The organism is Ruminococcus turbiniformis (genome assembly GCF_020687545.1).
Classification (GTDB): domain Bacteria; phylum Bacillota; class Clostridia; order Lachnospirales; family Lachnospiraceae; genus Mediterraneibacter; species Mediterraneibacter turbiniformis.
Genome location: NZ_JAJEQX010000010.1, coordinates 57,672 through 109,421, shown reverse-complemented (window position 1 = coordinate 109,421; position 51,750 = coordinate 57,672). Strand labels below are relative to the sequence as shown.

The following is a 51,750-nucleotide window of genomic DNA, read 5'->3' as shown; positions in this document are numbered from 1 at the left end:
ACCGGGATGGACTGGCCGCTGGTGTATCTGTTGTTTTACCAAGAGCATAGCAGAGTAGCCAAGCCGGGAAGGGATAAACGCTGAAGGCATCTAAGCGTGAAGCCCCCCTCAAGATGAGATATCCCATAACGTCAAGTTAGTAAGACCCCTTGAAGACGACGAGGTAGATAGGGCAGAGGTGGAAGTGCAGTAATGCATGGAGCTGACTGTTACTAATAGGTCGAGGGCATAACCAAAGCGGGAATAGGCACTCGATAGAGTGAAAAGACGGATAGATTTTCTGTATGCAGTTTTCAGGGTATACATACTCTGAATAAAAAAGTGGCCCAGTGGCTCAGTTGGTTAGAGCGCCGCCCTGTCACGGCGGAGGTCGAGAGTTCGAGTCTCTTCTGGGTCGTCTGTGGGGTCTTAGCTCAGCTGGGAGAGCATCTGCCTTACAAGCAGAGGGTCATAGGTTCGAGCCCTATAGGCCCCACTTAAAAAATTTATGGATGGATTCCCGAGTGGCCAAAGGGGGCAGACTGTAAATCTGTTGGCAACGCCTTCGAAGGTTCGAATCCTTCTCCATCCATTACCGTTAAATCGGTGCGGCCAGATTGTGGCTCAAAGAAAATATGCCGATGTGGCTCAATTGGCAGAGCAGCTGATTTGTAATCAGCAGGTTATCGGTTCGAGTCCGATCATCGGCTTTGTCTCGAAAGGGACTTCACAAATTAATATAATATCGCGGGGTGGAGCAGTCTGGAAGCTCGTCGGGCTCATAACCCGAAGGTCGCAGGTTCAAATCCTGCTCCCGCAACTCACACACTTATGTGTGTTAAATGCCCAGATAGCTCAGTTGGTAGAGCAGAGGACTGAAAATCCTCGTGTCGCTGGTTCGATTCCGGCTCTGGGCATTATTTTATGGTTAAAGCTGGTAAGAATTTATAATAATAGGGGCGTGTAGCTCAGGTGGTAGAGCACTTGACTTTTAATCAAGTTGTCCGGGGTTCGAATCCCCGCACGCTCACTTTTGCAGTCATCCGGGGAAATTTTTCCTCGGATATTTTGCTATAGTCAGAAATAGGCAGAAAGTGAAAAATAAAAAGCCGGAATACAAAAGTCCGGCTGAGAAAAGAGGAAATATATATATAAAAGCATTTCTGCTTTATTTGAGTATAATATAACCCGAAATTGTGAGAACTATGTGTTGTTTATATAAAAATGGAGTTAAAAATTATAAATGAAATATTTATATGATAAACTGAAAAAATATTCTGAGTCCGGGTACTACGGATTCCATATGCCCGGCCATAAGCGGAATCCTGCCCTCACAGGTGCGGAACTGCCATATAAAATCGACATCACAGAGATCCCCGGATTTGACGATCTGCATCACGCAGAAGGGATTCTGAAGGAGGCGCAGGAGAGAGCGGCCAGGCTGTTCGGGGCGGAGGAAACACATTATCTCGTAAACGGCAGCACTGTAGGGCTGCTGAGCGCGGTTCTGGGCAGCACACAGCGCGGCGACAGGATTCTGATGGCGCGAAACTGTCATAAATCTGTTTATAATGCAGTGTGTTTAAATGAGCTGGAGCCGGTCTACATATACCCTGCGCGCTGCGAAGACACAGGGATGAACGGACCGATCTCTCCGGAGGATGTAGCAAAGGCGTTAGGCGAAAATCCGGACATCAGAGCGGTGGTGATTACATCGCCCACATATGACGGCGTTGTGTCCGATATCAGCTGTATTGCAGAGACTGCGCATGAGAGAGGCATTCCTCTGATTCTGGACGAGGCACACGGAGCGCACTTCGGCTTTCATCCGTATTTTCCCTTAAACGGAAATGCGCTTGGCGCAGATATTGTCATACACAGTCTGCATAAGACGCTCCCCTCACTGACGCAGACAGCTCTCCTGCATATAAACGGAGATCTTGCTGACAGGGGACGGGTACGGCGGTATCTGCATATACTGCAGTCAAGCAGTCCCTCATATGTGCTGATGGCATCTCTTGACGAATGCGTGCGTACACTTGACGGCAGAGGACCAGAGATATTTGAACGGTATGTATCTGTGCTGGATCATACAAGGCAGGCGCTGAGTGGGATGAGTCATTTAAGACTGCTTGAGACAGCCATGTATGACCGATCCAAGATACTTGTGTCGTGTGCGGGACTGTATGAAAGAGATGAGTATGAGAAAGACAGAAGAGAAACAAAAAACTATACAGGAAAACAATTATATCAGGAATTAAATGAAAAATATTTACTGCAGATGGAGATGGCATCGCTTTCTTACATAATCGCCATGACATCCCCGGCTGACACGGAATCTGCCATGCGGCGTCTGGAAAATGCTCTTTTTGAGATTGACGGAAAACTTGCAAAAAATGGAATGAATGACGGGGAAAATGCAAGTCCAAATTCAGAAAAGACAGAGGGATTCGCTGGAAATGAGATGATTTACACTCCTGTGGAGGCTGAAAGGCTGGTATACAGAAAGAAGCAGGAGACGATGTGTGTGCCGCTGCAAGAATGCGGGGGAAGGATTGCTCTCGAATATGCTTATGTATACCCGCCGGGCATCCCTTTGATCGTTCCGGGAGAACGGGTCTCTGAAGAGGTGACAGGGCAGATCGCAGAATATGAGCGGTCCGGATTTGAGATAGAAGGAACAGGCCGGAAAGGATGGATTGAGGTGCAAAAGAATGGGTAAAATCTATTATGTGATGGGTAAGAGCAGTTCAGGGAAAGATACGGTGTACAGACTGCTTTCAGAAAGACATCCGGAGCTTCGCACGGTTGTTCCGTATACGACGAGGCCGGTCCGAGAAGGAGAAAAGGACGGGAGAGAGTATTTTTTCGTAGACAGGGCACGCCTGAAAGAGATGGAGGATGCCGGAATGGTTATAGAAGCGAGGTCTTATGATACAAAGTGCGGCGTGTGGACGTATTTCACAGCCGATGACGGACAGATCGACCTGCGCAGACATGACTATCTTGTGATCGGCACACTTGTCTCCTACAGGGCGCTAAAAGAGTATTTCGGTGCGGAGCATATTTCTCCGATCTACATTGAAGTGGAGGATGGACTCCGGCTGGAGCGTGCGCTGAAGAGAGAACAGCAGCAGAAAGAACCTCAGTATGCAGAGATGTGCAGACGTTTTCTTGCGGATACGGAGGACTTTTCTGAAGAACACCTGGAGAAAGCGGGAATCGATGTACGGTTTCAGAATACAGACCTTGAAACATGCCTGAATGAAATCGAGAGGTATATGGGATTATAAGGCTCCGGCGGACGGATGACAGGGCTGATACAGGCGATATTAATGAAAAAAGTTTCCACCTCGGACAAAAGTTGTAGTACAATAGAAACGTACAGATTGGTACAGAATGCTGTGCAGATCGGAAACGCACAAAAGAAGAAGAGAGGAAATAACAGCGGCAGGTGAGAGAAATGAATGGTTTTAAAGATGTGGTAGGACACAAAAATATAATCAAGTATATCCAGAACGCCGTGTCAGCGGATGCGGTATCTCACGCATACATTCTGAACGGTGAGAAGGGATCAGGCAAAAAAATGCTCGCTAACCTGTTTGCTATGAGTCTTCAGTGCCAGAACAGGGACAGCGACGGCGAGGCATGCGGAAAATGCCAGTCCTGCAGACAGGCGATGAGCGGGAATCAGCCGGATATTATCCGGGTGACTCACGAGAAGCCGAACACGATCAGTGTGGATGACATCAGAGTGCAGGTTAACGACGATATTGTGATACGTCCTTACAGCAGCAGATACAAGATTTATATTATAGCGGATGCGGATATGATGAGTGTTCAGGCGCAGAATGCGATCCTCAAGACGATCGAGGAGCCTCCGGAGTATGCAGTAATTATGCTGCTGACGGAGAATGCGGAAGTGCTGCTTCCGACGATCCGTTCCAGATGCGTTATGATGAAGCTTCGCAATATCAAGGATCAGCTTGTGAAAAAGTATCTCATGGAGCATATGGAGATACCGGATTACAAGGCGGACGTGTGCGTGGCTTTTGCCCAGGGGAATATGGGAAAGGCCATTATGCTGGCGAACTCCGAGTATTTTAATGAGATCAAGGAAGAAGCGGTACATCTTTTAAGAAATATTGACAGCATGACGGTGTCTGAGCTTATGGACGCGGTGAAGAGATGTATGAGCTATAAGATGGAGATCAATGATTATCTCGATATCATTGCGATCTGGTACAGGGATGTCCTTATCTATAAGGCGACAAAGAGCGTAGACAGAGTTGTGTTTTCCGATCAGATGAGATATATCAAAGAGCGCGCCAGCAAGAGTTCCTATGAGGGAATCGAGAATATACTGGATGCGCTGGAGAAGGCAAAAGCGAGGATGAAGGCCAATGTGAATTTTGAGCTGACAATGGAACTGCTTCTGCTGACAATAAAGGAGAACTGACAGACATGACAAAAGTAATAGGAGTCAGATTCCGGACGGCCGGGAAGATCTATTTCTTTGCCCCGGGGAAATTTGACATAAAACAGGGTGACAATGTGATCGTCGAGACTGCGCGCGGTGTAGAATTCGGGCGCGTTGTAAGCGGACCAAAGGAGGTAAAGAACGAGGAGGTTGTACAGCCTCTCAAACCGGTGATCCGCGTTGCGACAGAGCAGGATCGGCGGACGGTGGAAAAGAACCGGCAGAAAGAGAAGGATGCGTTTAAGATCTGTCTTGACAAGATCCATAAACACGGACTGGAGATGAAGCTGATCGATGTGGAGTATACATTTGACGGAAACAAGATCCTCTTCTACTTTACGGCGGACGGCAGAATTGATTTCAGAGAACTTGTAAAAGATCTTGCGGCAGTGTTCCGCACGAGGATTGAGCTGCGTCAGATCGGCGTGCGGGATGAGACGAAGATCCGCGGGGGAATCGGAATCTGCGGGCGGCCGCTCTGCTGCAGCACGTATCTGACGGAATTTTCAGCGGTGTCCATCAAGATGGCAAAAGAGCAGAATCTGTCTCTGAATCCGACGAAGATCTCCGGCGTGTGCGGGAGACTGATGTGCTGCCTGACAAACGAGGAAGAGACGTATGAGCTGCTCAACAGCCAGCTTCCGTCTGTGGGCGATACCGTCACGACAAAAGACGGGCTCACCGGAGTTGTTAATTCGCTGAGCGTGCTTCGCAAACGGGTGAAGGTTGTTGTGAACCTGGAGAACGATGAAAAGGAAATAAGGGAATACCAGGCGGATGAGCTGAAATTCAAACCACGCAGGAAGAAAAAGAAAATCTCGAAAGAAGAGATGAAGAAACTTGCAGCGCTTGAAAAGGAAGAAGGAGCGTCTAAGTTAGATGACAAATGAGAAGAGGGAAGATCTGATAAGGCCGGGAGAAAGGCTGGACGACCTGCAGATCGGAGGACTTGAGCTGATCCAGAACCCGGCGGGATTCTGCTTTGGGGTTGATGCGGTGTTCCTTTCGGATTTTGCAAAGGTAAAACCGGGAGAGACGGTGCTTGATATGGGAACAGGGAACGGGATTATCCCGATCCTGCTCTCCGCGAAGACAAAAGGACGGAAATTTACGGGTCTGGAGATACAGCCGGAGACAGCAGAGATGGCAAGGCGCAGTGTGAAATATAATCACCTGGAAGACCGGATCGAGATTGTGACAGGTGATATCAGAGAGGCGGCGGATCTTTTCAGGCCGTCTTTTTTTGACGTGATAACGACAAACCCGCCGTATATGCTGGCAGAGCACGGCCTGCAGAATCCGGACGGGGCAAAAGCCGTTGCACGGCATGAGGTGCTCTGTTCTCTGGATGATATCCTGAGGGAAAGTATGCGGCTTTTGCAGGACAAAGGACGGTTTTACATGGTTCACAGACCGTTCAGGCTGACGGAGATCCTGATGAAGATGAACCATTATAAAATAGAGCCCAAGCGGGTACAGTTTATCCATCCGTACATTGACAAAGAACCTGTCCTTGTGCTGATTGAGGGGGTGCGTGGTGCAAAGCCGAGAGTGACAGTTGAGCCGCCCATCATTATCTATGACAGCGACGGCAGAAGACTCTGCTGATCCGCGGAGACGAAAGAACACCCGGTCTGAAGGTGCCGGAATAACAGCTGAGAAAAACAGGGAGAGGCTTTGAAACGACGGGAGAGAATCAGGAAAGGAGAACTGATATGGAAGGAACGTTGTATCTGTGCGCTACACCGATAGGAAATCTGGAGGATATGACTTTCCGGGCGGTGCGGACTCTGAGGGAAGCAGATCTGATTGCCGCGGAGGATACGCGAAACAGCGTGAAGCTTCTGAACCATTTTGACATCCATACCCCTATGACAAGCTATCACGAGTACAATAAATATGAAAAAGGAAAAAAGCTGGTGGAGAAGCTGAAGGAAGGGAAAAATATTGCCCTGATCACAGACGCCGGAACACCGGGAATATCAGACCCCGGCGAGGAGCTGGTCCGTATGTGCCATGAGGAGGGGATTGCGGTGACAGCAGTTCCGGGTGCGGCGGCATGTATTACAGCACTCACCATATCCGGGCTGCCGACGAGAAGATTTGCCTTTGAGGCGTTCCTGCCGTCAGAAAAAAAAGAGCGGGAAGCAGTGCTTGATGCCCTGAAGAAGGAGGAGAGAACCATTGTACTTTACGAGGCGCCTCACCGTCTGGCAAAGACACTGACGCTTCTTCTGGACAGCCTCGGCGAGAGACAGGTGAGCGTGTGCAGGGAGCTCACAAAGCGTCATGAGTCTGTATACCGCGCTGCGCTTTCGGAAGCAGTGCGTCATTATTCCGAAAATCCGCCGAAAGGGGAGTGCGTTATCGTAATCGCCGGGCTGGACAGGAGACAGATTGTGCGCGAGGAGCAGGAAAAATGGGAAGCGATGAGCATTGAAGAGCATGTGGAATACTATCTGAATCAGGGGCTGAGCAGAAAAGAGGCGATGAAGAGCGCTGCAAAAGACCGGGGACTCAGAAAGAACGAGATCTATAATTATCTGGAACAGAAGAAATATTCAGAACAGAAGAAAGAACAGTAAACAAAGAACGCGGACCTAAAGCGCTATATACAAAACAGACACCGGAATTTAACCGATGTCTGTTATTTTTCCCTCTTTCATGAATACGATTTTCTTTTTCAGGGATACGGCTTCCTCATAATTGTTTGTAACATACAATGTGGTTGTGCCGTATTTTTTGTTGATTGCAAGGATATCCCGGAGCATTTCGCTGCGGCGGTCATCGTTCTGACGGGCGAAATCTTCATCTACAAGAAGCACCTTTGGGTGGCATACAATGGCGCGTCCGAGCGCGACACGCTGCTTGTCCGCTTCAGAGAGAGCGCGGATCTTCCGGTCCAGTATTTCCGATATTCCGAGGAAAGCAGCGGCTTCTTTTACGCGGCTGTCAATTACGGTTCTGGGGAGATCCCGGAGCCGGAGGCCGAGTGCCATATTATCATACGCGTTGAAATGCCGGTACAGTGTATAATTCTGAAACGCCATTGCGAGACGTCTGTCCCGGGGAAGAATATCGTTGAGCAGATCTGTTCCGAGGTAGATACTGCCCGAAGTGATATCCTCCAGGCCTCCGATCATGCGGAGGATCGTTGACTTTCCGCAGCCGCTGGGGCCGTGGAAGATAACAAACTCTCCGTCATCAATATGAAGGCTGACGTCGTTAACGGAAATAAATCCGTTGGGATAGGTCTTTGTCAGATGTTCAAATGTCAGGCTGGCCATAAGGACGCACCTCCAGATTTATTGCTTCCAGAGCGCAGAAAACGACGCTCTTTGTCTGTGCATATTACAATTTTATCACAAAGCGGAAGATGAGACAATCCCAAACGGAATTCGGACGATACAGTCTCAGGGCTTCGGTGGGTTAAACAGTGACTGCGCCGGCCAGAAGTACGCTTGCTGCAAGGCCGGCAGCGGTTGCTATCAGTGCTCCGGGAAGCGTATAGCGGGAGTGTCTGATGCCGGCAGTCATGAAATAAATGCTCATAGTATAGAAAATAGTTTCGGTACAGCACATGGAGATCGAGGCAATGAGACCGAGGCGTGAGTCAGTGCCGAACTCTCTGTAAATATCGAGAAGCAGTCCGGTGGCGGCAGAGGAAGAAAACATTTTTACTACAGACAGAGGCAGCAGTTCTCCGGGAAATCCGATCTGCTCGGTAAACTGTCCCAAAAGGGATGAGAGAACGTCGAGAAATCCTGAGGCGCGCAGAATCCCCACGGCGGCCATAAGCCCGATCAATGTGGGCATAATTCGGATCACAGTCAGAAAACCGCTCCGGGCCCCTTTGATAAATGCATCGTACACACTGACGCGTGACAGTAGTCCGTAAACAATAATACTGAGTATAAGAAATGGGATAATAAAATCTGAAAGATACAGGAAAAGATCCATATATGTGGTCTCCGCAAATGACAGATATCTGTAATTTATATGCAGAGGAGCGCTGGAATATCGCAATTGTATCTGGCATAGGATACAGTAAAGCCATTGCAAAAAGCGGGTACTTTAATGAAGAGTGAAAACTTGAAACGCGTGAAAAGACTTGATAAATTTAAAAAGAAACATTTAAGTTTGCTTGTGCTGGTTTTCAATCTGGTAATATGCGCTGCGCTTTCCGGATGCGGGAGCGGGGGAAAAGATGAGAATGAAAAATTTGAGAAATATACACGGGAAGTTTTCAGCGGAGAAGTGGCGGCTGATACGATCACTCTTCACTATACGCTGAAAGAGCCGGGAGACTATGGGATTGAGGAGCCGGAGGCAACGTATGGAAATTTTGAAACCGATCCGGATATCATCAGGGCGGCGGCCGAAAATACGCGGCAGGCGCTTGAAGGATTTTCCTATGAGGAACTGAATACGGAAAACCGGATTACATATGATATTCTGAGCTTTGAATTTAAGATGGCAGAGCGGAGTGCAGATTATATTATGTATGAAGAACCGCTCGGGCTGGTCAGCGGAGTGCAGACTCAGATTCCGGTTGTTCTTTCGGAATATCAGTTTTATGACAGAGATGATATTGATTCTTATCTGGCGCTGCTGAAGAAGACGGGGGAATACTTCGATGACATTATTGTGTTTGAGCGTGAAAAGTCAGCAGAAGGACTTTTTATGTCAGATGACGCGGCAGATGCCGTGATCGAACAGTGTCAGGCATTTCTTGATATGGGAGATGGGAACTATCTGTATTCTACATTTGCGGACAGAGTAATAGAAGTAGAGGGATTGAGCGAGAAAGAAAAAAGTGACTATATTCAGGATAATGCGCTTATGGTAAAGGATTATATTATTCCTGCGTACGAGGCGCTTATTGCAGCGGTCAATGAGCTGAAAGGAACCGGGCAGAACACGCAGGGGCTTATGTATCTTCCAGAAGGAAAGGAATATTATGAGCTGAGTGTGAAGCGGCAGACCGGATCTGACCGGACCGTGGAGGAGATGGAAGATCTGACCCGCCGGCAGATCACGGATGATCTGGAAACGATGGAACAGGTACTTGGAATTACCCCGGGAGAAGACCTTGAAACTGAAGAAGAGACAGAGAAAGGAACAGGGGAGGCGGCAGCGGAGGCACTCAATGCTGCGGCTGAAGCTGTCGAAGCAGCAGCGGTGCCAGGAGAGTCGGCGGAGATGATTTTAAGTTACCTGGAGGAAGGGATTCAGGCGGCTTTCCCGGAACCTCCGGATACGGCTCTTGAAGTGAAATATGTTCCGGAGGAGATGGAGGAACACTTAAGTCCGGCTTTCTATATGATACCGGCGATTGACAATGCAGAAGAAAACGTGATCTATCTGAATCAGTCACAGATGGGGGATGATCTGACGCTCTTTACGACACTTGCGCACGAAGGGTATCCGGGACATCTCTATCAGACGATCTACTTTGAGAGTCTGGATCCCGATCCGATCCGAAGTATATTCAGTTTTGGAGGCTATGTGGAAGGATGGGCAACCTATGCGGAGATGGGGAGCTACTATCTGACGCCGCTTCCGAAACAGCAGGCGACCATTCTACAGAAAAATGCGTCTGTCATTCTCGGACTTTATGCGCTTGCAGATATGGGGATTCACTACGAGGGATGGAGCCGGATGGACACGATCTCGTTTTTCAGCAGCTATGGAATTACAGACGCAGCCGTTGTAGAGCGGATTTATGATCTGATTATCGGGTCGCCGGGAAATTATCTGAAGTATTATATTGGATATGTGGAGTTCCTGGAACTGAAAAAAGACTGGATTGAGGAAAAACAAGAGACATTCTCACAGAAGGAGTTCCATGAGGCGGTTCTGAGCGTGGGCCCTGCGCCTTTTGAGACTGTGCGTGATTATATGTGGAAGTTTGCAGAAGGGGAACAGGAGTGAGCGGATGCTTAATTATCTTTGGGCCGGAATGATTCTGGCCGGGATTATATTCGGTGCGTTTAACGGGAGAATTGAAGAGATCACAACGGCAGCGCTGGATTCGTCCAGAGAAGCAGTGACATTGTGCATTACAATGATCGGAGTGATGGCGTTCTGGATGGGAATTATGGAGATTGCATCACGGGCCGGCATTATCGGTATGGCATCGAAAAAGCTGAGGCCGGTGATCCGGTTTCTCTTTCCGAATCTTCCGGAAGGTCATAAGGCGGAGGAACATATAGCGGTAAATTTCATTGCGAATTTCCTCGGGCTCGGATGGGCTGCCACGCCGGCAGGACTCAAGGCAATGGAAGAACTTGAGAAATTAAAAGATATTAGAAGAAAAGAAAAAGTTTCTAAAATGGCGAGAAAAAAGGGGATAGCAAGCAACGAGATGTGTACATTCCTTATTATAAATATCTCGTCGCTTCAGCTCATACCGGTAAATGTGATTGCGTACCGGAGTCAGTATGGGAGTGCAAATCCGGCTGGAATCGTGGGAGCGGGAATACTGGCTACGGCGGTGAGCACAGGAGCGGCGGTAATTTTCTGTAAGATGATGGAGAAAAAACGGGGAATATGAGCGGTTGATTTTGGTATATGAACAGCTGGTTTGTATGGAAAATATAATAAAAAACAAGGAAAAGGAGATGTACGCAAAATATTATGAAAAAGTACTTGCAATCGGGAGGTGATTATGATATTATATGAAACGGTCACTGCGGAGACAGTGACTGTTTTATGGCCCCGTGGTCAAGCGGTTAAGACATCGCCCTTTCACGGCGGTAACACGGGTTCGATTCCCGTCGGGGTCATTTGCACAAAAGTACCTGGGATCAGGTGCAAAGTGCTCATAATCAGGCGCAGTAGCCAAGTGGTAAGGCGTGGGTCTGCAACACCCTGATTCACCGGTTCAAATCCGGTCTGCGCCTCTGATAACCCCGGGAACTATGTTCCCGGGGTTTTTTTGTATAGGCGACGCTTATCTTTTTAAAGTACAGCTTTTTTGATGAAAGGAACAACTATGGGCTTACAGGCAAATGACCCGGCAATTTCTTCTTCAGGAATCCGGAAAGAGACAGGGGGACTTAGCCGGGACGCAATCAAATATATCGCGGCGGCGGCCATGCTGCTGAATCATATCGCAAACGTTTTTCTCCCTGAGTATGATCCGGTGGGGGAAGTGCTGAAAGGAATCGGATACTTTACGGCACCGTCCATGATATATTTTCTCGTCGAAGGATACCACTATACGAGTTCAAAGAAGAGGTATTTTTTTCGCCTTCTGCTCTTTGCGGTGATCTCGGAGTTTCCGTTCTGCTTTGCGCTTGGGCTCGGGATGGATGGAAGAGTGAATTTTGTCGGCTTTAATATGCTTTTCTCTCTCAGCCTGTGTTTTGGGCTGATCTGGATTGAGGAAAATGTAAGAAGCATAATTGCGAGGGCGCTTGCCTATATCGTCATATTCAGCGTAAGCATGCTTTGCGACTGGTTTTTCTTCGCGCCGGTTTTTACACTGCTGTTTTTGCACGGATGGATCATGTCAGGAGGAAATCCGGCATCCGGGCAGATAAGAAAGGCATTTTCTATTGCCGCGGTTTTATTCGGTGTATATAATTATCTGGGAATCACTTCATATACAGGAACTTTTTCGGCAGCAGCTCTGGCGTACGGACTGATCAACATGAGTGGAGTTGCCCTTGCAGGTGTGTGCATTGTGAAATATTATAATGGAAGAAGAAGTGAGAGAGGAAAGAACTTCTCAAAATGGTTTTTCTATATATTTTATCCGGCGCACCTTGCTGTGCTGGGGCTTATAAAGCTGGCAGCCATGTGACAGTGCTGTGACAGCGGGACAGAAAAAAATGAAATTACAGGAGGATGTATTATGAAAGTTGGATTTATCGGACTGGGTATTATGGGAAAGCCGATGGGCAAAAACCTGATCAAAGCAGGGTATAAGCTTGTGGTGAGCGGGCACAACAGGAAGACCGCCAGAGAGATGGAGGAACTGGGCGCGGATATTGCGGATACTCCGGCGGAGATCGCGGGACAGTGTGACGTGGTGATCACAATGCTGCCTAATTCCCCGCAGGTCAGAGAGGTGGCGCTTGGAAAAGACGGCATTATTGAAGGGGCGAAAGCGGGGCTGACGCTTATTGATATGAGCTCCATCGACCCGACAGAGACAAAAGCGATCGCCGCAGAGCTTGCGGAAAAAGGGATTGATATGCTGGACGCCCCGGTATCCGGCGGAGAGCCGAAGGCTATTGATGGAACGCTTTCGGTTATGGCAGGCGGAGAGAAGGCAACTTTTGACAGATATTATGATCTCCTGTCGGCGATGGCTGCGTCTGTGGTTTATGTCGGCGGGATCGGATCGGGCAATATCGCAAAACTGGCTAATCAGATTATTGTTGCAGTGAATATTGCGGCAGTATCAGAGGCGCTCACACTGGCGGTGAAGGCAGGGGCAGACCCGGAGCTTGTGTATAAAGCAATCCGGGGCGGACTGGCCGGATCTGCAGTGCTTGACGCAAAGGCTCCTATGATGATGGAACGGAACTTTAAACCGGGATTCCGGGTGGAACTTCATATTAAAGATCTTATGAATGCGCTCAATGCGTCCCATGCGGCGGGGGTGTCAGTTCCCCTGACAGCGTCGGTGATGGAGATTCTGCAGGCTGTAAAAGCAGACGGATACGGAAAAGAGGATCACAGCAGCATTGTGAAATATTACGAGAAGATATCCAACGTTTGTGTGGAAAGAAATGAGAAATAGTGGTATGCTAGACATGTTTCATGTTGATTTGTCCGGAAAGTGAGGAGATTTATGAACAGTACAATAAAATTAAAAGACGGGCGCGAGATGCCGAGACTCGGAATGGGCACATGGTATCTTGGAGATGACCCGAGAAAAGAGCAGCAGGAAATCGAGGCGTTAAGGGCGGGATTCGATGCAGGTATTACACTGGTTGATACGGCGGAGATGTACGGAAGCGGACGCTCTGAGAGACTGATCGGAAAAGCGCTTAAAGGATATGACAGAGAGAAAATGTTTCTTGTATCCAAGGTGCTTCCCAGCAATGCGGGAAGACGCCGGATCTTCAAAAGTCTCGAGGATACGCTTCAGAGACTGGGGACGGATTATCTCGATCTGTACCTGCTCCACTGGAGAGGCTCTGTGCCGTTTAGTGAGACGGTGGAGTGTATGGAGGAGATGGTGGCTCAGGGCCTGATCAAAGGCTGGGGCGTTTCTAATCTGGATACGGACGATATGCAGGAACTTTCCCGCGTACCCGGGGGAAAGAACTGTCTTGTGGATCAGGTGCTTTATCATCTTGGGTCAAGAGGCATTGAATATGATCTGCTTCCCTGGATGGAAAAGAATGATGTGGCTTGTATGGCATACTGCCCGCTCGCTCAGGCGGGAAGCCTGAGAAGAGGGCTCGTAAATTCACCGGCTGTCGCTGAAGTGGCGGATAAGCATGGCATCACTCCGATGCAGGTACTCCTGGCATTTACCCTTCTGCGTGACAATGTGATTTCAATTCCGAGAAGCGGAAAAGCAGAGCATGTACTTGCAAACTGGGCGGTTAAGGATGTGGCGCTGGACGATGACGATATCAGGACACTGAACGGGGCGTTCCCGGCTCCTACACACAAGACATATCTCGACATTCAGTAGAGTCAGTGTGTACCGGTGCCGACAGAAAAGAATAATAAAAGAGGGGGCGGCAGAGCGCGGTTTGCGCTCTGCCGCATGTACTGAAAGATGAAAAGAAGAAAACAACTGAAAATACTGGGAAGAGAGTCTCTGAAGAAACATTACGTGATTTTTGTGGCGGCCTGCCTGATCGCGGCGTTTCTCTCATCGGAGTTCAGAAGTTCCCTGAATTTTTCGTCGGCCCGGAACAGAGACGGGTACGAACAGACTTATGAGCAGATTGAAAAAGACATAGACAGTTCGAACGGTAAGGTGACTTTCAATATCAAGACGGGCATGCACAGTATTTCGTGGCAGGATGTGCTTCAGATTATGGCAGAGGACAATACGCAGGCCGGGAGGGAGCTGTCAGAGGAGATCAGGGAAAATGCCATCAGGCGTTCTGAGGAGGGCAATCCCATGTTTGGACGCACAAGAGGAGTGCTGTCAAACGTGGTAAACCAGGTCAGCTCCGGCTCGATAATCGTGACGGCGGTTGCCGCAATCGCGTCCATAACAGGATCGGAAAATATCGGAATTTTCTTTCTGATTCTTCTTGGGGCGGCAGTTATGTTTCTGTTCTGGTTTTTTATCCAGAATACATTTCCGGTTGTTATACGGAGAGTTTTTCTGGAGGGGATGAATTATGACCGGGTGACTCCGCAGCGGTTTGTATTCCTTCTGCGCATCCGTAAATGGATGAAAGCATCGTGGATTATGTTTGTAAAATATATCTGCTATCTCCTCTGGTGTTTTACCATTGTGGGAGCGGCAGTGAAGAGATACTCCTATTATCTTGTGCCGTATATTGCCGCCGAGAATCCGGACATGACCGCGCGGGAGGCCATTACACTGTCAAGGAAGATGATGAAAGGGCACAAGTGGGAATGCTTTGTGTTTGAACTCTCGTTTCTCGGATGGGAGATTCTGGGGATGCTTACGCTGGGAGTGTTTAATATTCTGTATACAAATCCATATAAGGTGGCAGTGTTTACCAGATATTATGCGTCTCTTAGAGAAGAAGCGATCGAGAAGCGGATTCCCGGGGCTGAGCTCCTGTATGACACATATCTTTACGAACAGGCCGAGGACTGGGTGATCGCCGCGAAATACAGTGATGTACTTGATCTGATGGAAGATCTGCCGGACGAGGAAGAAAAACAGACGGAAGCGGAATTAAGCGGATGGCGCGGTTTCCTTGCAAGGAACTTCGGGATTTTGCTGATGAGAAGGGCCCAGGACCGGGAGTACGAGAAACAGCAGGCTGAGGTTGTACGCCTTCAGGCTTTGATGGATGACGCGCGGGGAGAAGCATATCCTGTACGGCTTTATCCGCTGCCGGAGGAAGACAGACGCATGCTTGTACAGTCTTTAAATTATATGCGCCACTATTCGGTATGGTCCCTGGCTGCGATATTTCTGAGCCTGTCTATTTTCGGCTGGGTTTTTGAAGTGGGGATGCATCTGGTTGAGTACGGAAATTTTGTCAACAGGGGAGCTCTTTACGGACCCTGGCTTCCGATCTATGGAACAGGAGCTGTTTTAATCCTGACGCTTTTGAACCGGTTCCGGAGACTTCCGGCGCTGGAATTTGCTATGACGGTTGTTGTATGCGGTTTTCTGGAGTATATGACGTCATTCGTTATGGAGATGGCCACCGGGGGAACAAAATGGTGGGACTACAGCGGATATTTTCTGAATCTGCATGGAAGAATCTGTGCGGAAGGACTTTTGACTTTCGGAGTAGGCGGACTGGCTATTGTCTATGTGCTTGCGCCTATGATCGACAATATCCTTGAAAAGTTTAATGAAAAGAAAGTAAGGGCGGTGTGCGTGATTCTAATGGCCGCTTTTCTGGCGGATGCCGGGTACTCTGCGCTTCACCCGAACACGGGAAAAGGAATTACGGATATCCAGGCATGTCTGCCGGACGCGGCTGATGATCACACGGACACCAGACGCATCTGAGCGGACACAAAACAGCAGTCTTATTTTTTCCGGGATGCCACATCCTGGAAACGGAAATAGTCAGGTCTGTGGCGGGACTGTGTATATTCAAACTGTATGCCGTTATCATTAAAAGTCTGGCTGGTGATAACGGCCATGCAGTTATAGTCATTCAAATCAATGTACATCTCATCAACCTGAGTTACTCTCTCAACGGTGAGCGTGCGCTTGCTGGTGGTGATTGTAAGACCGAGTTCTCCTTCCAGATATTCATAGACTGAGTTCTGCGCGATTTCGGGTGTCAGGCCGTAAGTCGCCTCTTTTAAAAAATAATTATGGTCGAGAATCAGAGGTATATCGCTTAAAAAGCGCAGCCGCTGGATGTAATAAAGATCGGTTCCTTTTCGGAAACCGGTCTTTTTTTCTATTTTTTCATCTGCTGTAAGCTCCGTGAACAGCAGTACCCGGGTGGAAGGCCTGCGACGGTTGCGGATGGCAGATTCTTTAAAGGACTCGATGCCGCCGACCGTAAACGCGGCCTGTTCTACCGGAAGGAAAATATTACGGACGCCTTTGCCGTGCATGGACTGTACATATCCGTCCGCGGCAAGCTCTGCAAGGGCGCGCCGTACAGTATTGCGTGAGCAGCTGTATTCCTGCACCAGTGTATTTTCAGAGGGAAGCATCTGCTGATACGCATAATATTCATTTTCTATTTTTTCTTTTAAATCTTTGTAAATCCGATCGTAGATTGCTTTTGGCATATACTGCACTCCCTTTATCAATCTTGTTTAAACATCTTCCATTATAGAAAGCTGCTTTTCTAAAATCAAGTTAAATTATGAGAGCGTGATATATTCAGGTTGTTCAAACAAGTTAACGGTTTGAGAATCCTGGTTAGGGGAACAATGGAATTAAAGTAAAGAAAGGTAGGAAGAGGAGCGATGGGAAAGTATGATAATGACGTCAGACGTCTGCTTGAGCTCGTCGGCGGCAAGGAGAACATACAGGCTGTCTCTCACTGCATGACGAGGATGCGCTTTGTTCTTGTGGATCCGAAGAAAGCAAATGAAAAGGAGATTGAGGAGCTTCCAAGTGTAAAGGGCACGTTTACGCAGGCGGGCCAGTATCAGGTTATTATCGGAAATGATGTGTCGGTGTTTTACAATGAATTTACTGCATACGCCGGAATCGAAGGTGTGAGCAAGGATGCAGTGAAAGCGGCGGCAAAAACAAACCAGAATATTGCGCAGAAGATTATGGGAACTCTGGGAGAGATTTTCGCGCCTCTGATTCCGGCCCTGATCTGCGGCGGTCTTGTGCTGGGATTCCGCAATGTGATCGACGGTATTTATTTCTTTGACAACGGTACAAAAACAATCATCGATGTGTCCCAGTTCTGGGCCGGTGTGGACAGCTTCCTCTGGCTGATCGGCGAGGCGGTATTCCATTTGCTGCCTGTGGGGATTGTGTGGTCGATTACAAAGAAGATGGGAACAACGCAGATCCTCGGCATCATCCTCGGTCTGACGCTTGTATCTTCCCAGCTTCTGAACGGTTTCAGCGTAGCGTCAACACCTGCGGATGAGATTCCGGTATGGGATTTCGGCTTCGCAAAAGTGCAGATGATCGGTTATCAGGGTCAGGTCATCGCGGCGATGTGGTATACGCAGGGCTTACATCTGACTTCAGATTTGTATTCGCAGCGATATTTGGTCTTTTGTATGCGCCGCTTGTTATGACAGGACTGCATCACATGACCAACGCCATCGATTCACAGCTTATCGCGTCCCCGGCAGGCTCTACAATCCTCTGGCCGATGATCGCTCTGTCCAATATCGCGCAGGGTTCCAGCGTGCTCGCCATGTCGGTTCTCCAGAAAAAGAATGAAAGGGCGCAGCAGGTTAATGTGCCGGCATGTATTTCATGCTACCTCGGCGTAACAGAGCCGGCGCTTTTCGGTGTTAACTTAAAATATGTGTTCCCGCTTGTATGCGGAATGATCGGTTCCTCCTGCGCGGCGATCGTGATTCCGTTTATTCTGACGATGATTGTCGGAAGAATGAAGCTTTCAAATGAAGAGAAATTTGGAAAAGAGCCGGCCGCGGCAGTGGCAGAGCCGCAGACAGAGAACGCGGATGCATCCGGAACGGCAGACAGCGGGGCCGCTTCAGGAGTAAAGGAACTCAAGTCCATTCTGGACGGAAAAGTAATTCCGATTGACCAGGTACAGGATGAGGTGTTCTCTCAGAAAGTGATGGGAGACGGAGTGGCAATCGAACCGGCCAATACAGTTGTAACTGCTCCGGCAGACTGTGATGTCACGGTTGTGATGGCGGATACAGGCCATGCGTGCGGGCTTACACTTTCGAACGGCCTTGAGCTTCTGATCCATGTCGGGGTTGATACGGTCGATATGGGAGGCGACGGATTTAAGCTGTTTGTCAATGAAGGAGATCACGTAAAGGCAGGCCAGCCGCTTATTGAGTTCGATTCGGAAAAGATCAAAGCGGCGGGACATCCGTGTACGACTATGCTGATTGTGACAGGAGAAGGAGATGCGTCAAATGTTACACTGCACTCCGGCATGGATGCGAAGGCAGGCGAGACAGCGGTGATCACATGGGATTAACCCGGACGGGCGGATATCGGCCAGAAGATTCAGGAAAGGACAGGTTAAAAGCTATGAATAAGGACTTCAGGAAAAGCGTTGTGTATCAGATATATCCTAAATCGTTTCGCGACACAAACGGGGACGGCCTCGGGGATCTTCGCGGCGTAATTGAAAAGCTTGATTATATAAAAGAACTGGGAGCGGATTATATCTGGCTTACGCCGTTTTTCGTATCTCCTCAGAATGACAAAAGCGATGGAGGGAGATCCGTACTATAAAGACTTCTTCTTTTTCCGCAAGGGAAAACCGGACGGAAGCGCGCCGACCAACTGGGAGAGCAAGTTCGGCGGAAGCGCCTGGGAGTATGTAGAGAAATTTGACGAGTATTACCTTCACCTCTTTGATGTAACCCAGGCAGACTTAAACTGGGAGAATGAAAATGTCAGAAGAGAAGTTCAGAATATTGTAAAATTCTGGATGGAGAAAGGTGTGAAGGGCTTCCGTTTCGATGTGATCAACCTGATCAGCAAGGCATGCTTTGAGGACGATCCGGCAGGGGACGGAAGAAAGTTCTATACTGACGGACCGAAGATCCATAAGTATTTAAAGGAACTCCATGACATGTCCTTTGGAACGGACGCGGAGATTGTGACAGTGGGTGAGATGTCCAGCACATCCATTGAAAACTGCTATCAGTATACAGGACGCGAGACGGGGGAGCTTTCCATGGTATTCAGTTTCCATCACCTGAAAGTGGATTTTATGGGAAATGAGAAGTGGGTGCTTGTCCCGGCAGATTTCCAGAAGCTTAAAGATATCATCTTTGAATGGCAGACAAAAATGGCGGAGCACAATGCATGGAACGCCGTGTTCTGGTGCAACCATGACCAGCCGCGTGTTGTATCCCGCTTCGGAGACGAGGGAAAATACTGGAAAGAGTCTGCGAAGATGCTCGGCACGGTGATCCACTGCCTGCGCGGCACGCCGTATGTGTACCAGGGCGAGGAGATCGGAATGACAAATACTGACTTTACAGACATTTCGCAGTTTAAAGATGTGGAAAGCCTGAATCACTACCAGATCCTTCAGGACAGGGGGCTGTCCGCTTCGGATGCCCTGCGCATCATCCAGGTGCACTCCCGTGACAACGGCCGTACACCGATGCAGTGGGATGATACGAAGTATGCCGGATTTACCGCTGAGGGCGGAAACGAGCCGTGGATCGCGGTGAACGGAAACCATACGCGGGTGAATGCCGCGGATCAGCTGAAAGATGAGGATTCCATCTTCCATTATTATCAGAAGCTGACCGCCATGAGCTTATCGTGGCGGCAAACTTCTATGGAAGAGAGTATGAGTGGAAGGGCGCGCCGAAGCTGGAAGGTTTTGAGAGAGTGCTTGGAAATTATGCGGAAACGGAAGTGAAAGAGAACGGGGAGATCGCGCTGAAGCCGTATGAGGCGGCGGTGTGGTATCGGTAGATCAGAATTTTAAAGTTTAATGCCTGAGGGCAGAGCCGGATTTTTAAAGCTCTGCCCTCAGGCGCTGATAACAGGAAAACCTCTTATTCCACATCTCTTAAAGCAGCCAGGTTTTCTTCTCCTGTACGGACTTTAACCACTTTCTGTACATTATAAACGAAGATTTTTCCATCGCCCACATGTCCTGTATAAAGCGTTTTCTTTGCCGTTTCAATTACATCTTCAACAGGGATATTTCCTACAATTACTTCCACTTTTACTTTCGGAAGCACGGTCACATCCATTTCAACTCCACGATACCGTTCTCCGGCGCCCTTCTGTATGCCGCATCCCATAACCTGTGTCACTGTCATTCCGGTAACTCCCAGGGTATTAAGAGCGGATTTCAGGCGCTCGTAGCGGGAAAGTTTTGCGATAATTACGACTTTATGCATGCCTGTATCCGGATCAACCGGTCCGGCTACAGGAACAGAAACCGCTTTCTGAGCTTCAGAAGCTTTTTCATATTCGCTGATTCCGAGATCGGTATTTTCGTTTTCTGACATTCCGCCTTCTGTGATATCCATAATGCTGAATCCTGCATAGGCGGATGCAAGTCCGTGTTCTCTGGAATCAAGTCCTATGATTTCTTCTTCTTCGGATACCCGGAGGCCGATGGTTATATCGATGAGCTTAAACACAATAATCATAGTTACCGCGGTCCAGGCAAGGACTGTGACAACACCGATAAGCTGTATTCCAAGCTGGCGGAACCCGCCGCCGTAAAACAGGCCGTTGATGGTGGATTCCGGAACGCTGGTCGTCGCGAACAGACCTACTGCGACTGTACCCCAGATACCGTTCGCGCAGTGGACAGCCACGGCTCCGACCGGATCGTCAACGTGAGCAACATTGTCACAGAACCATACGCCGAATACGACAAGTACACCCGCTACAGCCCCGATGATGATAGAACCTGTGGTATCTGCCACATCACAGGGGGCAGTGATGGCTACGAGTCCGGCGAGTGATGCGTTCAGACACATGGAGACATCCGGTTTTCCGTACCGGAGCCATGTGAAAATCATGCAGACAACGGTAGCAACTGCCGGAGCGATTGTGGTAGCCATGAAAATGGACGCAAGCTGCGGTCCGGTTGTGGCTGCAGCACCGTTAAAACCGTACCATCCGAACCAGAGAATAAAGCAGCCAAGTGATCCGATTACCAGATTATGTCCGGGAAAAGCGTGGACTTTTGTCACCTTCCCGTTTTTATCTCTGGAGAATTTCCCGATTCTTGCGCCGAGCATTGCGGCTCCGATGAAGGCGGTAAGCCCGCCGACCATATGTATTGCGCAGGAACCGGCGAAATCGTGGAAGCCAATCTGCGAAAGCCATCCGCCGCCCCATATCCAGTGGGCCTCCACAGGATAGACTACTGCGGAGATGACTGCCGAGTAAACGCAGTAGGCGAGGAACTTTGTGCGTTCTGCCATGGCGCCGGATACAATCGTGGCCGCCGTGGCACAGAATACAAGGTTAAACACAAAGTTGGACCAGTCAAAATTGGCATAGTCCGTAAATATTCCCAGTGTGGGAATTCCGATGAAGCCGCCCAGCGCATCTTCTCCCAGAAGAATGCCGCATCCGAGGACGATAAAGACGCATGTGCCGATACAGAAATCCATCAGATTTTTCATGATGATGTTTCCGGCATTTTTGGCACGCGTAAATCCTGTCTCCACCATTGCGAATCCTGCCTGCATAAAGAAAACGAAGGCGGCTCCGATCAGGAACCAGATACCAAATACTTCGGTGCCGACGGCTTCATTAACTGCAGTTAAAATTTCTTCAGTCATAAAGTTTCCTCCTCTCAGACCCCGGAACAAAAAAATGCACCGCAGAGGATGGGAGCTCTGCGATGCACATCTTTGTACCGGTTCAGGTATTTTTATGATAAAAGTAAAGGCGCCCTGGTATAAACCAAAGCGCCTTTGCTTTTATGGGTGTCAGTTTACACCCGGCAATAAACACTGTCAAGACAAATGCTAAGAAAATGTTAAGATTTGGATAAGATGTCGAAATATATACTGCTTTTGCAAAAAAATTAGTGAAAATTTCGCGAATATTCTTCTGTAGATTATTCTTCTGCTGTTTCTTCTTCTGCGTCAGTATCAGCAGCCGCAGCTTTTATCTCTGTTACGGTTACAACAGTGGCATCCAGATCAGTTGTCAGATCAACATCTTTATCTTTTGCAATGTCAAGATCTGCCACACGAATCGTATCGCCGACTTTCAAATCTCCGATGTCCAGCTCGATTTTTTCAACAAGAGCGGACGGAAGCGCTTTGAAATCTACCTCGTGGAGCATCTGCTGCGGTACTCCGGCGACAAGTTTCTCGGCGTTGATAAGATGAATCTCCGCAGAGGAATGTACCTTTTCTGTACTAACAAGAGCCTGGAAATCAATCTCATCTACCCAGCCCTTCATTGCATTAAAATCTACTTCTTTAATTAAGGTGTCATATGTCTGTCCCTCTACAGAAAGCTGGACTCTTCCGCCTTTGCCCTCTGTCTTCAGAAGCCGGTCTACATCGCCTTTTTCCATCTTGAGCGGAATGGACTCCTTCATTTCGCGTCCGAAGAGGTTCCCGGTAACAAATCCCTCTCTTCTAAGTTTTTTGGCTTTAATTGTCAGGTCTCTTTTTTCAGCTTTTAAAGTATTCATTTATCTTTTCCTCCAATCACTGAATCACGCTTAGCAGCCTTCTAACTTTTTTATAAGCAGGTATTGTTAAGTGTATTACTTTGCTACACCTATACTATAGCACCGTTGTCAAGGGGGAGGGGGCAGAATATTCGGTGGTTTCCGGAGAGGAGTGCGCGAAGAATTTTCTTGCACTTTGGACAGTGATTTGTTATACTACATGAAGCTTTATAGAACTTTTATAGGACTGGTTCGAAATCCTCCCAGTATAAAAAACTAGGCTTAAAACAGGTATCTTCTGGTGAAGTATGCCTTTTTTGTGGAGGATTTTGCCATAAAAAGGGATGATTCATCAGGAGGTTTTTTTATGCCGAAAGTGATTATTGACTGTGACCCGGGGATCGACGACGCGCTGGCTCTTCTTCTGGCGCTTGCGTCCCCTGAACTGGATATTGCCGGGATTACAACGGTATCCGGCAATGTGCCCGCGGATATGGGGGCGCGCAACGCGAGAAAGGTTTTAAGACAGGCGGAAAGAGAGGAGATACCGGTCTATATCGGGGAGATGGTTCCTCTGGCGGGAAAATACGTGGACGCCATGGATACGCACGGAAGCGACGGGCTGGGCGAAAGCTTTCTTCCTGATGTCCCGGGATCGTTCCCGGATAAGAGCGCCGTGGAATTTCTGGAAGAAGCGCTGGACAAAGAGGAGATCACAGTTCTCGCTCTCGGCCCGATGACGAATCTTGCGCGGCTCTTTCAGAAGAGACCGGATCTGATCCGGCGCATACCGAGACTTGTGTCCATGGGCGGAAGCTTTAAAAGCCACGGAAACTGTTCTCCGGTAGCAGAATATAATTACTGGTGTGATCCCGAAGCCGCAAAGATATGCTACGAGATGTATGCGGAAGCGGGAAAGAAGATCGAGATGGTGGGACTGGATGTCACAAGGAAAATCGTGCTGACGCCGAACCTTGTGTCCTATATGGAAAGGCTCGATAATGACACCGGAACGTTTATCAGGAAAATCACGGATTTTTATATGGACTTTCACTGGGAACAGGAGGGGATCATCGGCTGTGTGATCAACGATCCGCTTGCAGTCGCTTATCTGATCGATCCGTCCATGTGTACGGGATTCGACAGCTTTACGGCGGTGGAGACGGAAGGTATCTGCCGGGGACAGAGTGTGACTGACTCTATGAATTTCTGGAGAAAGGACGCAAACAGTCATGTTCTGACTGAGACAGACGCGGACAGATTTATGGATTTTTTCATGACGAGAGTACTGAAAAAGAATCCGCACTGATGGGAATGAGGAGTGTAAATGAAAACAAAACATGCAGGAAGAATTAATACATATCAGATCTGCCTCGTGGCGATGGCGGTTGTCATCAACATCGTGGGAGGACAGATCGCTCTCATGCTGCGGCTGCCCATTTATCTGGACAGCATCGGGACGATTTTAACCGGTGCGGTGCTGGGCCCCTGGTTCGGAATGCTTCCCAACCTGCTGAGCGGTATTTTCATGGGTATCACAACAGATATCTATTCTCTTTATTTCGCGCCGGTGGGGATGATCACAGGACTGGTGAGCGGAGTTTTGCTGCATGGACGGTCTGTGAAGGGAATGAAAATATTTCTTCTCGGGCTGGGGGTGACAGTTCCGGGAACGATTGTAAGCGCGCTGATTAATGCGGCACTGTTCGGGGGTGTGACATCCTCCGGGTCAACGATACTTGTGCAGTTCCTGGCGCGGACGCCGCTCGGCCTTACCGGGAGTATTTTCACGGTTCAGTTTCTGACCGACTATGCGGACCGGTGCGTTTCGATTCTGGCAGTGAGCGCCTTTCTCCCGCTTATGTCCGGTGAACTTAAGCGCAGGATGTCCGGGAGAGACTGAAATGCCCGGGAAGTCCGGGGAGAGTGCAGTAACAGGCGTGCCCGGGAGAGGCTGAAGCAACGGTTCAGTTACAGGGCCGCACTGGTGCAGGCGCTCGGCAGGACAAAGAAATACGGCGCTGCCAAAAGCGCAGGAAGCGCTGTCAGAATCAGAAGGAGGGCGGACGGATGGAACGCTACAGTGTGATTACAGAGAAAAACAGAAGAGAGATCGTGCTCCTGCGGGCATTTCCGTGTGCCTGGGGCAAATGTACATTCTGCGATTATATCGAAGATAATGGAAGAGACGAAGAAGAGATGGTGCGGCAGAACCGGGAGGTGCTCTCCCGTGTCACGGGTGAATACGGCGTGCTCGAGGCCATCAACTCGGGCAGCTGCTTTGAGCTTCCCCGCGCGACACTGGAAGATATCCGGGAGATTGTGGATGAGAAAAAGATTGACAGGCTTATCTTTGAAAGCCACTGGATTTACCGGAAACGTCTGGATGAGATGAGAGAGTTTTTCGGTATTCCGGTCACGTACAAGATCGGAGTGGAGACATTTGATTACGACTTCCGGGAAAAGGTGCTGAACAAACACGCGGATTTCCGGAGGCCTGAGGAAGTGGCGGCGCTGTTTGACTCGATCTGTCTGATGGTTGGGATCGAGGGGCAGACAAAGGATATGATCCGAAATGACATTTCTGCAATGAAGAAATATTTTAAGCACGGAACCGTCAATGTGTTCAACAACAATTCCACGCCGATCCGGCGCGATGAGGAGCTTGTGAGATGGTTTATGGAAGAATACCGCTGGCTTCTTGACGACCCGGACGTGGAAGTGCTTTATGAGATAACCGATTTTGGAGTGGGGTGAAAAGATGGAAAGTAAAAAGTCTTATGAACAGTCATTGGAAGAACTGTCTCTCATGCTTATGTATCTTACAAGGACGCAGGATAACAACGAATTTTGCAGATACAGGGAGTTGAGCTGGAAAGGTTACGACTTTGATACAATGGGCAGGATGGAGGAAGGGCGGTCAAGAGCGCAGGATCTTTTGAAACAATACGGCTTTTCGGATAAGCCTTTGACGGAGCGTTTTGAGTTCCGTCCGATTCTCCCTGAGGAAGCGGATCAGGCGGCGGAGATTGAACGGATCTGTTTTCCGCCCAATGAAGCGTGCAGTGAGGATATTATGCGAGAGCGTGTCAGAACTGCGCCGGATGTGTTCCTCGTTGCAGCTGAGCGGCAGACGGGAAAGCTGGCCGGATTTATTGACGGACTTGCCACGGACGAATATTCTCTGAGAGATGAATTTTATACACAGCCTGAACTTCATAATCCCGATGGGAAAAATGTCATGATTCTCGGGCTTGATGTGCTCCCGGAATACCGGGGAGAGGGACTTGCCCGGGAAATGATGTACCAGTATCTGCGCAGGGAGTGGGATAGGGACAGGAAGTGGATTATTCTGACCTGTCTGAAGTCAAAGATAAAGATGTATGAGAAAATGGGATTTCAAAACCGGGGAATATCTGACTCTGCATGGGGAAAAGAGCAGTGGTACGAAATGACCTGTGTGCTGAACATTTGAGTTATGAGGAGAAGATAATGAAAAAAGAATTTAGAAAGAGGATAGCCGGCTTTGCAGCAGTGACTTTGATGTTCTGCACACTTCTGGGCGGCTGCGGCCAGAGCAGGACGGAAAGTACAGATCCGGCAGCGCAGGAGAGTGCGCCGGACTACTCCGAAGACAGCATGTGGGCGTACAACGGAACAGATGATTCCTGTGAGGCGGACCTGTTTCTGATCGGGCCTACAACCTACGCGGGAGATGAGGATACAATCAACATGCCGATCGATGACGAAGAGGGACGGCAGAGTTTTTTGGGTGCGCTGAATATGGAGCGCGGAATCTATGAGGAGACGCTGGACATGTACGCTCCTTATTACCGCCAGGGATCTCTGTCGGCCATTGACGCAGGAAGGATGGAAGAATCTTATGAGATCGCATATGAGGACGTATCCGCGGCATTTGAATATTACCTTGAAAACAAAAAAGATGACAACCCCTTCGTTCTGGCGGGATTTTCCCAGGGAGCCTACATGTGTCTGGAGCTGATGAAGAATTATCCGGAAGAACTGGACGATATGATCGCATGTTACTGCATCGGGTGGGCGCTGACGAAAGAGGACGTGGAAGAATACCCGCAGCTTGTCCCGGCGTCCGGAGAGACAGATACTGGAGTGATTGTTGCCTTCAGTTCAGAGGCAGAGGATATCACGGATTCGTTTTTTATCCCGGAAGGAAGCTGGTCCTACAGTATTAATCCGCTGAACTGGCGGACAGACAGCACCGCAGCGGACCGGTCGCTGAATCTGGGTGCGTGTTTTACGGATTATGATGGAAATATAACTGAGGAGATACCTCAGCTTACGGGCGCCTATATTGATGAAGAGAGAGGCGCGCTTAAAGTGACAGATGTGTCCCCGGAAGATTATCCGGCGGCGCTTTCCTTCCTGAAGGAAGGGGAATATCATATATATGATTATCAGTTTTTTTACAGGAATCTGCAGGAGAATGTTGCGAAGCGGGTGGAGGCGTACCTGAGATAGTTGAAAAATTCAGGCAAGGGGCGATTAAGGGGAACACCCCAAATCGCATAATCACCGGAAGTGCCAAAAGGCACATTCCGGGATTGTAAGCGGTCGCCAAGGTCTCGGGCAAGCCCGGACTTTGGCTCGTCGCCTGTACAAAAAGAGTGCGGGGCATTATTCCCCGCACTTTACAATTCCATTCTCTTTCTGATACCCTTCGGGTATCTCGTCTGTCAGAATCACGGCATCCTCCAGCGCGGCGAATGTGACGGCGCTGATGCTGCCGAACTTGGAACTGTCGGCCAGGATATACCGGTTACGGCACTGACGCATGGCAGTCCGCTTGACCTGCGCCTCGCCCACATCAGGTGTGGTGAAGCCCTCGGATTTGCTGATTCCGTTTGTTCCGAAGAACCCCTTCGTAAAATGATACCGGGACAGCGTCTCTGTTGCCAGTGATCCGACAACTGCCTCGGTGGAGCTTTTCAGCTCGCCTCCGATTAAGAAGACCCGGTTCCCCTGTGCGGCCAGCCGCTGGGCGTGAGCCACGGCGTTTGTCACAAAGGCGGCTTTTTTCTGCGCCAGAAATTCCAGCATGTAGCCGGTGGACGTCCCGGCGTCCAGATAGACAAAGTCTGTCTCTTCAATCAGGTCCGCCGCATGGCGGGCAATTCTGATTTTTTCCGCTTTCCGAATTTCAACCTTCTGTGCGACGGTAGGTTCCTGTATGACAAAGGAGCCGCTGTTTATGACGGCTCCTCCGAATACCTTTGTCAGCCTTCCGGCCTTGTCAAGCGCTGTAATGTCGCGGCGCGCAGTAGATTCGGAAATGCCGAGGAGTTCTGTGATCTCAGCCACTGTGACGCTCTTTTTTTCGTCCAGCAGGGCCAGGATTTTTTCATATCTCTGTTCTGAAAGCATGGCAACCTCTTTCGTCCTCCGGCATCCGCAAACGGCGCTGTGCCCGAAACGCCGGAGCCTCCAGGCACAGATATGTGTGTTTCACTTTGCGGAAAGCCGGTCAGGCTTTTTCGTATTTCCTTCTATTGTACGCCAGTTTTAAGAAATATTCTACTCCAAATTATGCGGCCTTTTTCTTCAGCAGACCGAGCAGCACCGCCGAGATGACAGTTCCGATCACAAGCGCGAGCAGGTACATGAGTGCGTTTCCTACTACCGGGAACACGAAGATGCCGCCGTGGGGCGCCATCAGTGTGCATCCGAAGACCATGGAGAGCGCTCCTGCCACGGCCGAACCCGCGATGCAGGCGGGGAGTACGTGGAGCGGATCGGATGCCGCGAAGGGGATCGCGCCCTCTGTGATGAAGGCAAGTCCCATGATAAAGTTAGTGGGGCCGGTTTCGCGTTCCTCTTTTGTGAACTTATCCTTAAACAGAAGAGTAGCAAGCGCGATTGCGCACGGAGGCGTCATGCCGCCTATCATGACAGCCGCCATGATATCATAGTTTCCGGCCGCGATGGCAGCAGTTCCGAACACATAAGCTGCCTTGTTGAACGGACCGCCCATGTCGATTGCCATCATGCCGCCCAGAATCAGTCCCACGAGAACCTTGCTTGACTCACCCATGCCCGCAAGTCCGCTGTTCAGCGCGGTGTTGATGCCGCCCATGACCGGTTCTACGATAAAGTTCATGAGAAGTCCCATGATCAGGATACCGAACACCGGATAGAGGAGAACCGGGGCGATTTTTTCAATGGCCTGAGGCAGTTTGTCGCACGCTTTGCGGAGTGCCAGGATAATATATCCGGCTGCGAAGCCTGCAACAAGCGCGCCGAGGAAACCGGACTTTCCGCCGGATGCGATCATACCGCCTACGAATCCTACAGCCAGGGCCGGACGGTCTCCGATCGCCATGGCGATGAATCCGGCAAGTACCGGGAGCATGAATCCGAACGCGGTATCGCCGATACCTTTAAAAAGCGCTGCGACCGGTGTGATCGTACCGAAATCTGCCCTCTGGTCCGCGGGAAGCGAGTTTAAGTCAACGCTCAGTCCGTCAATCAGGAACGCGAGCGCGATCAGGATACCGCCGCCGACTACAAAGGGAAGCATATGGGAGACGCCGTTCATAAGCTGGGTGTAAATCTTATGTCCTGCGCCGCCTGATTTTCCGCCTGACGGGGCAGAAGGGGACGAAGCGCTGGCTCCATGGTAGACGGGAACATTTCCGGACATGGCCTGCTCTACGAGCTGATCTGCCTTGCTGATGCCGTCGGATACCTGACATTCGATCACTTTCTTCCCGTCGAACCGGTCCATGGGAACCTGTGCGTCGGCTGCCACGATGATGCAGTCTGCGTTTCGGATTTCTTCGTCAGTCAGCACGTTCTTTGCTCCGCCGGATCCCCGAGTTTCGATCTTGACGAAACATCCCTTCGCCTTTGCCGCCTTCTCGATCCCTTCAGCCGCCATATAGGTGTGGGCGATTCCGGTAGGACAGGAGGTGACTGCGAGAATTTTAAACCGGTCTCCGGCCTCAGATACATCCGCGCTGTCAGCTCCGGTATCTGCGAGACGCTCGTCAATGCTGCTCTCTTCGGAGTCTGCCTTGTCGATGATGGCCAGAAATTCATCGACGCTCTGTGCGTTTCTCAGATTGTTGGAGAAGTTTTCGTCCATCATGAGGACGGAGAGCTTGCTTAAAACATCCAGGTGTACGTTATCCTCTGTGTTCGGCGCCGCGATCAGGAACATCAGGGTGACAGGCTCGCCGTCGAGGGCATCGAAGTCCACGCCGTCTTTTACGACCATGGCGGCAAGTCCGGGTTTTGTGACAGCGTCGCACTTGCCGTGGGGAATGGCGATTCCCTCTCCGACGCCGGTTGTGCTCTCTTCCTCCCGGGCGTAGACCTGCGCGCGGTATGCCTCGCGGTCTCTGATCTTATCGCTCTTCATCATCAGGTCGATGATCTGATCGAGCGCTTCATTCTTCGTCTTCGGACTTGCATCCAGCGAGATGCTGCGTTTGTCCAGCAAATCTGTAATTCTCATTTTTACAGTCTTCCTTTCTTTTTACTTTACTCTCCGTTTTTGTGACATTTATACCGGGCAAGCGTCATAAAACAGTCGTATCTGCTGCAGACGGCCTGGCGTCAGGTGTTATTCCGCCGGGGCGATTTGAGCGTACAGGGCAAGGATCTCTTCCTTTGTCGCCAGATACTCGGAAAACGCGCTGGCGCTTCCGGATGCTACGCCCATGTAAAATGCGTGCCGGTAATCGTTCTTTTCCATCCACCCTGCGGTGAATCCTGCCACCATGGAGTCTCCTGCGCCCACGGCGTTTACAAGCGTTCCCTTCGGAGCGGGGGCTTCGCAGACGGTTCCGTCCTCCGCGATCAGCACGGCGCCTTCGCCTGCCATGGAGACAAGGACGTTGCGCGCGCCCATTTCCTGGAGCTTCTTTCCGTAGGGGACGGCGTCCTTACGGGTTTTTATCTCCGCGCCGAAGATCTCGCCGAGTTCGTGATTGTTCGGTTTGATGAGGAAGGGGCGGTACTTCAGCACATTGAGAAGCAGATCACCCGTCGCGTCCACCACAAATCCGACGCCTTTTCCATGCAGACGTTCCATGATCCGGCTGTAAATATCATCCGGCATAGTGGAAGGGATGCTTCCGGCAAGGATGACCAGATCGCCTTCTCTTAACACATCCAGCTTCTCCATCAGCGCTTCGACCTTCTCCGGGCTGATATGAGGCCCCATACCGTTGATCTCCGTGCCGTCGATGCTCTTGAGTTTGACGTTGATCCGGGAGAACCCTTCGTCAATGAAGATGAAATCCGAGCGGATTCCCATTTCTTCTGTGCGTCTTACAATTTCCCGTCCGGTAAACCCGGCGATGAAGCCAAGAGCTGTGCTCTCAATGCCGAGGTTGTTCAGGATAGTGGATACGTTGATGCCTTTCCCGCCCGGAAGGAGGAGCTCTGAAGCCGTCCGGTTTGTAAGTCCGAGCCGGAAGTCATCAACAGAGACGATATAATCCAGTGAAGGGTTAAATGTGACTGTGTAGATCATTTTTATTCCTCTGTTTCTTGTTCTGATTTTATTTTAACTCAAACTCAGTCAAAGTCAATCAAAATAATTCACATATTTCTTGACTGAATTTGATTGAATTTGCACAAAAATGAATTCTATTTGAATAGTCTGTATCAAAAAGTGTGATTTTATAAGTCTGGCGAGAAATACCCGGACTTATGAGCGCCGTCTGCATAAAATCAGCGCCGGATGATGCCGGCGCTGCAGAAAACATATATGGATCGTACAGATAAAAAATGCGGGGTCATTTGAGAATATCCAGGGAATACAGATAAATGTTTCTCGTATTCTGGATGTCAGGAAAATTGCGAAGATGACAGGTGTTTCCGGAGCCGAAGCTGGTATTCGCTGTCTGCGTGGCTGTAACTTATAAAGATCTGATCTCTCATGAAATTGCCCGCCTCCTTCTCACATCATTTTGGAGCAGTTTGTACAGTGTCGCCGTGATGGGTACTGCGACCAGCATCCCGAAGATACCGCCCAGGCCGCCGCCGATTGTGACGGCGCACAGCACCCAGATGCCGGGTAGTCCGACCGAGGAACCTACGACTCTCGGATAGATCAGGTTTCCTTCAATCTGCTGAAGAATAACGATAAACACAAGAAAGCCGACTGCTTTGAGCGGATCTACGGTAAAGATCATAAATGCTCCGATGCCGGCTCCGAGATATGCTCCGACAACCGGCAGCAGCGCGGTGGCTCCGATCAGCGCGCCTACCATGCTGGCGTACGGGAAACGCAGTACAAACATGCCGAGTGTACAGAGACAGCCTATAATTACTGCTTCAGTACACTGTCCGATAATGAATTTTGTAAATGTGTCATGGGCGGTTGAAAGTACAACGGCAATTTTGTGATAATATTTTTCTTTGATATATGTCTTCGCGACAGTCTGGAACTGTGCAGACAGTTTTTCGCGTCCCGCAAGTATATAAATAGAGAAGATCAGCGCTACCACGAAGTTAACGACCAGGGAGCCGATACTGCCGAGAATATATACTGTCGATGAGAAAATGTTGCTCAGTCCGCTTGTGAGGTGGGAAGCAGCCTTCTGTACGATCTGTTCCCAGTTTACATTGAGGGAGGTTAAGAATTTCTCAAGGCTTGGCCAGTCTCTGTCAGAAGAAGAAAGCCAGGCGATAAGCCGGGAGATCGCGGCGGGAATCTCTTTGACGAGAACTCCTACAGCCTCCGTAAGCTGCGGAATTACGATCAGGATAATCAGAGCGAAGATTGCAATGATAATTCCGATCGAGCCAAGGATGCTGACCGGACGGCGGACTTTGTAAAGAACAGCCCCCGGATGTTTGAAAAAAGGAAGCTGTTCGATTTTGGATACAAGGATATTGAGGACATATGCAATAGCGCATCCCAGCAGCAGCGGCGTTAAAATATTTTTCAAAAGCGCGGCAGCGCTGAATACAGAATCGCTGTATTTCAGAAAAAGTACCAGAAGGGCGATAACTGCAACCGCCAGAATGATTCGTTTTTTATTCATGAAAATACCTCCTGCTCATTTTATGACTCATTTTTAAATTCCCGCCGGCGCGGTATTAATTCTCTCTTTTTCCCCGGTAAATTGTTTTTGGATATGCTTCCAGGCAGGTGCGCAGTACATGATTTGCAGTCCTTATTTCTTCCTTTGTAAGCGAGAAGCCATTGCACCATTCGGACAGCTTTACCGCATCATATTCCTTGTGATAGTTGTTGACACTTTTCCCTTTTTCCGTCAGAAAAAGTTCGTTTCGCCGCATATCGCCCTTTCCGGCCTTTTTTGTCACAAGTCCTTTGCTTACCAATTTGTTAATAATGACGGAAGTTGTGCCTTTTGTCCGGTACATCATGCGGGCCAGTTCGTTTTGGCTGATTCCCTCATTTTCGGCAATTTTTTTGAGGGTATGGGCTTCGGTAAAAAAGAGCAGCTCGTCCGTGTTGTACGTTTTTGGCTCTCTTTCAAGGGCGTTTATAATCTCTTCTATCTCATAGAAATTTTCAACCAGTTCGTCAAATTCTTTAGAATACTCCATAAAAATGTACTCCTTACATTATGTGCTTTCTACATTATACATTTTTTGATCTTAGTACATTATGACAAAAATAAATAAAAATTTCAAATCTATTGACAAAATAATATGCGTTTTTTATAATAAGTTTCGTAACGAAACGGTTTGAGAACGAAACTAAAAGGAGGGAAAACATGAAATACGATTTCGACAGAAAAGTAGACAGAAAACAGACAAACGACATGAAATGGCATTCGGAAGCTGTCGCATCGTACCTGCATCGGGAAATTCCGGAAGAAATGATTCCGATGTGGCTGGCAGACACAGATTTCGCATGCGCTCCGGTTATAGTGGAAGCCTTGGAGAGGCGCGTGAAGAAAGAAATTTTCGGATACTGCGCGCCTATGAAGAGCTTCTACCAGGCTGTAAATTACTGGCAGAAAATGAGGTTCGGCTGGGATGTGAAAGCGGAGTGGATTACATATCTGCCGTCTGTTGTAGCGGGAATTAACATTGCGGTACGGACGTTTACAGAAGAAGGGGACGGCGTGATTATCCAGCAGCCTGTTTACGATCCTTTTGCCACGATCGTAAAAAATGATAACCGGAAGGTAGTCAACAACGGGCTGGTTATCAGGGACGGACGGTTTGCAATGAATCTGGAAGAACTGGAAATGCTTGCGGCGTGTCCGGAAAACAAAATGCTGGTGCTGTGCAGTCCGCACAACCCCACAGGCAGAGTTTGGACAAAAGAGGAACTGACAGCGGTGGCGGAGATCTGTCTGAAGCACAATGTCATGATTGTATCGGATGAAATTCACGGGGATATCATTTATGAAGGACACAGACAGTATCCGATTCTCAGTCTTGATGAAAGATATGAGCAGAACTTTATTCATCTGACAGCTCCGGGAAAGACATTCAATGTGGCCGGGCTTAAGGGAAGTATTTCTATTATTCCCAATAAGGATATCAGAGACGCGTTTGTAAAAACCCAGACAGCCATGTCCCTGGATGTGAAGAATACATTTGGAATTGAAGCGGTCATCGCGGCGTACAGCCCGGAGGGGGCTGAGTGGGCCAGACAGGAAGTCGCGTATATGCAGTCAAACGTTGATTTCCTTGAGGAGTTTGTAAAAGAGAACATGCCCGGGGCCTCTATGATACGTCCGGAAGGTACTTTCCTGGGATGGCTCGACCTTTCGGGGCTGGGCCTTGGAGACGAGGAGATTTTTAAACGGGTTGTACTTGAAGCGGCTGTCATCTGTGTCCCGGGCCCCTGGTTCGGGCCGGGCGGCGAGGAACACCTCAGAATTAACGTGGGATGTCCGAGGAGTATGCTGAAAGAGGCGATGGAACGCATCAGAAGTGTTCTGTACCGTTAGAAGAAACAGGAAAACAGAGTATCGGATTTAACAGCAATAAAGCAGTTTGGCGGTATGCCAGGAAAGGAGAGAATATGGAAAATACAGATAAGAATAAACTGTCGCGTACAGATTTGTTTTCTATGGCAGTCGGACAGATTATCGGCGTAGGAATTATGACAATGACGGGAATCGCAATCGGATATACAGGGCGCAGCGTGAACCTGGCGTATATTGTGGCGGGAATTATTACAATTATTTCGATGATTCCGCAGATTTACATCGGGGGAACGGCAAACTTTATCGGAGGCCAGTATTCCCAGATCGCGGTGCTCAGCGGAAAGCGCCTTGCGGGTGTCTATCTTTACATACAGCTGTTCAGTACGCTGGCAATCAGTATGTATACGATATCATTCGCGGATTATTTTCTTTCGCTGTTCCCGTCAGTCAACGCAAAGCTGCTCGGAGTGATTGTTCTTACAATTTTGTTCGGGACGCATCTGTTCGGGGTAAAACAGGCGGCGATTTTACAGAACATTCTTTGTGTGGTACTGGCGGTGGCTATTGCGTCTTATATCGTTCTGGGACTTGGGCATATTCAGCCGGATTATTTTACAGAAGGATTTACAACGGGAGGAGCAGGCGGATTCGTGGTTGCTTCCATCTATCTGACATTTGCGGCCGGCGGAGCGCAGTATGTTGTGAATTACAGTTCGCAGGCTAAAAATCCGACGAAAGACATCCCGTTTGTGATCGTTGCCTCCACGGCGGCAGTCGTAATCGTTTACGCGGTTATGGCGACAGTGGCTGCGGGAGTCCTTCCGGTGGATCAGGTTGCCAATCAGCCTTTGAGTGTATCCGCGGATGCGTTTATGCCGCAGGCAGTCTATACGTTCTTTGTTGTCGGCGGCGCGATGTTCGCCCTTCTGACAACACTGAATTTTAATATCGGAATGATCGTCTATCCGGTTATGCGCGCATGTCAGGACGGCTGGCTGCCGAAAGGGCTTGCCAGGAAGAACGAGAAACACGGTTCTTATCCGTATATTCTTCTCGTATTTTATCTGATCGGTATTATTCCGATTATTGCGGGACTTGACCTTGCGACAGTGGCGAACAGTACGGTTATCCTCTTTACGATTATCCGTGGAGTTATTGCATATAAAACTTATGGATTCGGAAGAATGAAAAACTAAAGAAAAGAATAGATAAAAAGCAATGAAACCCTAAAAATGAGGACTAAATTTTTAAATTACTACTATATTTTAGGGATTTATATGATATACTATGAATGGAAGTGAATCAGACAGAAAAAATGAAGTTTGGAAGAAAAGGGAGATGATACAATGGAATTCGCCCAACAGAAAGTCTTATCATCGGAGGAAATAAAAGCAATTCGGCAGAGGCTGAAACTAAAACAAAAAGAGATGGCAGGATTTTTAAATGTATCTGTCAAAACTGTTGAACACTGGGAGAGTGAAGGCGGAGCAGCAAAAGGGGCAGCAGCATCGCTGTTAAGTATACTCAGAGAATACCCATGGCTTCTGGAGGAAATGCGGGTTCCGGAGAAAAAGCTGCCGCTCAGGTTAAGGTATATGAATGGAAACCGGCTATGCACTGTGATAGATGTGGATGTAACTGCAAGGCAGGTTATAGTAAAAAATTTTGTCTCAGATCCTGTATTCCGCGCATTTGGAAATAATGAGCATCCTTCCTATGAGGAGTATGAAAATTTTCTGGAATCCAGGTGTTTCCCAAGAACCAGAGATAAGATGAAGATTATGCTGCAGCAGCTGAATCTGCCTTTTTATGATCCGTTTCTGATTATACAGAAAACGGAAGGAAGAATGGCGGAAGACAACTTCAGAATTCAGATTGAGAGGTGAGGAAAGATGATCAGATTAGCGGAAAACAGTATCCGAACCTTCTCTCTGCAGTCATCAAAAGGAAACCAGCTTAAATGGAAACAGGGGGAAATATGGTATAAGGCAGATTATACAGGATATGAAGGCCTGGCAGAGTATATGGTTTCTGCATTGTTGGAGTATTCAAATGTAAAAAAGGATGGATTTATTTTTTATCAGACAGAAGAAATTGGGTATAAACAGGCAGTATACAGAGGATGCCGGAGTAAAAATTTTCTTCCGGACGGATGCCAGATTATTACTTTGGAAAGATTGTTTGAGAGTTTTTACGGGCAGAGTCTGTACAAAAGCATTTTTATGATACAGGGAGTGGAAGAACGGGCGCGGTTTTTGACAGAACGGGCAGAGCAGATGACAGGACTGGAAAAGTTCGGAGAGTACCTCGCACAGCTCATGACAATTGATGCACTTTTTCTCAACGAAGACCGGCATATGCATAATATTGCCGTTCTGCAGGACAGTGCGGGAAAATACAGTTACTGCCCTGTTTTTGACAACGGAGCAGCGCTGTTATCAGATACGACAATAGATTACCCTATGAGTGTGGATGTTATAGATCTGATTCCGCGGGCAAGTGCAAAAACATTAAGTACGGATTTTGATGAGCAGCTCGACGCAGTGGAAAATTTGTATGGCAGGAGAATGAAGTTTTCATATGATGAACATATTATATCCGATCTTTTGGAAAAAGAGCCATATTACCCAGAGGATGTAAAGATCAGGGTGCGGGATATCCTGCTGCAGCAAAGACGGAAATATCAATATCTCTTTCAATGAAGCGTACCCTAAAAAACCGCGACAGCTTAAACCAAATCCTTCAGACAGCGAAACCCGCTGACCGTCCGGCCAGCGGGTTTCGTCGTTTTATAAGTTATCTAAAGGAATGAGAGTAAAGTGCGGTGCCTCTTCCGGCACCTAAACTTTATGAGGGGGGAAAGATAGTTGCTGTATCAACTATCTGATTCATAGTATAAAGGGAAAATGTGACAAAAGTATGAGTGAATTATAAAAGAAGCCGAAATTTTCTAAAGTGGCAGTTAAGAATTAAATACAAAAACATAAAAACACGAAAACCCGCTAACCTTTCGGTTAACGGGCTTCGCTGCTTTTAAAATCTAAAGGAATGAGAGTAAAGTGCGGCATCTTTCGATGCCAGTGCTTTATGAGGGGGGAGATAGTTGTTTTATCAACTATCTGACTCATAGTATAAAAGGTAAATGTGACAAAAGTATGAGTGCTTTCTAAAAGAACACGAAAATTTCTAAACAGGACGTAAAAAAACTGTGAATGTTCCTTTCGGCGGTCCTCGGATTGCATATCCGTTGACGGACCGCCGTATAAACTATGCGTTCTGCCGTCTGTTCCATGCCTGCTCCATCCGTTCAAGGGCATCTTTTAAAATGTGGGTCGGGCATGCAGAGAAAAATCAATATTATGAAAAATGTGATATAAATCCGAAAAGTGTAATAGATAATCTGTTATAATATTTGTATCTTATCAAAAAGTACCTGCAATATCTCTATTGCAAAAGGGGGAAGGAAAATGAACAGAGCATTATTATTCGGTACAGCTTATTATCCTGAGTATATGGAAGAAGACCGTATTGACCGTGATATAGAGATGATGAAATCGGCGGGGATGAATGTGGTGCGTATCGCGGAGTCCACATGGAGCACGCTGGAACCTGTGGAGGGAAAGTTTGACTTTTCGTACATTGACCGTGTCCTTTACAGGACAAAGGAAGCAGGGATGTCTGTGATAATCGGTACGCCCACATATGCGGTCCCGTCCTGGCTTGTAAAAAAAGACAGGGACGTTATGGTTGAGACGAAAGACGGCAGGGCGAGATACGGGCACAGGCAGCTTATCAATCTGCTGAACCCTACATTCTTAAGCTGCGCCGAGAGGGTGATCAGAGAGCTTGTTTCTCATACAGCGGGGTACGGACATGTGATTGGTTTCCAGATTGATAACGAGACAAAGCACTATGGTAACACGGGAGAGCAGATGCAGAGACTTTTCAAAGAATATCTGAAGGAAAAGTTTTGTACAACACAGAAGCTTAACAAGGCATTCTGCCTGGAACACTGGAGCAATTCCATTCACAGATGGGACGATCTGCCCGACATGTCAGGCTGCATAAACGGAGGCCTTGTTTCGGAATTTGACAGATTCCGCAGAAAGAAGGCGGCGGAATATCTGGCCTGGCAGGCAGACATTGTCCGGGAATATAAAAGGGCTGATCAGTTTATTACTCATAACCTTGACTTCGAGTGGAAAAAATTCGGGGCGGATATTGCCCAGGACGGTTACTCCTACGGGATACAGCCGGATATGAACCATTTTGAAGCTTCAAAATGTCTGAGTATTGCCGGGACAGACATTTATCATCCCACACAGGATGAGCTGACCGGAGCGGAAACAGCCTTCGGAGGAGATGAGATACGCAGCCTGAAAAATGACAATTATCTTGTTCTGGAATGCCAGGCCCAGGCGTTTAAATACTGGACTCCGTATCCCGGACAGCTAAGACTGCATGCGTACGGCCATCTGGCAAGCGGCGCGGCAGGAATTCTGTACTGGAACTGGCATTCGGTTCACGGCGGATATGAGACTTACTGGAAAGGACTTTTAAGCCATGACATGGAGGAAAATCCGGCATTTAAAGAAGCTGGAATTATCGGGCGTGAGTGGAAACGGCTGGGGGATAAGCTGTGCGGACTGAAGAAAAAGAACCGTGTGGCGATTGTGGCTGACAACCAGTCACTGAGCGCCCTTGAGTGGTTCCCCATAGACAGGGACTTAAGCTACAATGATGTATTCCGCTGGATGTACGATACCCTCTATGAAATGAATATTGAATGTGATGTTGTAGATATAAATAATCTGGAACCGGAAAAGTACCGGATGATTATTACGCCGGCTCTTTACTGCGCTGCGGAGGAAATGCTGAAAAAGCTGGATGCATTTGTGAAAAACGGAGGAGTCCTTGTAAGTTCCTTCAAGTCCTTTGCGGCGGATGAGCATGCCAGAGTTTATGCGGACAGCCAGCCTCATCTTCTTCAGGAATGCTTCGGCATGAGTTCAAACCAGTATACAGAACCGGGCAGGACAAAGATCGGGGGATATCCGGCCAGATATATCGCGGAGCTTTTAAAGCCGGAAGAAGCGGAGACGGTTGAAGGGTATGAGCACAGGTACTGGGGGGATTATGCGGGAATTACCCGTCACAGGTACGGGCAGGGCTGTGCGTACTATATAGGCTGCTTTACGGACAAGGAAGTGCTCAGGAAAATTTATGCGCAGGCGGCCGGTGACGCAGAGATACATTTACCGTCTTACGCCTGGCCTGTGATTTTGCGAAGCGGCATAAACTGCAGCGGAGATGTCCTTCATTATCTTCTCCACTACAGTGAAGAAAAAGAAAAAATTTCCTGCCCTTACGCACATGTGAGAGATTTGCTGACCGGCTGCGAGTACAGGGCAGGAGACGAGATAGAGCTGAATGACTGGGACGTGCATATTCTGGAAGAAGTGCGTCAGTGAAGCCTGCTCTGCGGCTTTTCTGTATCAAACGCCCTGACCCCGTAGATACTGCGGTACTGGCGCATGGTCATACCCGTTGCTTCCCTGAAATACTTCCCCAGGTGGCTCTGGGAAGAGAATCCCAGATATGTGGCGATCTCACTGTATGAATAACGTGAATAGATCAGAAGGTTTTCGGCAAGGCGGACCTTTTCTCTGCGGATGTAGTTTGTCAGCGTTATTTTTTCGCAGGTGTGGAAAAGCTCTGACAGATACCCCGCGTTGAGGCCGAGTGTGTCCGCGATGTCCCGGACAACGATTTTTTCATGAAGATGGGAGAAAATATAGTCTTTGCACTTATTAATGTGCGGGTTTTTATCCTTGCTTAAGATTCCTTCCTTCTGTTCATTTAACTCCTTAACCATCTGAGCGTATTCGTATTCCGCCGCGTGGAAGAGGTGGAACACAGAAGGGATATCCCGGCATTTTTCGATCTTCTGAATATACGAATCGCTCAGAGAATAGGCTGCTTCCGGCTGAATACCGCCTCTTATGGCTGCCCGGCTTGCCAAAGTGACGACGACAATGGCGCGGTTTTTCGCCTGACGCAGAGGGTGGTCCGCCAAAGTTCCGATCTCTCCGGTGTAGTCTTCCGCCAGGCTTCTTTTTAACTGCTCGGGATCTCCTGTTTCAATGCTGGAAAATTCCCGTATTTCCTGATCGTACGGGTTGTGTGTTTTTCCCAGCTCCCGGTTCCGGAACACAATCTGAGAGAAGGATTCCTGTATCTTTTCATCCGTGCCGGAATCAATGCAGTTGGCCAGGTGAAGGCCTTCGGAGGTTATCTCGTCTGTATGGCAGAGGTTGTGGACAAGAAGAATATCACCGGAGAACTCGTCAAATGAGCAAATGGGAACAGACTCCAGCCAGCTTTTGTCATCCTGGTCCATATAATGGCATTTGTTGAACCGGACAGGTTCAGAAAAACCTACGGGCCCGATGACAAAACAGGATGTTCCGGTGCGGACCAGTGCGTAGGCGAAAGCATCGTTTACCCACAGGATTGCCGGCGAGGAATATTCGTTTATGACGCGGTAAATCTCCTCATCGCTGAATACATCCTGAAATGCGACTCGGGCGCAGTAGGACTCTGTGAGCGTTCCGTCCGGCGCATAGTGCCGGACGATTGTGTGCAGGTGATAAGAAATATGTTTGATGAGATAATGATAATTCATACTGCCTCCTTTTTACTAAAGAATACCACATTTATCCGAGAATTATAATACAGATCTGAAAATTCTGATATAGAACTCCCCCAAATTATAATACTATACAGTCACAAGGAAGGAGCCAACCTTATATAACACAGGACGCGGAGACTGAAATCGCCACAGCCGTGGTGAGAAGCCGGCCCGATTCTCCGGCGTGCTGATTCTGACAGAGAAAGGAATGTAAAAATATGAAATTTTGGAGGACGGACAGATGAGAGCGTTTTTTTATACGACAGAGGCGGACGGCAAATTGACAGAAGAAACACTTGAGTTTGAAAATGATCCCGGGGAAGAGAACCAGGTTCTGAATATCTATGACGATGCTGCTTATCAGACACTGGAAAGTTTCGGGGGAGCAGTCACGGACGCGGCGGGATATATATTTTCCCGGCTGTCCGAAGAGCAGCAGAACCAGATGCTCGACATGTATTTCTCGGATGATAAAATGGGATATGAAAGAGTGCGCATCCACATGGACAGCTGTGACTTTTCCACACGCATGTATGAGGCGGATCCGGACGAGGACGACAAAAACCTTGAAAAATTTTCCTTTGCCGATACGGAGCGGTATATCCTGCCGCTTCTCGACGCGGCTCAGGAAAAAGCCGGGAAAAAGCTGAAGATCATGCTCTCCGCCTGGTCGCCTCCGGCCTATATGAAGACGAACGGCGCCCGGAAGAAGGGCGGCTCCTTAAAGCCCGAATACCGGGAGAGATGGGCGGAATATGTGTGCAGGTATGTGGAAGAGTTCAGAAAGCGCGGATATGAGGTAGAGCGGATGTCCGTGCAGAATGAGCCGAAGGCGGTTCAGGAATGGGACTCCTGTATTTATACCGCGCAGGAGGAAAAGGAGTTCCTGAGAGATTATCTTGTCCCTGCCATGAAACGGCACGGCCTTGATGATGTGGAGCTTTTTATCTGGGATCACAACAAGGAGCGCCTGTACGAGCGGGCGAGAGAGATTCTGGATGATACGACGGACGGGCTGATCGCGGGACTTGCCTTCCACTGGTACAGCGGGGACCACTTCGAGGCGCTTGACCTCGTGAAGCAGCACTGGCCTGACAAAAAGCTGATCCTTTCGGAGAGCTGCCTTGAGTTTGGAAAGTACGACAGGAACTCGCAGGGAGAAAACGCGGAGCGGCTGGCTCATGATATGATCGGGAACCTGAACGGCGGAATGTGCTCATTCTATGACTGGAACATCCTGCTCAACAGTGAAGGAGGCCCGAATCACACAGGGAACTTCTGTGACGCCCCCTATCTGTTTGATGAGAAGAGCGGAAAGCTCCAGGAACGGAAATGTCTGCGGTATTACTGGCATTTCGCGCATTTCATCCGGCCGGGGGCTGTCCGTCTGGCAGTGACACGGTACACGGATAAACTGGACTTTACCGCATGGAAAAACAGGGACGGGAAGCTGGCAGCTGTTATTGTAAACCGGTTCGATGAAGAACAGAAGTGCAATCTCAGAATTTCTGGAGAAATGATAACATTTACAGCGAAACCGCACAGTATTATAAGCACTATGCTGACAGACTGAAGAATACCCGCCGGGGAGAAGCGCGCGTAAAGTAAAAAGAGGCCGGAAATCGGAAAAAGACCGTGCGGGGAAGTCCGGCGGAAAAAAGAAAAGGACCGTCCGGGGAAGTCCGGCGGAAAATCAGGAAAAGTGTGACAGTAAGGAGAACAGACAAAATGATCAGAAATCCGATATTTCCGGGATTCAACCCGGATCCGTGTGTATGCAGAAAAGGAGGAGACTATTATGTGGCGGTGTCTACATTCGAGTGGATGCCGGGGATTCCTGTTTACCACTCTAAAGATTTAAAAAACTGGGAACTGCTTACACATATTCTTACAGATGATGAGAAAACGGACCTTAAAAAACTTCCGTCAGCAAAAGGAATCTGGGCGCCGTGTTTAACATATTGTGAAGAAGAAGGGCTCTTTTATGTGGTATATGGAATCATGAATTCTATGAATGCCAGATACTTTGACGTAGATAATTATCTGATCACGGCGGAGAATATAGAGGGGCCGTGGAGCGAGCCGGTGTATCTGCATTCCGCAGGGTTTGACGCCTCTCTCCTTCATGATGACGACGGGAGAAAGTGGCTTGTATCCCTTGAATGGGAGACAAGAGAAGGCTATGAAAAGCCGGGAGTGATCTGCCTGGTGGAATATTCACCGGAGAAAAAGAGCATTGTCGGTTATCCGAAGCGTATCTGGAGGGGAGGAACCGACCGCGGCTGTATCGAGGCTCCCCATCTTACGAAAAGGAACGGATGGTATTACATCATGTGCGCGGAGGGAGGCACGGGGTACAATCACTGTGTCACAATGGGGCGTTCGCGAAGTGTATGGGGTCCTTATGAAGGCGATCCGATGAACCCGATTCTTACCTCCGCGCCCGGGGCGTCATATGAACGGGATGATCCTGACCATTTAAAGCCCAAATACTATAATCCGGATTCTGTGCTCCAGAAATCCGGACATGGAAGCTACGTGGAGACGCCGGACGGGGAAGTCTACCTTTTCTACCATACGGCAAGACCGTTTGTGCCGGAGCTTCGGTGTACACTTGGAAGGGAGACGGCGATCCAGCGGATGAAATGGACGGACGACGGATGGCTCAGAATGGATGTGGGAAACTCGAAGGATGATTTCTGTAATCTTGCGCAGGAGGAAACGCAGGAGAGTTCCCTCCCGGAGTGTCCCATGCCGAAGATCCCGGATTTTGACGATTTTGACGGGGAGACACTCGGAAACTGGTACTGTTCTCCCAGGATCATGCCGCAGTCTTTTGCTGATGTGAAAGCCAGACCCGGGTATGTGCGCATACGGGGACAGGAGTCCAGGACATCCTTAAACCGGGTCAGCATCCTGGCGCGCAAGCTGACCAGCGTCTACGCAAGGATTACGACGAAGATGGAGTTTGAGCCGGAAGTGTACCAGCACAGCGCCGGGCTGATCCTCTACTATGACAATATGAACTACATTAATCTGAGAAAGTATTACAGCGAAACACTTGGTGAGCCTGCGCTCTCAGTGATGAGGCTTGAGAACGGAGAGAAGACGGAGTACACGGACACCCGTGTGGCGCCCGGGGACGGCCCGGTATGGATGCGCCTGTATGTGCAGGGAAGAGAGACGTGGTTTGAATGGAGCAGAGACGGAGAAGAGTATCAGAAGATCGGACCGGTCTTCGATACGTCGAAATTTTCGGACGAATACTGTAAGTACGGTGAATTTACAGGCACGATGGCGGGACTTACCTGCGCGGACCGCCTGAAGCATGAAAAATACGCGGACTTTGATTTCTTCGAGTATGTGGCGGACGAATCAAAAGGCGTAAAATAGAGGCGTAAAGCTGAAAACTTCTTTTTAAAAACGAAACCCCGTAGATGAGATGATCACCTGCGGGGTTCGCCGTTTATAATCTAAAGGAATGAGAGTAAAGTGCGGCATCCCGGTCTCCCGGGATGCCAATACTTTATGAGGGGGGAGATAGTTGTTTGATCAACTATCTGCGGATTAGTATACTCATAAAATGTGTCCAAAGTATGTTCATTGTATGAAAGAAAAAGAAAAAAATGATCTTTTCAGCTGATCCTTATCGTGTTCCCTGCGTAAATCCGGTCCGGGTCCGAGATCCCGTTGAGGGCGGCGAGGGCGCTGACAGTAGTGCCGAATTGCGCGGCAATCCCGCTTAAAGTGTCGCCGCTTTTGATCGTATAATACCGGCCGCTGTTTCCGCTTTCCGGTATCCGGATCGTATTTCCGGCGTAGATGAGGTCCGGATTGGAAATCCCGTTGAGCGAGGAGAGTGCGCTTACTGTTGTCCCGTAGCGCTGGGCGATCCCGCTTAAGGTGTCACCGGGCTGGATGACATAGGTAATGTAGTCCGGTGCAGGGGAGGGCGAGGGCTCCGGGGATGGCGCAGGTGAGCTGCCGTTAAGGTGATTGAGTCCGGCAGTACGGATCACGGACGGATAGTCAACGAAGCCTTCATCCAGATCTACGTTTCCGCTGATCCCGGGCACGCTGCCCGTGCTGGAATACTGCCAGATGCCGCAGTTCGTCCCGTCAAAAGTACCCGTGTAGCGGGCATACCAGTAGGCATAACGCTCTGTAAGGGCACTGCCGAGATAAGTATCGAGAAAATACCGGTTTGTGTAAAACATGGCGAAGTATCCGTTGTTCTCCACTGTGTTGCAGAAGCTTTCGACGAGCTGTCTGGCGAGTGCGGGGGTTACGGTCACGCCCTGCCCGGCCGCGTAATCAACGGAAGCCTGCTCGATATCGTAGCAGACAGGGTAATCCAGACGGTAACCGGATATGGCGTTCATGCATCCCTGCGCCTCCCTTGCAGCGTCTTCCGGAGTAAGCGCGTAGCAGAACCAGTATACTCCGATGGGCAGCCCGATCCGGTTGCACTCGGAAGCGTTTCTGTGAAACTGCGGATCCACGGTGCTGTAGCCGTATCCGGCGCGGATCATGGCGAACTGGTATCCGGCGGCTTTGACTTTCTCCCAGTCTATGGTCCCCTGAAATACACTGACGTCGATTCCTTTTATACTCATAAAAATTATCCTTTCCAATTTCTGACTGTTCTGTTTCAGTATATGAAAAGAAAGACCGTATCGTGTGAAAATGCGGAAAATGCCGGCATGCCGCACCCATTGGGCGCAGCGGCATATAGTAAACATATAATGTCTGCCTGGGAGTGAGGAGTATGGAGGCAAAACTGCCCTATTACATGGCCTATCCAATGCCATTTTCTTATGATGACGGGAGAACGGAACAGAGAGATTTTGAGTATATGAAAAGCATGTACCCGGATGTCCCGAAACGTCTTCTCCCTTATGTGGAAGAAGAGTGTGACCGCATGGAATACGAGAACAGCATGATATATGACGCGTTTCCGGATAAACTTCAGCTGAAGCTCATGTGCAGGAGAATCTGTGACAGGATAGAGAAATACGAGCGCACCCCGGTCTTAAGCCAGGAAATGGGCGGAGGAAACGACCGGCATATGCGCGATCTGATCGAGGTCATGGTGTACCAGGAACTATATAAGCGCAGGTGTGACCACAGACGGAACAGCAGAAAATTTTACTAAACGGGAAAATCATGTTATACTGTCCGGGAAAATAGTATGAAAAGCGAGAAAATACATTATGAAGAAAAACCTGATTTTTATCGGAATGCCCGCTGTCGGGAAGAGCACAGTGGGCGTTGTCGTGGCAAAACGTCTTGGAATGCGTTTTATTGATACGGATCTGCTGATACAGGAGCAGGAGAACCGGCTGCTTCGGGAAATTATTGCCGAGGAAGGAGAAGAAGGATTTCTCGAGATTGAAAACCGGGTCAATGCATCTGTGAATGTGGAAAATTCTGTAATCTCTCCGGGCGGAAGCGTGATATACTGCAGAGAGGCAATGGAACACTACAAAAAAATCGGAACTGTTGTATATTTGCAGGCATCTTATCAGACAATAAAAAGGAGGATACGCAGCCCGAGAAAGCGGGGCGTAGTCCTTAAGGAGGGACAGACATTCAGGGACCTCTACAACGAAAGAGTACCGTATTTTGAAAAATATGCCGATATTACCGTATGCGAAGACGGATGCCGCATTGAAGACACAATAGAGAACGTGCTGAACGCCGTCGAAAACTATCAAAGCTCATAAAAAGCGGCCGTATTGCCAGAAATAACTTGACAATATGCTGAAATTCGAATTAAAATTACTCATTGGCCAGTACCGTTTGACAGGCAGAATGGAAAAAAGCGATTTAAAATAAGCGGAATATATGGTATAGTAATTATGTGAATGCGGCCGGAAGGGGAAGAGTATGTCCGTACCGCATGTTACAAGGGGACGTACAAATAAGATAATAAGATTCAAGTCGAGGTGCAAAATGGAGCAATATATTATTAAAGGCGGCAATCCGCTTGTGGGAGAAGTGGAGATTGGCGGCGCCAAAAATGCAGCTCTTGCGATCCTTGCAGCGGCGATTATGACGGATGAGACCGTCCTGATTGAGAACCTGCCTGATGTCAACGATGTCAATGTGATGCTGGAGGCTATCAGCGGGATCGGTGCAATGGTGCAGCGGGTAGACAGACACACAGTGAAAATCAACGGCAGTACGATCGGTGATTTTAACATTGAGTATGATTATATTAAGAAAATAAGAGCTTCCTATTATCTTCTGGGGGCGCTTCTCGGAAAATACAGACGCGCGGAGGTGGCGCTTCCGGGCGGATGTAATATCGGCAGCAGGCCGATTGACCAGCATCTGAAAGGATTCCGTGCCCTCGGTGCCGATGTGGATATCGAGCACGGTAAGATTGTGGCCGAAGCAGAGCACTTAAAGGGTACCCATCTGTATTTTGATGTGGTAACTGTAGGAGCCACGATTAACGTGATGATGGCGGCGGCGATGTCCGACGGTCTGACGATTATGGAAAATGTTGCGAAGGAGCCCCATGTGGTTGATGTAGCCAACTTCTTAAACAGCATGGGCGCCAATATCAGAGGCGCGGGAACGGATGTGATCAAGATCAGAGGAGTCCGTTCACTGCACAAGTCAGAGTATTCGATTATTCCGGATCAGATCGAGGCGGGGACGTTTATGTTTGCTGCTGCGGCGACAAAGGGCGACGTGACAGTGATGAACGTGATCCCGAAACATCTTGACGCAACAATATCCAAGCTGATTGATATCGGATGTGAAGTGGAGGAGTTTGATGACGCGGTGCGCGTGGTCGCAAAGGGACGTCTGAGAAGCACGCAGGTGAAGACGCTGCCGTATCCGGGTTATCCGACAGACATGCAGCCGCAGATCGGCGTTGTTCTCGCTCTGGCAGAGGGAACGAGCACGATCACGGAGAGTATTTTTGAAAACCGTTTCAAATATCTCGGCGAACTGGCGCGCATGGGTGCTCAGGTAAAGGTGGAAGGAAATTCCGCTACGATCGAGGGAATTGAGAAATTCTCGGCGGCGAGAGTGAGTGCTCCGGATTTGAGAGCCGGCGCGGCGCTCTGTATTGCGGGACTTGCGGCGGACGGAATCACAATCGTGGATGACATCGTCTATATCCAGAGGGGATATGAGCGCTTTGAGGAGAAGTTAAGAAGCCTGGGCGGCATGATCGAGAAGGTATCAAGCGAGAAGGAAATCCAGAAGTTCAGGTTAAAAGTCGGATAAATCCGGCACAATCCGGCACAGATAAAAAATATGATGGAAATTCGGGCAGAACCGCGGGAACGGTTCTGCCCTTTTCGCAAACAACCTGTGTATGAGGAGGGTACATATGGAGGAACAAAAGAGACGCCAGCAAAGAAAAGAGGAAATGCGGCGCAGGAGGCAGCGGCAGGTGCGCAGACAGCTTATGATGCTCGGGACAGCGGCTGTTCTCATCCTGATCGTCGTTATCGTGGTTATCGTGAGGGCGTGGAACGGACATCAGGACAGGAAGGAGCTTGAGCAGCAGACAGAGACAGTGCAGGCCGCGCTTGCCGCCGGATATGAAGAGTTCACAGCGCAGACCGCAGCTGACGGCGCAAGTACAGGCGAAGCGGCAGACAGCAGCGGTGCAGATGAAGCGGCAGACAGCAGCAGTACAGGCGAAGCAGCAGGTGACGGCAGCTCGGACGGCGAGGCAGTGGAAGCAGCCGCTATGGATACAGACTCAGCGGGCCGGGGAGCGGAAAGCGGACAGAACAGCGGCGCGGAGGAATTTGCGCAGTGGGTGACAGAGAAGTATCCCGATGCAGTAAGCGGAAGCCTGTCAGATGCGGCCTCCGACGGAAAGATCACGGATGCAGAAGCGTATGATGCGCTGGGAGCGACGATGCATGTTCTGCAGGACGGATACCGGGGATGGCTGGACGACGCCGGCACAGCAGCAGAACACGGCATTTACATAAAGAGTGCAGAAGCAGAATCTGAAACAGCCACAGTCAGTATCGCCGGAGATCTCTGCCTGGAGGAGGACGGCTTTGTGCTGGACAAGTACGATGAAACAGGAGAGCTTTCACAGTGCATCTCCCCGGAAATTCTGGATATTACAAACGGAGCGGATATCTTCTACCTGAACCACGAATACACGGTCAGTGAGCGGGGCGAGGCTCTTGCAGGCAAGCTTTACACGTTCCGCGCGCAGCCGGAGCGAATGGCTCTTCTCACAGAGATGGGGACAGATCTCGTCTCCCTGGCGAATAACCATATCTATGATTACGGCGAAGAGGCGATGCTGGATACGATGGATTATCTGGACGAGGCCGGCATCCCGTATGTGGGCGGAGGCCGTAATCTGGCGGAGGCGGAGCGCCCGGCGTATTTTATCGTAAACGGGATGAAGATCGGGTTTGTCGCCGCGAGCAACGCGGAGCTTACACTGTACACCCCGGCAGCAGGAGAGGACTCGGCGGGAATCCTGGAGGCTTATGACACGACGCTCTATGACCAGGTGATTGCGGATGCGGCGAAAGAGTGCGATTACCTGATCGCGTACATACACTGGGGCCCCGAGGATACGAACCAGTACGCGGATTATCAGACTGCGCAGGGGAAGGAGTTCCTCGATGCGGGAGCGGATATCGTAGTCGGCGGACATCCGCATGTGCTTCAGGGGATGGAGTATATGGACGGGAAACCGGTGATCTACAGCATGGGAGATTTCTGGTTTAACGACGAGACGAAATATACAGGGCTTCTCAACCTTGAGATCACCCCGGAGGGGCTCTCGGAGATGTCCTTTACACCGTGTCTTCAGACCGGACTGACCACACAGTACATAAGTGACGCGGCAGAGCAGAGGGAGATGTATGATTTCCTCGAGAGCCTGTCGCCGAACGCACAGATCAGCGACGACGGTGTGATTACCGAAATAACCGGATAGAATGGATAAATCAGCGGCAGAGCCGGGATTTGGCTCTCCGCCTGTACAAAAAGCGGCGGGCGCATTTTACAGCGTCCGCCATTTTCCTGTCCGGTACTGCCGGTAGGAGATCGCCCAGTTGGCGAACCAGCCGATGGGGACGGAATACCAGACCATTCCGATGCCGGCAACAGGCGCCAGCGTCATGGAGAGCACTACACGGATCGACAGATTGACCAGATTGGCGATGGTGAACATCTTCATATCGCCCGCGCCGCGCAGAACGCCGTCCACGGTCATCTTAAAGCCGATCAGACAGAAGAACCAGCCCATGAAAACAAGGTAGTCGCTTCCGGTCTGAAGCGCTTTTGCGGTGCCGTCCTCCCCGAGGAAGAACTGGATAACCGGCTCGTGGAAGAGCTCCAGGATCACGCAGATAATTACAGCATACAGAATCACCAGACGTACAGAGGAACGGTATCCGGACGGAACACGTTCCTTTTTCTGTGCGCCGATATTCTGGGCGGTGAAGGAGGAGACAGCGTTTCCGAGCGCCTGCATGGGGACGATGCACATGGATTCCACCCGCATTCCCGCAGAGAAACCGGCCAGAGCCTGGGAGCCGAATCCGTTTACAACAGACTGGACAAGCATCATGCCGATGGATACGGTGGACTGCTGGAGAATCGACGGAAGAGCGATCCGTGTCATCTCTGAGAGCTCCTCCCGGTCAAATGGCTTCGTGTGCCCGCAGTTCAGCTTCTTAAGAAGGATCATGAACACGAGGAATGACAGAACGGCAGAGATTCCCTGCGCGATCAGCGTGGCCCATGCGGCGCCCGCCACTCCCATGTGAAACCGCGTGATCAGCACAATGTCGAGCCAGATGTTGAAAAGGGAGGAAAAAATCAGGAAATACAGGGGAATCCTGGATTTCCCGAGGGCGTTGAACATGGAAGAGAGGATGTTGTACATGAAGAGGAACGGCAGTCCGAGAAAGTAGATATTCAGATATTCCACTGCCATGTCCAGCACGTCCGCAGGCGTGTTCAAAAGGATCATAATGTGCCGGCTTAAGAGAAGGCCGGTTCCGCCCAGGGCAAAGCTTATAACGAGAAAGGTCACAAACGAAGTAAGGACGGCGAGCTTCATCCTGTTCAGTTCCTTTGCGCCGAAATACCGGCTCACGACAACGGAAGCGCCCACCCCTCCGCCGAATGCGATGCAGATAAAAATGTTTGTAAGAGAATAGGAGGCGCCCACCGCAGCGAGCGCCTGTTCTCCCACATATCTTCCCACGATGGCGGAATCTGCCATTGTATAGGTCTGCTGAAACAGATTTCCGATAATCATGGGGAGAGAAAAAA

The 51,750-nt window shown here is 49.4% G+C and carries 42 protein-coding genes, 9 tRNA genes, 1 rRNA gene, 2 pseudogenes and 1 riboswitch (1 of these 55 cut by a window edge); of the genes and pseudogenes, 41 read left to right on the top strand and 13 right to left on the bottom strand.

The annotated features are described in order from the left end of the window. The 14 genes from LKD70_RS07440 to rsmI all read left to right on the top strand — a co-directional run. Positions 1–236, top strand: a 23S ribosomal RNA gene (locus tag LKD70_RS07440); the annotation flags it as partial. Positions 237–323: 87 nt separating this feature from the next. Beyond that, a tRNA-Asp gene (locus LKD70_RS07435) sits at positions 324–397 on the top strand. Between the two features lie 5 nt (positions 398–402). Then, positions 403–475: transfer RNA gene (locus tag LKD70_RS07430), tRNA-Val, on the top strand. A gap of 14 nt (positions 476–489) precedes the next feature. After that, a tRNA-Tyr gene (locus LKD70_RS07425) sits at positions 490–571 on the top strand. 45 nt (positions 572–616) lie between these two features. Next, positions 617–689: transfer RNA gene (locus LKD70_RS07420), tRNA-Thr, on the top strand. Between the two features lie 36 nt (positions 690–725). After that, positions 726–799: transfer RNA gene (locus LKD70_RS07415), tRNA-Met, on the top strand. A 24-nt stretch (positions 800–823) separates the two neighbouring features. Continuing rightward, positions 824–896: transfer RNA gene (locus LKD70_RS07410), tRNA-Phe, on the top strand. 40 nt (positions 897–936) lie between these two features. Beyond that, positions 937–1,009 (top strand) — tRNA-Lys (locus tag LKD70_RS07405). A gap of 213 nt (positions 1,010–1,222) precedes the next feature. Next, positions 1,223–2,701 (top strand): aminotransferase class I/II-fold pyridoxal phosphate-dependent enzyme, encoded by a 1,479-nt coding sequence (locus tag LKD70_RS07400; protein ID WP_227707398.1) that lies wholly within the window; start codon positions 1,223–1,225, stop codon positions 2,699–2,701. Continuing rightward, on the top strand, positions 2,694–3,272 hold the full coding sequence (locus LKD70_RS07395) for a guanylate kinase (RefSeq protein ID WP_227707397.1): 579 nt from the start codon (positions 2,694–2,696) through the stop codon (positions 3,270–3,272). The genes LKD70_RS07400 and LKD70_RS07395 overlap by 8 nt, the downstream gene beginning before the upstream one ends. A 170-nt stretch (positions 3,273–3,442) precedes the next feature. Continuing rightward, the gene (gene holB, locus LKD70_RS07390; RefSeq protein WP_227707396.1) at positions 3,443–4,438 is read left to right on the top strand and encodes a DNA polymerase III subunit delta'; all 996 of its coding nucleotides are present in this window, start codon (positions 3,443–3,445) and stop codon (positions 4,436–4,438) included. A gap of 5 nt (positions 4,439–4,443) precedes the next feature. Next, the gene (locus LKD70_RS07385) at positions 4,444–5,349 is read left to right on the top strand and encodes a PSP1 domain-containing protein (protein WP_227707395.1); all 906 of its coding nucleotides are present in this window, start codon (positions 4,444–4,446) and stop codon (positions 5,347–5,349) included. Beyond that, positions 5,339–6,067, top strand: a complete 729-nt coding sequence (locus LKD70_RS07380) for a tRNA1(Val) (adenine(37)-N6)-methyltransferase (RefSeq protein ID WP_227707394.1) — start codon at positions 5,339–5,341, stop codon at positions 6,065–6,067. The genes LKD70_RS07385 and LKD70_RS07380 overlap by 11 nt, the downstream gene beginning before the upstream one ends. A 107-nt stretch (positions 6,068–6,174) precedes the next feature. Beyond that, positions 6,175–7,044, top strand: coding sequence for a 16S rRNA (cytidine(1402)-2'-O)-methyltransferase (gene rsmI, locus LKD70_RS07375; RefSeq protein ID WP_227707393.1), 870 nt, complete (start codon positions 6,175–6,177; stop codon positions 7,042–7,044). 48 nt (positions 7,045–7,092) lie between these two features. Here the strand turns inward: rsmI and LKD70_RS07370 are convergent, their stop codons facing one another. Together LKD70_RS07370 and LKD70_RS07365 are read right to left on the bottom strand one after the other, a co-directional pair. Next, entirely contained in the window at positions 7,093–7,746 is a 654-nt protein-coding gene (locus LKD70_RS07370) for an ABC transporter ATP-binding protein (RefSeq protein WP_227707392.1), read from the bottom strand. A gap of 142 nt (positions 7,747–7,888) precedes the next feature. Next, positions 7,889–8,419, bottom strand: a complete 531-nt coding sequence (locus LKD70_RS07365; protein WP_227707391.1) for a spore maturation protein — start codon at positions 8,417–8,419, stop codon at positions 7,889–7,891. 117 nt (positions 8,420–8,536) lie between these two features. Here LKD70_RS07365 and LKD70_RS07360 point away from each other — a divergent pair, with 117 nt between their 5' ends. From LKD70_RS07360 to LKD70_RS07325, 8 genes are all read left to right on the top strand, one after another. Then, positions 8,537–10,393 (top strand): DUF885 domain-containing protein, encoded by a 1,857-nt coding sequence (locus LKD70_RS07360; RefSeq protein ID WP_227707390.1) that lies wholly within the window; start codon positions 8,537–8,539, stop codon positions 10,391–10,393. 4 nt (positions 10,394–10,397) lie between these two features. After that, entirely contained in the window at positions 10,398–11,015 is a 618-nt protein-coding gene (locus LKD70_RS07355; RefSeq protein WP_227707389.1) for a nucleoside recognition domain-containing protein, read from the top strand. 160 nt (positions 11,016–11,175) lie between these two features. Continuing rightward, positions 11,176–11,247, top strand: a tRNA-Glu gene (locus LKD70_RS07350). Positions 11,248–11,292: 45 nt separating this feature from the next. Then, positions 11,293–11,364 (top strand) — tRNA-Cys (locus LKD70_RS07345). 92 nt (positions 11,365–11,456) lie between these two features. Beyond that, a complete protein-coding gene (locus LKD70_RS07340) occupies positions 11,457–12,269 on the top strand; it encodes a TraX family protein (protein WP_227707388.1) in 813 nt (270 codons plus the stop codon). Positions 12,270–12,320: 51 nt separating this feature from the next. Beyond that, positions 12,321–13,214: a 2-hydroxy-3-oxopropionate reductase gene (gene garR, locus LKD70_RS07335; protein WP_227707387.1), complete on the top strand. Its 894-nt coding sequence runs from the start codon at positions 12,321–12,323 to the stop codon at positions 13,212–13,214. 51 nt (positions 13,215–13,265) lie between these two features. After that, the gene (locus LKD70_RS07330; RefSeq protein WP_227707386.1) at positions 13,266–14,120 is read left to right on the top strand and encodes an aldo/keto reductase; all 855 of its coding nucleotides are present in this window, start codon (positions 13,266–13,268) and stop codon (positions 14,118–14,120) included. Between the two features lie 87 nt (positions 14,121–14,207). Continuing rightward, positions 14,208–16,106 carry a DUF975 family protein gene (locus LKD70_RS07325; protein ID WP_227707385.1) on the top strand — a complete coding sequence of 633 codons (1,899 nt, stop codon included), beginning with the start codon at positions 14,208–14,210 and terminating at the stop codon, positions 16,104–16,106. Between the two features lie 20 nt (positions 16,107–16,126). Here LKD70_RS07325 and treR read toward each other — a convergent pair whose 3' ends face one another. Continuing rightward, positions 16,127–16,849, bottom strand: a complete 723-nt coding sequence (gene treR, locus LKD70_RS07320) for a trehalose operon repressor (RefSeq protein ID WP_227707384.1) — start codon at positions 16,847–16,849, stop codon at positions 16,127–16,129. Between the two features lie 180 nt (positions 16,850–17,029). On the opposite strand from treR, the pseudogene LKD70_RS07315 reads away from it, so the two are divergent. From LKD70_RS07315 to LKD70_RS07310, 3 genes and pseudogenes are all read left to right on the top strand, one after another. Then, a pseudogene (locus LKD70_RS07315) lies at positions 17,030–18,210 on the top strand (PTS transporter subunit EIIC); the annotation flags it as partial. After that, positions 18,196–18,717, top strand: a complete 522-nt coding sequence (locus tag LKD70_RS18740; protein ID WP_407690926.1) for a PTS sugar transporter subunit IIA — start codon at positions 18,196–18,198, stop codon at positions 18,715–18,717. The pseudogene LKD70_RS07315 and the gene LKD70_RS18740, both read left to right, overlap by 15 nt. Positions 18,718–18,770: 53 nt before the next feature. Beyond that, positions 18,771–20,180: pseudogene (locus LKD70_RS07310) on the top strand (alpha-amylase family glycosyl hydrolase). Positions 20,181–20,263: 83 nt separating this feature from the next. On the opposite strand, the gene LKD70_RS07300 reads toward LKD70_RS07310, so the two are convergent. Together LKD70_RS07300 and LKD70_RS07295 are read right to left on the bottom strand one after the other, a co-directional pair. Further along, complete coding sequence (locus LKD70_RS07300; RefSeq protein ID WP_320442592.1) at positions 20,264–22,018, bottom strand: ammonium transporter; 1,755 nt, start codon at positions 22,016–22,018, stop codon at positions 20,264–20,266. Positions 22,019–22,299: 281 nt separating this feature from the next. Continuing rightward, positions 22,300–22,887 (bottom strand): 50S ribosomal protein L25, encoded by a 588-nt coding sequence (locus LKD70_RS07295; RefSeq protein WP_227707383.1) that lies wholly within the window; start codon positions 22,885–22,887, stop codon positions 22,300–22,302. A 220-nt stretch (positions 22,888–23,107) separates the two neighbouring features. Then, positions 23,108–23,152: riboswitch (PreQ1 riboswitch) on the top strand. An 81-nt stretch (positions 23,153–23,233) separates the two neighbouring features. Between LKD70_RS07295 and LKD70_RS07290 the strand changes: the two genes are divergently transcribed. The 5 genes from LKD70_RS07290 (at position 23,234) to LKD70_RS07270 (ending at position 27,363) form a co-directional block, all read left to right on the top strand. Beyond that, entirely contained in the window at positions 23,234–24,175 is a 942-nt protein-coding gene (locus LKD70_RS07290; RefSeq protein WP_227707382.1) for a nucleoside hydrolase, read from the top strand. Positions 24,176–24,193: 18 nt separating this feature from the next. Further along, the gene (locus LKD70_RS07285) at positions 24,194–24,769 is read left to right on the top strand and encodes an ECF transporter S component (RefSeq protein ID WP_227707381.1); all 576 of its coding nucleotides are present in this window, start codon (positions 24,194–24,196) and stop codon (positions 24,767–24,769) included. Between the two features lie 167 nt (positions 24,770–24,936). Beyond that, positions 24,937–25,623 (top strand): radical SAM protein, encoded by a 687-nt coding sequence (locus tag LKD70_RS07280; protein ID WP_227707380.1) that lies wholly within the window; start codon positions 24,937–24,939, stop codon positions 25,621–25,623. 4 nt (positions 25,624–25,627) lie between these two features. After that, a complete protein-coding gene (locus tag LKD70_RS07275) occupies positions 25,628–26,341 on the top strand; it encodes a GNAT family N-acetyltransferase (protein ID WP_320442591.1) in 714 nt (237 codons plus the stop codon). 17 nt (positions 26,342–26,358) lie between these two features. Continuing rightward, the gene (locus LKD70_RS07270; protein ID WP_227707379.1) at positions 26,359–27,363 is read left to right on the top strand and encodes a DUF3089 domain-containing protein; all 1,005 of its coding nucleotides are present in this window, start codon (positions 26,359–26,361) and stop codon (positions 27,361–27,363) included. 156 nt (positions 27,364–27,519) lie between these two features. On the opposite strand, the gene LKD70_RS07265 is transcribed toward LKD70_RS07270, so the two are convergent. The 5 genes from LKD70_RS07265 to LKD70_RS07245 all read right to left on the bottom strand — a co-directional run bounded on the left by LKD70_RS07265 (position 27,520) and on the right by LKD70_RS07245 (position 33,429). Continuing rightward, positions 27,520–28,266 (bottom strand): DeoR/GlpR family DNA-binding transcription regulator, encoded by a 747-nt coding sequence (locus tag LKD70_RS07265; RefSeq protein ID WP_227707378.1) that lies wholly within the window; start codon positions 28,264–28,266, stop codon positions 27,520–27,522. Positions 28,267–28,426: 160 nt separating this feature from the next. Continuing rightward, positions 28,427–30,358 (bottom strand): PTS fructose transporter subunit IIABC, encoded by a 1,932-nt coding sequence (locus tag LKD70_RS07260; protein WP_227707377.1) that lies wholly within the window; start codon positions 30,356–30,358, stop codon positions 28,427–28,429. Positions 30,359–30,466: 108 nt separating this feature from the next. Then, on the bottom strand, positions 30,467–31,381 hold the full coding sequence (pfkB, locus tag LKD70_RS07255; protein ID WP_227707376.1) for a 1-phosphofructokinase: 915 nt from the start codon (positions 31,379–31,381) through the stop codon (positions 30,467–30,469). A gap of 406 nt (positions 31,382–31,787) precedes the next feature. Continuing rightward, a complete protein-coding gene (locus tag LKD70_RS07250) occupies positions 31,788–32,900 on the bottom strand; it encodes an AI-2E family transporter (RefSeq protein ID WP_227707375.1) in 1,113 nt (370 codons plus the stop codon). Between the two features lie 55 nt (positions 32,901–32,955). Further along, positions 32,956–33,429 (bottom strand): MarR family winged helix-turn-helix transcriptional regulator, encoded by a 474-nt coding sequence (locus LKD70_RS07245; protein WP_227707374.1) that lies wholly within the window; start codon positions 33,427–33,429, stop codon positions 32,956–32,958. 170 nt (positions 33,430–33,599) lie between these two features. On the opposite strand from LKD70_RS07245, the gene LKD70_RS07240 reads away from it, so the two are divergent. The 5 genes from LKD70_RS07240 to LKD70_RS07220 all read left to right on the top strand — a co-directional run bounded on the left by LKD70_RS07240 (position 33,600) and on the right by LKD70_RS07220 (position 40,240). Next, a complete protein-coding gene (locus tag LKD70_RS07240; RefSeq protein WP_227707373.1) occupies positions 33,600–34,790 on the top strand; it encodes a MalY/PatB family protein in 1,191 nt (396 codons plus the stop codon). Positions 34,791–34,864: 74 nt separating this feature from the next. Beyond that, positions 34,865–35,965: an APC family permease gene (locus LKD70_RS07235; protein WP_227707372.1), complete on the top strand. Its 1,101-nt coding sequence runs from the start codon at positions 34,865–34,867 to the stop codon at positions 35,963–35,965. Between the two features lie 150 nt (positions 35,966–36,115). Continuing rightward, a complete protein-coding gene (locus LKD70_RS07230; protein WP_227707371.1) occupies positions 36,116–36,655 on the top strand; it encodes a helix-turn-helix domain-containing protein in 540 nt (179 codons plus the stop codon). A gap of 6 nt (positions 36,656–36,661) precedes the next feature. Further along, on the top strand, positions 36,662–37,471 hold the full coding sequence (locus LKD70_RS07225) for a hypothetical protein (RefSeq protein ID WP_227707370.1): 810 nt from the start codon (positions 36,662–36,664) through the stop codon (positions 37,469–37,471). 765 nt (positions 37,472–38,236) lie between these two features. Beyond that, complete coding sequence (locus LKD70_RS07220) at positions 38,237–40,240, top strand: beta-galactosidase (protein WP_227707369.1); 2,004 nt, start codon at positions 38,237–38,239, stop codon at positions 40,238–40,240. On the opposite strand, the gene LKD70_RS07215 is transcribed toward LKD70_RS07220, so the two are convergent. Then, positions 40,234–41,454, bottom strand: coding sequence for a helix-turn-helix domain-containing protein (locus tag LKD70_RS07215; protein ID WP_227707368.1), 1,221 nt, complete (start codon positions 41,452–41,454; stop codon positions 40,234–40,236). The two genes, LKD70_RS07220 and LKD70_RS07215, sit on opposite strands and share 7 nt — an antisense overlap. Before the next feature lie 247 nt (positions 41,455–41,701). On the opposite strand from LKD70_RS07215, the gene LKD70_RS07210 reads away from it, so the two are divergent. Next, positions 41,702–43,033 (top strand): glycoside hydrolase family 30 protein, encoded by a 1,332-nt coding sequence (locus LKD70_RS07210; protein ID WP_227707367.1) that lies wholly within the window; start codon positions 41,702–41,704, stop codon positions 43,031–43,033. Between the two features lie 155 nt (positions 43,034–43,188). Next, entirely contained in the window at positions 43,189–44,853 is a 1,665-nt protein-coding gene (locus LKD70_RS07205; RefSeq protein ID WP_227707366.1) for a glycoside hydrolase family 43 protein, read from the top strand. Positions 44,854–45,095: 242 nt separating this feature from the next. On the opposite strand, the gene LKD70_RS07200 is transcribed toward LKD70_RS07205, so the two are convergent. Continuing rightward, a complete protein-coding gene (locus tag LKD70_RS07200; protein WP_227707365.1) occupies positions 45,096–46,076 on the bottom strand; it encodes a LysM peptidoglycan-binding domain-containing protein in 981 nt (326 codons plus the stop codon). A 152-nt stretch (positions 46,077–46,228) separates the two neighbouring features. Here LKD70_RS07200 and LKD70_RS07195 point away from each other — a divergent pair, with 152 nt between their 5' ends. The 4 genes from LKD70_RS07195 to LKD70_RS07180 all read left to right on the top strand — a co-directional run bounded on the left by LKD70_RS07195 (position 46,229) and on the right by LKD70_RS07180 (position 50,404). Continuing rightward, the gene (locus LKD70_RS07195; RefSeq protein ID WP_227707364.1) at positions 46,229–46,615 is read left to right on the top strand and encodes a hypothetical protein; all 387 of its coding nucleotides are present in this window, start codon (positions 46,229–46,231) and stop codon (positions 46,613–46,615) included. Between the two features lie 58 nt (positions 46,616–46,673). Further along, complete coding sequence (locus tag LKD70_RS07190; protein ID WP_227707363.1) at positions 46,674–47,186, top strand: shikimate kinase; 513 nt, start codon at positions 46,674–46,676, stop codon at positions 47,184–47,186. A 229-nt stretch (positions 47,187–47,415) separates the two neighbouring features. Next, the gene (locus tag LKD70_RS07185; RefSeq protein WP_227707362.1) at positions 47,416–48,708 is read left to right on the top strand and encodes a UDP-N-acetylglucosamine 1-carboxyvinyltransferase; all 1,293 of its coding nucleotides are present in this window, start codon (positions 47,416–47,418) and stop codon (positions 48,706–48,708) included. 106 nt (positions 48,709–48,814) lie between these two features. Continuing rightward, entirely contained in the window at positions 48,815–50,404 is a 1,590-nt protein-coding gene (locus LKD70_RS07180; protein ID WP_227707361.1) for a CapA family protein, read from the top strand. Positions 50,405–50,470: 66 nt separating this feature from the next. Here the strand turns inward: LKD70_RS07180 and LKD70_RS07175 are convergent, their stop codons facing one another. Continuing rightward, positions 50,471–51,750 carry the 3' portion of an MATE family efflux transporter gene (locus tag LKD70_RS07175; protein WP_227707360.1) on the bottom strand. It continues 49 nt past the right edge of the window, so the window shows 1,280 of its 1,329 coding nt (coding positions 50–1,329); its start codon lies off the right edge, out of view; its stop codon occupies positions 50,471–50,473.

Coding starts and splice junctions, on each gene's coding strand:
- LKD70_RS07400 (WP_227707398.1), top strand. CDS start 1,223: ATGAAATATTTATATGATAAACTGAAAAAATATTCTGAGTCCGGGTAC.
- LKD70_RS07395 (WP_227707397.1), top strand. CDS start 2,694: ATGGGTAAAATCTATTATGTGATGGGTAAGAGCAGTTCAGGGAAAGAT.
- holB (WP_227707396.1), top strand. CDS start 3,443: ATGAATGGTTTTAAAGATGTGGTAGGACACAAAAATATAATCAAGTAT.
- LKD70_RS07385 (WP_227707395.1), top strand. CDS start 4,444: ATGACAAAAGTAATAGGAGTCAGATTCCGGACGGCCGGGAAGATCTAT.
- LKD70_RS07380 (WP_227707394.1), top strand. CDS start 5,339: ATGACAAATGAGAAGAGGGAAGATCTGATAAGGCCGGGAGAAAGGCTG.
- rsmI (WP_227707393.1), top strand. CDS start 6,175: ATGGAAGGAACGTTGTATCTGTGCGCTACACCGATAGGAAATCTGGAG.
- LKD70_RS07370 (WP_227707392.1), bottom strand. CDS start 7,746: ATGGCCAGCCTGACATTTGAACATCTGACAAAGACCTATCCCAACGGA.
- LKD70_RS07365 (WP_227707391.1), bottom strand. CDS start 8,419: ATGGATCTTTTCCTGTATCTTTCAGATTTTATTATCCCATTTCTTATA.
- LKD70_RS07360 (WP_227707390.1), top strand. CDS start 8,537: ATGAAGAGTGAAAACTTGAAACGCGTGAAAAGACTTGATAAATTTAAA.
- LKD70_RS07355 (WP_227707389.1), top strand. CDS start 10,398: ATGCTTAATTATCTTTGGGCCGGAATGATTCTGGCCGGGATTATATTC.
- LKD70_RS07340 (WP_227707388.1), top strand. CDS start 11,457: ATGGGCTTACAGGCAAATGACCCGGCAATTTCTTCTTCAGGAATCCGG.
- garR (WP_227707387.1), top strand. CDS start 12,321: ATGAAAGTTGGATTTATCGGACTGGGTATTATGGGAAAGCCGATGGGC.
- LKD70_RS07330 (WP_227707386.1), top strand. CDS start 13,266: ATGAACAGTACAATAAAATTAAAAGACGGGCGCGAGATGCCGAGACTC.
- LKD70_RS07325 (WP_227707385.1), top strand. CDS start 14,208: ATGAAAAGAAGAAAACAACTGAAAATACTGGGAAGAGAGTCTCTGAAG.
- treR (WP_227707384.1), bottom strand. CDS start 16,849: ATGCCAAAAGCAATCTACGATCGGATTTACAAAGATTTAAAAGAAAAA.
- LKD70_RS07300 (WP_320442592.1), bottom strand. CDS start 22,018: ATGACTGAAGAAATTTTAACTGCAGTTAATGAAGCCGTCGGCACCGAA.
- LKD70_RS07295 (WP_227707383.1), bottom strand. CDS start 22,887: ATGAATACTTTAAAAGCTGAAAAAAGAGACCTGACAATTAAAGCCAAA.
- LKD70_RS07290 (WP_227707382.1), top strand. CDS start 23,234: ATGCCGAAAGTGATTATTGACTGTGACCCGGGGATCGACGACGCGCTG.
- LKD70_RS07285 (WP_227707381.1), top strand. CDS start 24,194: ATGAAAACAAAACATGCAGGAAGAATTAATACATATCAGATCTGCCTC.
- LKD70_RS07280 (WP_227707380.1), top strand. CDS start 24,937: ATGGAACGCTACAGTGTGATTACAGAGAAAAACAGAAGAGAGATCGTG.
- LKD70_RS07275 (WP_320442591.1), top strand. CDS start 25,628: ATGGAAAGTAAAAAGTCTTATGAACAGTCATTGGAAGAACTGTCTCTC.
- LKD70_RS07270 (WP_227707379.1), top strand. CDS start 26,359: ATGAAAAAAGAATTTAGAAAGAGGATAGCCGGCTTTGCAGCAGTGACT.
- LKD70_RS07265 (WP_227707378.1), bottom strand. CDS start 28,266: ATGCTTTCAGAACAGAGATATGAAAAAATCCTGGCCCTGCTGGACGAA.
- LKD70_RS07260 (WP_227707377.1), bottom strand. CDS start 30,358: ATGAGAATTACAGATTTGCTGGACAAACGCAGCATCTCGCTGGATGCA.
- pfkB (WP_227707376.1), bottom strand. CDS start 31,381: ATGATCTACACAGTCACATTTAACCCTTCACTGGATTATATCGTCTCT.
- LKD70_RS07250 (WP_227707375.1), bottom strand. CDS start 32,900: ATGAATAAAAAACGAATCATTCTGGCGGTTGCAGTTATCGCCCTTCTG.
- LKD70_RS07245 (WP_227707374.1), bottom strand. CDS start 33,429: ATGGAGTATTCTAAAGAATTTGACGAACTGGTTGAAAATTTCTATGAG.
- LKD70_RS07240 (WP_227707373.1), top strand. CDS start 33,600: ATGAAATACGATTTCGACAGAAAAGTAGACAGAAAACAGACAAACGAC.
- LKD70_RS07235 (WP_227707372.1), top strand. CDS start 34,865: ATGGAAAATACAGATAAGAATAAACTGTCGCGTACAGATTTGTTTTCT.
- LKD70_RS07230 (WP_227707371.1), top strand. CDS start 36,116: ATGGAATTCGCCCAACAGAAAGTCTTATCATCGGAGGAAATAAAAGCA.
- LKD70_RS07225 (WP_227707370.1), top strand. CDS start 36,662: ATGATCAGATTAGCGGAAAACAGTATCCGAACCTTCTCTCTGCAGTCA.
- LKD70_RS07220 (WP_227707369.1), top strand. CDS start 38,237: ATGAACAGAGCATTATTATTCGGTACAGCTTATTATCCTGAGTATATG.
- LKD70_RS07215 (WP_227707368.1), bottom strand. CDS start 41,454: ATGAATTATCATTATCTCATCAAACATATTTCTTATCACCTGCACACA.
- LKD70_RS07210 (WP_227707367.1), top strand. CDS start 41,702: ATGAGAGCGTTTTTTTATACGACAGAGGCGGACGGCAAATTGACAGAA.
- LKD70_RS07205 (WP_227707366.1), top strand. CDS start 43,189: ATGATCAGAAATCCGATATTTCCGGGATTCAACCCGGATCCGTGTGTA.
- LKD70_RS07200 (WP_227707365.1), bottom strand. CDS start 46,076: ATGAGTATAAAAGGAATCGACGTCAGTGTATTTCAGGGGACCATAGAC.
- LKD70_RS07195 (WP_227707364.1), top strand. CDS start 46,229: ATGGAGGCAAAACTGCCCTATTACATGGCCTATCCAATGCCATTTTCT.
- LKD70_RS07190 (WP_227707363.1), top strand. CDS start 46,674: ATGAAGAAAAACCTGATTTTTATCGGAATGCCCGCTGTCGGGAAGAGC.
- LKD70_RS07185 (WP_227707362.1), top strand. CDS start 47,416: ATGGAGCAATATATTATTAAAGGCGGCAATCCGCTTGTGGGAGAAGTG.
- LKD70_RS07180 (WP_227707361.1), top strand. CDS start 48,815: ATGGAGGAACAAAAGAGACGCCAGCAAAGAAAAGAGGAAATGCGGCGC.